The 56168-nt window shown below is 68.1% G+C and carries 54 protein-coding genes and 3 pseudogenes (2 of these 57 only partly in view); 36 read left to right on the plus strand and 21 right to left on the minus strand.

Features of this window, described 5'->3' with window-relative positions:
* From O159_RS02155 to O159_RS02165, 3 genes and pseudogenes are all read left to right on the plus strand, one after another.
* Positions 1-582: the 3' portion of a hypothetical protein gene (locus tag O159_RS02155; RefSeq protein WP_144267516.1), read on the plus strand. Its footprint begins 636 nt before the window's first position; the window shows 582 of its 1218 coding nt (coding positions 637-1218); its start codon lies off the left edge, out of view; the stop codon is at positions 580-582.
* Between the two features lie 10 nt (positions 583-592).
* Positions 593-1228 (plus strand): annotated as a pseudogene (locus tag O159_RS02160) (alpha/beta hydrolase); the annotation flags it as partial.
* Between the two features lie 71 nt (positions 1229-1299).
* Positions 1300-1854 (plus strand): hypothetical protein, encoded by a 555-nt coding sequence (locus tag O159_RS02165; RefSeq protein ID WP_021754127.1) that lies wholly within the window; start codon positions 1300-1302, stop codon positions 1852-1854.
* 423 nt (positions 1855-2277) lie between these two features.
* On the opposite strand, the gene O159_RS02170 is transcribed toward O159_RS02165, so the two are convergent.
* Entirely contained in the window at positions 2278-2508 is a 231-nt protein-coding gene (locus tag O159_RS02170; protein WP_021754128.1) for an acyl-CoA carboxylase subunit epsilon, read from the minus strand.
* Positions 2505-4136 carry an acyl-CoA carboxylase subunit beta gene (locus O159_RS02175; protein WP_021754129.1) on the minus strand — a complete coding sequence of 544 codons (1632 nt, stop codon included), beginning with the start codon at positions 4134-4136 and terminating at the stop codon, positions 2505-2507. The genes O159_RS02170 and O159_RS02175 overlap by 4 nt, the downstream gene beginning before the upstream one ends.
* Positions 4137-4212: 76 nt before the next feature.
* Between O159_RS02175 and O159_RS02180 the strand changes: the two genes are divergently transcribed.
* Entirely contained in the window at positions 4213-4977 is a 765-nt protein-coding gene (locus O159_RS02180; RefSeq protein WP_043993447.1) for a biotin--[acetyl-CoA-carboxylase] ligase, read from the plus strand.
* 8 nt (positions 4978-4985) lie between these two features.
* A complete protein-coding gene (locus O159_RS02185; protein ID WP_236609520.1) occupies positions 4986-5522 on the plus strand; it encodes a PH domain-containing protein in 537 nt (178 codons plus the stop codon).
* On the opposite strand, the gene O159_RS02190 is transcribed toward O159_RS02185, so the two are convergent.
* Positions 5496-6029: a GtrA family protein gene (locus O159_RS02190; RefSeq protein ID WP_021754132.1), complete on the minus strand. Its 534-nt coding sequence runs from the start codon at positions 6027-6029 to the stop codon at positions 5496-5498. The two genes, O159_RS02185 and O159_RS02190, sit on opposite strands and share 27 nt — an antisense overlap.
* A gap of 120 nt (positions 6030-6149) precedes the next feature.
* Here O159_RS02190 and O159_RS02195 point away from each other — a divergent pair, with 120 nt between their 5' ends.
* The 4 genes from O159_RS02195 (at position 6150) to O159_RS02210 (ending at position 10554) form a co-directional block, all read left to right on the plus strand.
* Complete coding sequence (locus O159_RS02195; protein ID WP_043993448.1) at positions 6150-7289, plus strand: 5-(carboxyamino)imidazole ribonucleotide synthase; 1140 nt, start codon at positions 6150-6152, stop codon at positions 7287-7289.
* A 68-nt stretch (positions 7290-7357) separates the two neighbouring features.
* Entirely contained in the window at positions 7358-7861 is a 504-nt protein-coding gene (gene purE / locus O159_RS02200; protein WP_043993449.1) for a 5-(carboxyamino)imidazole ribonucleotide mutase, read from the plus strand.
* Positions 7858-9219, plus strand: coding sequence for an LCP family protein (locus O159_RS02205; protein ID WP_021754135.1), 1362 nt, complete (start codon positions 7858-7860; stop codon positions 9217-9219). Before purE ends, O159_RS02205 begins: the two co-directional genes overlap by 4 nt.
* A gap of 306 nt (positions 9220-9525) precedes the next feature.
* On the plus strand, positions 9526-10554 hold the full coding sequence (locus O159_RS02210) for an acyltransferase family protein (RefSeq protein ID WP_021754136.1): 1029 nt from the start codon (positions 9526-9528) through the stop codon (positions 10552-10554).
* A gap of 27 nt (positions 10555-10581) precedes the next feature.
* Here O159_RS02210 and O159_RS02215 read toward each other — a convergent pair whose 3' ends face one another.
* Genes O159_RS02215 through rfbB form a run of 3 tightly spaced genes read right to left on the minus strand, consistent with a single transcriptional unit; the run spans position 10582 to position 13590 of the window.
* Entirely contained in the window at positions 10582-11733 is a 1152-nt protein-coding gene (locus O159_RS02215) for a glycosyltransferase family 4 protein (RefSeq protein WP_043993450.1), read from the minus strand.
* Positions 11702-12589 (minus strand): dTDP-4-dehydrorhamnose reductase, encoded by an 888-nt coding sequence (gene rfbD, locus O159_RS02220; protein ID WP_043993918.1) that lies wholly within the window; start codon positions 12587-12589, stop codon positions 11702-11704. Before rfbD ends, O159_RS02215 begins: the two co-directional genes overlap by 32 nt.
* 11 nt (positions 12590-12600) lie before the next feature.
* Positions 12601-13590 carry a dTDP-glucose 4,6-dehydratase gene (gene rfbB / locus O159_RS02225; protein ID WP_021754139.1) on the minus strand — a complete coding sequence of 330 codons (990 nt, stop codon included), beginning with the start codon at positions 13588-13590 and terminating at the stop codon, positions 12601-12603.
* A 72-nt stretch (positions 13591-13662) separates the two neighbouring features.
* Between rfbB and O159_RS02230 the strand changes: the two genes are divergently transcribed.
* Together O159_RS02230 and rfbA are read left to right on the plus strand one after the other, a co-directional pair.
* Entirely contained in the window at positions 13663-14268 is a 606-nt protein-coding gene (locus O159_RS02230; RefSeq protein ID WP_021754140.1) for a dTDP-4-dehydrorhamnose 3,5-epimerase family protein, read from the plus strand.
* Between the two features lie 15 nt (positions 14269-14283).
* Complete coding sequence (rfbA, locus tag O159_RS02235) at positions 14284-15147, plus strand: glucose-1-phosphate thymidylyltransferase RfbA (RefSeq protein WP_021754141.1); 864 nt, start codon at positions 14284-14286, stop codon at positions 15145-15147.
* Positions 15148-15152: 5 nt separating this feature from the next.
* On the opposite strand, the gene O159_RS02240 is transcribed toward rfbA, so the two are convergent.
* Entirely contained in the window at positions 15153-16007 is an 855-nt protein-coding gene (locus O159_RS02240) for a glycosyltransferase family 2 protein (protein WP_021754142.1), read from the minus strand.
* Positions 16008-16144: 137 nt separating this feature from the next.
* Here O159_RS02240 and O159_RS02245 point away from each other — a divergent pair, with 137 nt between their 5' ends.
* The 6 genes and pseudogenes from O159_RS02245 (at position 16145) to O159_RS02270 (ending at position 22475) form a co-directional block, all read left to right on the plus strand.
* Positions 16145-17428 carry a rhamnosyltransferase WsaF family glycosyltransferase gene (locus tag O159_RS02245; protein ID WP_236609521.1) on the plus strand — a complete coding sequence of 428 codons (1284 nt, stop codon included), beginning with the start codon at positions 16145-16147 and terminating at the stop codon, positions 17426-17428.
* Complete coding sequence (locus O159_RS02250; RefSeq protein WP_021754144.1) at positions 17421-18347, plus strand: NAD-dependent epimerase/dehydratase family protein; 927 nt, start codon at positions 17421-17423, stop codon at positions 18345-18347. The genes O159_RS02245 and O159_RS02250 overlap by 8 nt, the downstream gene beginning before the upstream one ends.
* Positions 18340-19323: a glycosyltransferase family A protein gene (locus O159_RS02255; RefSeq protein ID WP_021754145.1), complete on the plus strand. Its 984-nt coding sequence runs from the start codon at positions 18340-18342 to the stop codon at positions 19321-19323. Before O159_RS02250 ends, O159_RS02255 begins: the two co-directional genes overlap by 8 nt.
* A 364-nt stretch (positions 19324-19687) precedes the next feature.
* Positions 19688-20653 carry a glycosyltransferase domain-containing protein gene (locus tag O159_RS02260; RefSeq protein ID WP_021754146.1) on the plus strand — a complete coding sequence of 322 codons (966 nt, stop codon included), beginning with the start codon at positions 19688-19690 and terminating at the stop codon, positions 20651-20653.
* Positions 20565-21584 carry an NAD-dependent epimerase/dehydratase family protein gene (locus O159_RS02265; protein ID WP_021754147.1) on the plus strand — a complete coding sequence of 340 codons (1020 nt, stop codon included), beginning with the start codon at positions 20565-20567 and terminating at the stop codon, positions 21582-21584. The genes O159_RS02260 and O159_RS02265 overlap by 89 nt, the downstream gene beginning before the upstream one ends.
* 30 nt (positions 21585-21614) lie before the next feature.
* Positions 21615-22475: pseudogene (locus O159_RS02270) on the plus strand (IS5 family transposase).
* Positions 22476-22484: 9 nt separating this feature from the next.
* On the opposite strand, the gene O159_RS02275 reads toward O159_RS02270, so the two are convergent.
* From O159_RS02275 to O159_RS13075, 3 genes are all read right to left on the minus strand, one after another.
* A complete protein-coding gene (locus O159_RS02275) occupies positions 22485-23687 on the minus strand; it encodes an ABC transporter ATP-binding protein (RefSeq protein WP_021754149.1) in 1203 nt (400 codons plus the stop codon).
* Between the two features lie 12 nt (positions 23688-23699).
* Positions 23700-24635, minus strand: coding sequence for an ABC transporter permease (locus O159_RS02280; protein ID WP_021754150.1), 936 nt, complete (start codon positions 24633-24635; stop codon positions 23700-23702).
* A 115-nt stretch (positions 24636-24750) separates the two neighbouring features.
* Positions 24751-27231 (minus strand): lysozyme, encoded by a 2481-nt coding sequence (locus O159_RS13075; RefSeq protein WP_201766230.1) that lies wholly within the window; start codon positions 27229-27231, stop codon positions 24751-24753.
* 226 nt (positions 27232-27457) lie between these two features.
* Here O159_RS13075 and O159_RS02295 point away from each other — a divergent pair, with 226 nt between their 5' ends.
* The 3 genes from O159_RS02295 to O159_RS02305 all read left to right on the plus strand — a co-directional run bounded on the left by O159_RS02295 (position 27458) and on the right by O159_RS02305 (position 31783).
* Positions 27458-27901: a hypothetical protein gene (locus O159_RS02295; RefSeq protein WP_021754153.1), complete on the plus strand. Its 444-nt coding sequence runs from the start codon at positions 27458-27460 to the stop codon at positions 27899-27901.
* Positions 27898-30198: a hypothetical protein gene (locus O159_RS13080; protein ID WP_021754154.1), complete on the plus strand. Its 2301-nt coding sequence runs from the start codon at positions 27898-27900 to the stop codon at positions 30196-30198. Before O159_RS02295 ends, O159_RS13080 begins: the two co-directional genes overlap by 4 nt.
* Before the next feature lie 85 nt (positions 30199-30283).
* Positions 30284-31783 carry a DUF2142 domain-containing protein gene (locus O159_RS02305; protein ID WP_021754155.1) on the plus strand — a complete coding sequence of 500 codons (1500 nt, stop codon included), beginning with the start codon at positions 30284-30286 and terminating at the stop codon, positions 31781-31783.
* Between the two features lie 176 nt (positions 31784-31959).
* Here the strand turns inward: O159_RS02305 and wecB are convergent, their stop codons facing one another.
* Genes wecB through O159_RS02340 form a run of 7 tightly spaced genes read right to left on the minus strand, consistent with a single transcriptional unit; the run spans position 31960 to position 38551 of the window.
* Positions 31960-33084: a non-hydrolyzing UDP-N-acetylglucosamine 2-epimerase gene (wecB, locus tag O159_RS02310; protein WP_021754156.1), complete on the minus strand. Its 1125-nt coding sequence runs from the start codon at positions 33082-33084 to the stop codon at positions 31960-31962.
* Complete coding sequence (locus tag O159_RS02315; RefSeq protein ID WP_021754157.1) at positions 33081-34112, minus strand: polysaccharide biosynthesis protein; 1032 nt, start codon at positions 34110-34112, stop codon at positions 33081-33083. The genes wecB and O159_RS02315 overlap by 4 nt, the downstream gene beginning before the upstream one ends.
* The gene (locus O159_RS02320; protein WP_021754158.1) at positions 34109-35014 is read right to left on the minus strand and encodes a dTDP-4-dehydrorhamnose reductase family protein; all 906 of its coding nucleotides are present in this window, start codon (positions 35012-35014) and stop codon (positions 34109-34111) included. The genes O159_RS02315 and O159_RS02320 overlap by 4 nt, the downstream gene beginning before the upstream one ends.
* Before the next feature lie 11 nt (positions 35015-35025).
* Positions 35026-36207, minus strand: coding sequence for a glycosyltransferase (locus O159_RS02325; protein ID WP_021754159.1), 1182 nt, complete (start codon positions 36205-36207; stop codon positions 35026-35028).
* The gene (locus O159_RS02330; protein WP_021754160.1) at positions 36185-37450 is read right to left on the minus strand and encodes a hypothetical protein; all 1266 of its coding nucleotides are present in this window, start codon (positions 37448-37450) and stop codon (positions 36185-36187) included. The genes O159_RS02325 and O159_RS02330 overlap by 23 nt, the downstream gene beginning before the upstream one ends.
* The gene (locus O159_RS02335; RefSeq protein ID WP_021754161.1) at positions 37447-37815 is read right to left on the minus strand and encodes a DUF2304 domain-containing protein; all 369 of its coding nucleotides are present in this window, start codon (positions 37813-37815) and stop codon (positions 37447-37449) included. The genes O159_RS02330 and O159_RS02335 overlap by 4 nt, the downstream gene beginning before the upstream one ends.
* A gap of 22 nt (positions 37816-37837) precedes the next feature.
* Entirely contained in the window at positions 37838-38551 is a 714-nt protein-coding gene (locus tag O159_RS02340; protein ID WP_021754162.1) for a glycosyltransferase family 2 protein, read from the minus strand.
* A gap of 61 nt (positions 38552-38612) precedes the next feature.
* Between O159_RS02340 and O159_RS02345 the strand changes: the two genes are divergently transcribed.
* The 3 genes and pseudogenes from O159_RS02345 (at position 38613) to O159_RS15475 (ending at position 41482) form a co-directional block, all read left to right on the plus strand.
* Positions 38613-39599: a glycosyltransferase family 2 protein gene (locus O159_RS02345; protein ID WP_021754163.1), complete on the plus strand. Its 987-nt coding sequence runs from the start codon at positions 38613-38615 to the stop codon at positions 39597-39599.
* A 112-nt stretch (positions 39600-39711) separates the two neighbouring features.
* A pseudogene (locus O159_RS02350) lies at positions 39712-40710 on the plus strand (IS481 family transposase).
* Between the two features lie 304 nt (positions 40711-41014).
* Positions 41015-41482: a dienelactone hydrolase family protein gene (locus O159_RS15475; protein WP_236609522.1), complete on the plus strand. Its 468-nt coding sequence runs from the start codon at positions 41015-41017 to the stop codon at positions 41480-41482.
* Positions 41483-41596: 114 nt separating this feature from the next.
* On the opposite strand, the gene O159_RS02360 is transcribed toward O159_RS15475, so the two are convergent.
* The 3 genes from O159_RS02360 to coaA all read right to left on the minus strand — a co-directional run bounded on the left by O159_RS02360 (position 41597) and on the right by coaA (position 43351).
* Positions 41597-41902, minus strand: a complete 306-nt coding sequence (locus O159_RS02360) for a helix-turn-helix domain-containing protein (protein ID WP_021754165.1) — start codon at positions 41900-41902, stop codon at positions 41597-41599.
* Positions 41903-41954: 52 nt separating this feature from the next.
* Positions 41955-42305, minus strand: coding sequence for a helix-turn-helix domain-containing protein (locus O159_RS02365; RefSeq protein WP_021754166.1), 351 nt, complete (start codon positions 42303-42305; stop codon positions 41955-41957).
* 77 nt (positions 42306-42382) lie between these two features.
* Positions 42383-43351, minus strand: a complete 969-nt coding sequence (gene coaA / locus O159_RS02370) for a type I pantothenate kinase (RefSeq protein ID WP_021754167.1) — start codon at positions 43349-43351, stop codon at positions 42383-42385.
* 43 nt (positions 43352-43394) lie between these two features.
* Between coaA and glmS the strand changes: the two genes are divergently transcribed.
* From glmS to O159_RS16175, 8 genes are all read left to right on the plus strand, one after another.
* Positions 43395-45245, plus strand: coding sequence for a glutamine--fructose-6-phosphate transaminase (isomerizing) (gene glmS / locus O159_RS02375; protein WP_043993453.1), 1851 nt, complete (start codon positions 43395-43397; stop codon positions 45243-45245).
* A gap of 5 nt (positions 45246-45250) precedes the next feature.
* The gene (locus O159_RS02380) at positions 45251-45607 is read left to right on the plus strand and encodes a holo-ACP synthase (RefSeq protein WP_021754169.1); all 357 of its coding nucleotides are present in this window, start codon (positions 45251-45253) and stop codon (positions 45605-45607) included.
* Positions 45604-46719, plus strand: a complete 1116-nt coding sequence (gene alr / locus O159_RS02385; protein WP_021754170.1) for an alanine racemase — start codon at positions 45604-45606, stop codon at positions 46717-46719. Before O159_RS02380 ends, alr begins: the two co-directional genes overlap by 4 nt.
* 44 nt (positions 46720-46763) lie before the next feature.
* Complete coding sequence (gene tsaE, locus O159_RS02390) at positions 46764-47219, plus strand: tRNA (adenosine(37)-N6)-threonylcarbamoyltransferase complex ATPase subunit type 1 TsaE (RefSeq protein WP_144267726.1); 456 nt, start codon at positions 46764-46766, stop codon at positions 47217-47219.
* A gap of 9 nt (positions 47220-47228) precedes the next feature.
* On the plus strand, positions 47229-47846 hold the full coding sequence (gene tsaB / locus O159_RS02395) for a tRNA (adenosine(37)-N6)-threonylcarbamoyltransferase complex dimerization subunit type 1 TsaB (protein WP_021754172.1): 618 nt from the start codon (positions 47229-47231) through the stop codon (positions 47844-47846).
* 23 nt (positions 47847-47869) lie between these two features.
* The gene (rimI, locus tag O159_RS02400) at positions 47870-48325 is read left to right on the plus strand and encodes a ribosomal protein S18-alanine N-acetyltransferase (RefSeq protein ID WP_081689922.1); all 456 of its coding nucleotides are present in this window, start codon (positions 47870-47872) and stop codon (positions 48323-48325) included.
* Complete coding sequence (tsaD, locus tag O159_RS02405; protein WP_021754174.1) at positions 48322-49404, plus strand: tRNA (adenosine(37)-N6)-threonylcarbamoyltransferase complex transferase subunit TsaD; 1083 nt, start codon at positions 48322-48324, stop codon at positions 49402-49404. The genes rimI and tsaD overlap by 4 nt, the downstream gene beginning before the upstream one ends.
* Positions 49405-49517: 113 nt before the next feature.
* The gene (locus O159_RS16175; RefSeq protein ID WP_021754175.1) at positions 49518-50069 is read left to right on the plus strand and encodes a DUF4190 domain-containing protein; all 552 of its coding nucleotides are present in this window, start codon (positions 49518-49520) and stop codon (positions 50067-50069) included.
* A gap of 17 nt (positions 50070-50086) precedes the next feature.
* Here O159_RS16175 and O159_RS02415 read toward each other — a convergent pair whose 3' ends face one another.
* Complete coding sequence (locus tag O159_RS02415) at positions 50087-51274, minus strand: class I SAM-dependent methyltransferase (protein WP_021754176.1); 1188 nt, start codon at positions 51272-51274, stop codon at positions 50087-50089.
* 123 nt (positions 51275-51397) lie between these two features.
* On the opposite strand from O159_RS02415, the gene groES reads away from it, so the two are divergent.
* The 5 genes from groES to O159_RS02440 all read left to right on the plus strand — a co-directional run.
* Positions 51398-51694 (plus strand): co-chaperone GroES, encoded by a 297-nt coding sequence (gene groES, locus O159_RS02420; protein ID WP_021754177.1) that lies wholly within the window; start codon positions 51398-51400, stop codon positions 51692-51694.
* 265 nt (positions 51695-51959) lie between these two features.
* The gene (gene guaB / locus O159_RS02425; protein ID WP_021754178.1) at positions 51960-53462 is read left to right on the plus strand and encodes an IMP dehydrogenase; all 1503 of its coding nucleotides are present in this window, start codon (positions 51960-51962) and stop codon (positions 53460-53462) included.
* Positions 53463-53524: 62 nt separating this feature from the next.
* On the plus strand, positions 53525-54319 hold the full coding sequence (locus O159_RS02430) for an alpha/beta hydrolase (protein ID WP_021754179.1): 795 nt from the start codon (positions 53525-53527) through the stop codon (positions 54317-54319).
* A gap of 15 nt (positions 54320-54334) precedes the next feature.
* Complete coding sequence (locus O159_RS02435; RefSeq protein WP_021754180.1) at positions 54335-55453, plus strand: GuaB3 family IMP dehydrogenase-related protein; 1119 nt, start codon at positions 54335-54337, stop codon at positions 55451-55453.
* A gap of 35 nt (positions 55454-55488) precedes the next feature.
* Positions 55489-56168, plus strand: the start of a protein-coding gene (locus tag O159_RS02440; protein ID WP_043993454.1) for a glycerol-3-phosphate dehydrogenase/oxidase. It continues 1171 nt past the right edge of the window; 680 of the gene's 1851 nt are visible here — the first part of the coding sequence; its start codon is at positions 55489-55491; the stop codon falls past the right edge of the window.

Genomic DNA, 56168 nt, shown 5'->3' on the forward strand with positions numbered 1-56168 from the left:
CTGCTGAAGGAGACGACGCCTGCCGAGTTGAGACGCCTGCTGGCCGCTGATGCGGGGCTGGCGCAGCTGTTCTGGAACGCGCCCCCCGCACCGGCCTCGACCGCCGCCTGGTGGGCCGGCCTCGATCAGGGGCAGCGGGACGCGTTCGTCGTCCAGGCGCCGATCGTCATCGGCAACCTTCCCGGCCTGCCGTATGCGGTGCGGAACGCGGCCAACCTGAAACAGTACGTGTACTGGCAGCAGCACCGCGAGAGTCTCAACGACGACCAGCGGAGGGCACTGGACGCCCTGGCGGGAGTCCTCCGCTCGCCGATCAAAGGCATGCCGGTGCAATTGGTGGCGTTGAATCTGTTCGCGTCGGTCCCGTTGCTGGCGGTCGGTTATGGGAATCTGGACGCGGTGACGAACACGACCTGGTGTGTGCCGGGGATGGGAACGGACGCCGCCGACGGCACAAACGCGTGGAGCACCGCCGCACGGAACCTCTACGCCGTGCAGAGCAGGCTCCCCGGGATGGTGCCGGGGGTGATCCGCGTGGCTCGGCTACGACACTCCGGACCCGGCCACGGTCACCGGAAGTGAGGCGGCGACGGCGGGTGCTTCCCGGTTCGCGGCGGAGATCGACGGGAACACCGCGGCTCAGGCGGCAGGGTCGGCCGGTCCGACCCTGCTGGGGGTCGTCGTGCACTCCTATGGCACCACTCTCGCCTCTTACGCCCTCACCCGCACCGACAGCCGGGTGTCCTCGTTCGTGATGGTCGGCTCCGCCGGGATCGACACCGCCCTGGTGCCTTCTCTTGCCGGGGTCCACGCTGATCGTGTTTTCACTACCAGCGCCACCGCGGACCAGTTGGCTCCGTTCGGTGCGGAGTTGGCCGGTCGGGCCGTGCCGAATCCGGAGGTCGCCCACCCGACCAGCCCGGCCATCGGCGGCTCCACCCGGTTCTCCTCGGACGGGGACGGCGGGGCGCTCCTACGCGTCGATGGGCACAACCCGCTCGGGGAGGCCCGTCCGGTACCGCTCGGTCGGGTGTTCAACACGGTCCCCTCCGCCGGCCACGGCTATTTCGACCCCAGAACACAGTCGTTGAAGAACATCGCCGCGATCAGCACCGGGAACCTCGACGAGGTGAGCGGGGCTCTCTCCTCGACCACGGCTGATGCGGCCAAGCACAATGAGGACGCGGAAATGATCCAGGACGCCCAACCCAAGAGCCCCCGTCTATGAACACTCGACTCCACCGCCCGGCGCACCGTGCCCTCGCCTTGTCCGCCATTCTGCTCTTGGGAGGATGCAGCATGCTCACCCCACCACCCCCGCAGAAGACCGGAGCGGAACTGCGCCAGCAACTCCTGGACTTCACCGCCGACGCCCTCACCGCCACCGCCCTCCCCGACGGATGGCGATACGGCCCCCTCCCCGACGCGGAACCCTGGGACCCCGACACCTCCGAATTTACTGACCTCGGTTGCAGCACCACGGACAACAATGACAAACGCCAACAATTCGGCCTCATTATCGATCACGATCCTGTGGGTGGTGCTGCTGATTTCGCGAACATCATCGCCGATCATTGGAATTCTCTGGGTTATCCGATCGAGGTCGTCACCCCCACCATGACCAACCCCGGCGGCAACCACTACACCGGAATCGCCACCACGCTTCCGAACGGTGCCTGGCTCATGGTCAGAGCGTCCGATTACATCTTCACCCTCGATCTCAACACCGAGTGCTCCACCGATCCTACGCTCAATCAGTTCGCGGGGCCTCACGGGTACCGCGACTTCGACCCGCTCAACCCTCTCGGCACTCCGACGCCTATACCGAGCCCGCCCGACGGCCGGGACCCATGAGCGGTCGCCGTCGCCGGGGAAGCGCGCTGACCGCCACGCTCGCCATCCTGCTCCGGGGAGGGGCAGCATGTGCGCTCCCCAAGACAGCGCACCAGTCGCTGAAACCAGCTCTTAACGGGGAAAGGGGCCGGCACCCGAATTGCCGACCCCTTTTTAAGCCCCGAGCCAGGGCGATAACCCGAATATCGCCCTGGCTCGCCCCCAAAGCACTCACCTGCTTACCCTAGTCGGCGAGTGATTGGTGGTGTGACTCATGAGGAGAGACACCTAGCGGTAATCATGATCACGGTCTGCTTGCAAAATACATAGTCGTCATTTTGGGGGGACAGTGGGGGACAAAACTGGACTGTGCCTAGGGGATACGTGTCGAGAATTTCGGGTGTCCCGTTATTGGGGGACATGGAAACCGGGGGACAAATCCGGTCATCCGCCCGAGAACGACCGCCACTGACCCGGCCCCGGAATCAGCAACGTGCGCAGTGGACGCTGACTGCGCTGCCAGCCGTCCGCCCCGGCAGCGGGCCGGGATCCGCGTGCTGCGGCGTCCTGCTCGGCCGCCGCGACGGTGAGCACGGCCGTGACCGCAGCGATCTCCTCCGCTGTCACGCCGCGCGTGACGAACCGCAGCTGCGAGGGGTCGAGGGCCTCGCTCACAGGGGGATGTTCCCGTGCTTCTTCGGCGGGAGACTCGCCCGCTTGGTGCGCAGCGCCCGGAGCGCCTTGATGACGGAGACGCGGGTGGCGGCCGGCTCGATCACGCCGTCCAGTTCGCCGCGCTCGGCGGCGAGGAACGGACTCGCGACGTTGTACGTGTACTCGGTTGCGAGCTTCGCCCGCACCGCGGCGACATCCTCCCCAGCGTCCTCCGCTCGTTTCAGCTCGCCGCGGTAGAGGATGTTGACCGCGCCCTGGCCGCCCATGACCGCGATCTCCGCCGTCGGCCAGGCCAGGTTGATGTCGGCGCCGAGCTGCTTGGAGCCCATCACGATGTAAGCGCCGCCGTAGGCCTTGCGGGTGATGATCGTGACCAGTGGCACGGTCGCCTCCGCGTACGCGTACAGCAGCTTCGCGCCACGGCGGATGACGCCGGTCCACTCCTGGTCGGTGCCGGGCAGGTAGCCGGGCACATCGACCAGGGTGAGGATCGGGATGCTGAACGCGTCGCAGAACCGGACGAATCTCGATGCCTTCTCCCCGGCGTCGATATTGAGGGTGCCTGCCATCGCGCTCGGCTGGTTGGCGACGATGCCGACCGAGCGGCCCTCGACCCGGGCGAAGCCGATGACGATGTTCGGCGCGAAGAACGGCTGGACTTCGAGGAACTCTCCTTCGTCCACGATGCCCGCGATGATCGTCGTGACATCGTAGGGCTGGTTGGGGGAGTCCGGGATGATCGTGTTGAGCTTGCGGTCGGCGTCGGTCGTCTCCAGCTCCGGCTCCGCCTCGAACGCCGGCAGCTCCGCCAGGTTGTTCTGCGGCAGGTAGCTGAGCAGGTTGCGCGCGTAGTCGAGGGCGTCCTCCTCGTCGCTCGCGAGGTAGTGGGAGACGCCGGAGACCTTGTTGTGGGTGAGGGCGCCGCCGAGCTCCTCGAACCCGACATCCTCGCCGGTCACCGTCTTGATGACGTCGGGGCCGGTGACGAACATATGGCTGGATTTGTCGACCATGATGACGAAATCGGTCAGCGCGGGGGAGTACACCGCGCCGCCGGCCGCGGGGCCCATGACGATGGAAATCTGCGGGATGACGCCGCTCGCCGCCGTGTTGCGCCGGAAGATCTCGCCGTACTTGCCGAGCGCGACCACGCCCTCCTGGATGCGCGCGCCGCCGGAGTCCAGGATGCCGATCATCGGCACACCCGTCTTGAGCGCATGGTCCATCACTTTGATGATCTTCTCGCCCGCGACCTCGCCGAGCGAGCCGCCGAAGATCGTGAAGTCCTGGCTGAAGACAGCGACGCCCCGGCCGTGGATGGTGCCGACGCCGGTGACGACCGCGTCACCGTAGGGGCGCTTCCCGTCCATGCCGAAAGCGTACGTGCGGTGGCGCACGAACTCGTCGAACTCCACGAACGATCCCTGGTCGAGCAGCAGGTCGATGCGCTCGCGCGCGGTGAGCTTGCCTTTGGCGTGCTGCTTCTCGATCGCCGCCCGGCCGCTCGCGGTGACGGCCTCGTGGAAGCGCTCTTTGAGGTCGGCGAGCTTTCCCGCTGTGGTGGCCAGGTCGAGGACCGGTGTGATTCCGGTGGGTTGACGTGCTTCGGTGTCGGTCACGCCGTTCACTCTACCGGCCAGCGGATGGGCGATGCCGTTGAGGAAACCCTACAAATACCGGGCCTCGCGCTGGCAGACTGAGCCTATGGAGACCTTTCGCCGCAGTCGCGCTATCGTCCCTGTGCTCGAGGTTCTCGAGGAGGCCGGCTCCACGAACGACGTGGTGCAGGCCCGCTCCGACGATCTTCCCGACCTCGCCGTCGTCGTCACCGGCAATCAGACCGGTGGGCGGGGCCGGCTGGGGCGGGTTTGGGTGGCGCCGCCCGGGAAGACGCTCGCCATCTCCGTGCTGCTGAAGCCCGACGGCCTGAAGCCGGACGCTTTCGGCTGGTTCCCGCTGCTCGCCGGTCTCGCCATGCGCCGTGCGCTGGCCGGTTTCGTGCCGCGGGAGGTCGAGGTCAAGTGGCCGAACGATGTGCTGATCGACGGCGCGAAAGTCAGCGGCATCCTGACCGAGCTGCTGCCCGGGATGCGCGGCGTCGTGGTCGGAGCCGGCGTCAACCTGACCGTGGCCGGGGACGAGCTGCCGGCGCCGACCGCGACGTCGCTGCGGCTGGCCGGCGCGACCGATCCCGACACCGACGCCGTGCTCGCCGCCTACCTCATCGAGCTGGTCGTGCTCTACCGCGACTTCCTCACGGCGGGCGGCGATCCGGTTCGCAGCGCGCTGCGCGACGAGGTCGCCGCAGCGTGTCACACCATCGGCCGGGCGGTGCGTGTCGAACTCCCCGGTGGCGGCAGCCTGACGGGCGTCGCCGTCGCTCTCGACGACACCGGACGGCTGATCGTGGAGTCGGATGCGGGCCGCACCGCGGTGGCGGCCGGCGACGTGACGCACCTGCGGTATTAATGGAAATCATGAGCAGCACGCCGGACGGAGCCGTCGGCCCGCCTTCCGAGCGGGTCGTGGCTCGGCTGCGCCCGAACGCACGGGCGCTTCTCTGGCCGTCCCTCGCGCTCATCGCCGCGAGTGGCGCCGTCGGTTTCCTCGTCGGGCGTCTGACCGAGGTGTGGGAGGAGGCGCTGCTCTGGTCGGCTGCGGCCGCTGTGCTGTTCCTCTTCTTCCTGCTGCCGCTCGCGGCCTGGCTGAGCCGCCGCTACACGATCACAACGCGCCGGCTCATCCTCCGGCACGGTTTCTTCGTCCGCGTCCGTCAGGAGCTGCTGCACTCCCGCAGCTACGATGTGAGCCTCAAGCGCACCTGGCTGCAGAGCGTGTTCCGCTCAGGAGATGTCCTGATCAACTCGGGCCTGGACCATCCCGTCGTCCTCAAGGATGTGCCCCGGGCCGATGAGGTTCAGCGCGCGCTCAGCGAGCTCATGGAGCGTGCGCAGACCATCGTCGGGACGCGCCGCCAGGAGTCCGAGTCAGTCCCCGACGAGACCACGGTCTAGGGTTCGCGCTAGCATCGCCGCCGCGACCGGTTCCAGCGCCGCGGCCGGAGGCCGCTGGCCGCGCGCGGGGGAGAAGACCCACCAGCGGTAGAGGGCGAAGCGGAACAGCATCCCGAGCGCCAGGCCGATCCCGTTGGCCGAGATGTTGTCGGCGATCGGCGAGGTCAGGCCGAGCAGGTAGTGCGACACCCCGATGCAGAACAGGGGGATGCCCATGCCCGCGAGGCTGACCGCGAAGAACTCGGTGCCTTCGCGCAGGGTGTTCCCCTGCCGTTGCCCGGAGAAAGCCCAGAACCGGTTCCCGACCCAGTTGGCGAAGATCGCCACGGTCGTCGCGATGACCGTCGAGAAGACAGTGGCGTGCGGGACGCCGCGGAAAACGATCAGCAGCATCGCATTGAACACGACGAGGTTCACGACCAAGCCCACAGCGCCCACAGCGCCGAACTTGATCAGCTGAGGCAGGAGCCGGGCCGTGCGCGCCGGGATGGTCTTCTCGATCGTCATGCTCCAACCGGGGATGCGGGATGATAGGGAGTGCGTTCGCCAGAGTACGCGAGCCGTGGCGTTCATGTCTGTGAGTTGCCCGCGGGCAGCATGAGGAGTATCAGAGGAGGGCCCCAGGCGATGGCCAGGAACAGAGTCGGTGTGATCGGCGGCGGACAGCTGGCGCGGATGATGATCCCCCCGGCGGTGGAGCTGGGCGTGGACATCCGTGTGCTGCAAGAGGCCGAAGGCATGAGCGCCCGATTGGCCGCCAGCGGCGTCGGCGACTACCGCGACCTCGGCGCCGTCCTCGCCTTCGCGGAGACGGTGGATGTCGTGACCTTCGACCACGAGCACGTTCCGCAGAGCATCCTCCGCGAGCTGGTCGCCCGCGGCATCCCGGTCCACCCGGGTCCGGACGCGCTGCTCTATGCGCAGGACAAGATTCAGATGCGCGCGAAGCTCGGCGATCTCGGCCTCCCCGTTCCGGACTGGGCGGCCGTGGAGACCTCCGGCGAGCTCGCCGCGTTCCTCGACGACCACGGTGGCCGCGCGGTCGTCAAGACGGCCCGCGGAGGCTACGACGGCAAAGGCGTCCGTCTGGTCTCGGACGCGAGCGGGGCGGATGACTGGTTCCTCGCGCTCGGCGAGAACGGTCGCGGCGGCGCTCTGCTGGTCGAGGAGCTCGTCTCCTTCCGCCGCGAGCTGGCCCAGCTGGTCGCTCGGCGACCCTCCGGCGAGGTCGTCGCCTGGCCCGTCGTCGAGACCGTGCAGCGCGACGGCGTGTGCGCCGAGGTGATCGCCCCGGCCCCCGGCTCGGCCGGCCGTCTCGCGCAGGTGGCGTCGGACATCGCTCACCGCATCGCAGACGGTCTGGGCGTGACCGGTGTCCTCGCCGTCGAACTGTTCGAGACGACCGACGGCCGGGTGCTGGTCAACGAACTCGCGATGCGCCCGCACAACAGCGGCCACTGGTCGATCGAGGGCGCCGTGACCAATCAGTTCGAGCAGCATCTGCGCGCCGTGCTCGATCTGCCGCTGGGCGCGGCGACGGCTCGCGAGGACTGGTCGGTGATGGTCAACATCCTGGGCGGGCCGTCGGAGGGAACTGTGCAGGACCGCTACCCTGCCGCGCTCGCGGCGCACCCCGAAGCCAAATTCCACGGTTACGGCAAGGCGCCACGGCCCGGTCGGAAGGTCGGCCATGTGACGGTCTGCGGCGACGATCTGGACGACATCGCGTACCGCGCACGGTCGGCGGCTGCCTTCTTCGAGGGGTAAAATCCCGGGGCTCACCGCGCCCGCGTGCCCTCCCCGGGGTCATGGCGACCGCCCCCTAGCATGGGTCCATGTCCGTTCCGCCCCCGCCCTTGGTGTCCGTCGTGATGGGTTCCGACTCGGACTGGCCGGTGATGCAGGAAGCCTCACGGCTGCTCGCCGAGTTCGGTGTCGCACACGAGGTGGAGGTCGTCTCCGCCCACCGCACGCCGGAGAAGATGATCGGCTTCGGCAAAGTCGCGGCCTCCCGCGGTGTCCGTGTGATCATCGCCGGAGCCGGGGGAGCCGCCCACCTGCCCGGAATGCTCGCCGCCGTCACCACCCTGCCTGTGGTGGGCGTGCCCGTGCCGCTGGCCCGTCTCGACGGGCTCGACTCGCTGCTCTCGATCGTGCAGATGCCGGCGGGCGTGCCGGTCGCGACCGTCTCCATCGGCGGTGCGCGCAACGCTGGTCTCCTGGCTGTGAAGATCCTCGCCACGGCCGATTCCGGGCTCGCGAGCGCGCTCGAGCGCTTCGCCGCCGAACTGGAGGCGAGCGTCGAGGAGAAGAACCGCGCGCTGCAAACGAAGCTATGAGCCTCGCCACCACTCCGCTGCGCAACCCGGACACGGCCTCGGCCGGGGTGATGACCAAGCGCGGCTGGTGGCTGGTCGCCCTCAATATCCTGCTGCCCGGGGCGGCGCAGCTCGTCGCGGGCGATCGGCGCCTCGGCCGGGTGGGTCTGATCGCGACGGCGGCGCTCTGGCTTCTCGCACTCGCCGCACTACTGATCCTGCTGATCTCGCCGTCCACCGTGTACACGCTGGCGACGCAGTCCGGCAGCCTGACGTTCGCGCAGATCGTGCTGATCGTGTACCCACTGCTGTGGGTGGTGCTGACGCTCGACACCCTGCGGCTCGTGCGCCTGGTGAAGGCGCGCTCGAAGGCCCGGGGCTGGATCGCCGCCTTCTCGGTCGTCGTCCTGGTGGGCCTCACCGGGACTGCCGCCTACGGCTCCGTCGTCGCCGCGTCCGCTCGCGGCGCGCTCGCCGGAATCTTCACCGCCGGCCCCTCAGAGCCGCCCGTCAAAGGCCGTTACAACATCATGCTGCTCGGTGGCGACGCCGGTCCCGACCGCGAGGGCCTGCGTCCGGACAGCATGTCCATCGTGAGCATCGACGCCACGACCGGCAAAGCGGTCACCATCGGCCTGCCCCGCGATCTCGACCCGGTGCCCTTCGTCTCCAGCTCGCCCCTGCACGAGCTGTATCCGGACGGCTATGGCGACAAAGGGCGCTGCGACGTCGATGTGTGCCAGCTCAACTCCATCTACACCGAGGTGGAGCTCTACAAGCCCGAGCTGTATCCGACGGCCAAGAAGAACGGCAGCGAGCCGGGGATCGAGGCCATGCGCGACGCGCTCGAAGGCGCGACCGGGCTCACCATCCAGTACTTCGTGCTCATCGACATGCAGGGCTTCGCCGATCTCATCGACGTCCTCGGCGGTGTGGATGTCACCGTGAGCGAGCGCGTGCCGATCGGCGGCGACGAGAACCTGAACGGCGTGGTCGAGTGGATAGAGCCGGGCGAGGGGCATCTCGACGGCTATCACGCGCAGTGGTACGCCCGCGCGAGGCACGGCACCAGCGACTACGACCGGATGGTGCGTCAGCGTCAGTTGCAGGACGCGATTCTGAAGCAGTTCACTCCGGCGAACATCGTCGCCAAGTTCCAGGACATCGCGAAGGCCGGAAAGCAGGTGATGAAGACCGACATCCCGCAGTCGATGCTCGGGTACTTCGTGGACCTCGGCATGAAGACCAAAGCGCAGAAAGTGGACCAGCTGGAACTGGTGCCGCCGACCATCGATCCGGAGAATCCGGACTACACGCAGATCCGCCGCCTGGTGCAGCAGGCTGTGGCGCCGGCCACCCCGAAGCCCTCCTCGATGTGAGCGCGACGCTCAGACGACCCCTGACCAGATGACAGGGACTGCCCAGGCTTCGCCGGTTCCGCCGCCCGCAGGGAGCGGGTACAGGTGGAGGAGTGGCACAGCACCCGGTGACGAAGGACGCTGGCCGGCTGGTGGCGCTCGACGGCCTGCGCGGCCTGGCGGCGGTCGTCGTCCTGTTGCACCACGCCCTCTACACGAACCCCGGCTTTCCCGGCTCGCCGGGCGGCGGGCATGCGCCGGCCGGTTCTGCGATGTGGTGGATCAGCTACCACGCCTCTCAAGCTGGCCACCGCCGGCGCGGAGTCGGTGATCGTCTTTTTCGTGCTCTCCGGGCTCGTCGTCACGCTCCCGGCTCTGCGGCGTCGCGGGTTCGACTGGGTGGCCTACTTCCCGCGTCGGGTCGTGCGCCTCATGGTCCCTGTGTTCGCGTCCGCGGCGCTGGCGGCGGTGTGGGTCGTGGCCATTCCGCAGCGCTCCACGCAGCCCGACGGCACCTGGCTCACCGCGTCGTCCACGCCGGGCTTCTCGTGGGAGTACCTCGTCAAGGCGTGGGATCTGCTCGGCGGCGATGGGCAGATCAACAACCCGCTGTGGTCTCTGCGCTGGGAGCTGATCTTCTCTCTGGCGCTCCCCGTGTTCGCGGTGACGGCGATCCCGGCGCGCACCCGGTGGGTCGGCGGCCTCGCCGCCGCCTGCGCGCTCAGCTGGCTTGGCGCGCGAACGGGCTCGGGGGCCCTTGAGTATCTGCCGGCGTTCTTCGTCGGCGCGGTGCTCGCCGTCCGCCTGGACGCCGTGCGGACCGTCGCCGACCGTATCAACGCCCGCTGGTTCCGGCAGCCGCTGTGGGCGCTGTTCACCGTGGCGAGCCTCCTGCTCCTCATCGCTCCGTGGCTGTTCGGTCCGGGCGTCGCGGACCGTCCAGAACTCGGCAGCGTGCTCAGGGGGCTGGCGCCGCTCGCGGCGGCCGGCCTGGTGGTCGCGGCGCTCGGCTGGCGTCCGCTGGCGGCGCTGCTGGAATCGCGGCCCTCGCAGTTCGCAGGCCGCATCTCCTTCAGCCTCTATCTGGTTCATGTGCCGATCGTGATCTTCAGCGTCTACCTGTTCCCCGGGCAGGTCTGGTACGTGCCGCTGCTGTTCGCCCTTCCCGTGGCGGCGCTGGTCGCTGTGGAATTCACCTGGCTGGTCGAGAGCCGCAGCCACCGGTGGTCGAAAGCTGTGGGGGTCTGGGCGTCGGAGCGATACCGCGCCTGGTTCGGGTGCGAGGCGAGCGAAGACCTCGCCGAGGGGGTCTCCCGCGATGCCCGCCAGCGCGCGCTGACCTCGGCGGATCGCTGACGCCGGCGGTCCTCGCCCGCCCAGGGATCAGAGGTCGGCGTGCAGCTGCCAGACGCGTTCGGCCGAGTCGCGCCAGCTGAAGGCCCTGGCGCGGTCCGAGGCGAGCACGCTCAACCGTGCGCGCAGGTCCGGTTCGCCGTGTACGCGGCCGATGGCCTCGGCGAGGCGGTCAGTGTAGGCGGCATCGTCCTCGGAGCGGCCCGGGCGCTCCACGACCAGGCTCGCGCCGCCCGCGACCTCGACGAGAGCGGGGTCGTCGGAGTGGATGACCGGGAGGCCGAACGTGAACGCTTCCACGATGGGGAGTCCGAACCCCTCGGCGAGGCTCGGATAGACGAACACGGTCGCCCGGTCGAGCACGACGGCGAGGTCGGGGTCGGAGAGGCGGCCGAGCGCGCGCACGCGGTCCTCCGGCAGGCCGGCTGCGGCCGCGACGCCACTCGCGCTGCGCTCGCCGTAGCGGTCGGGTCCGACGATGAGCAGGGGGATTCCGTGTACTTCGGGCCGTGCGACCGCGCGGATCAGTGCAGCAACGCCCCTGCGCGGCATGATCGAGCCGAGCGTCAGAGCGTACGTCTCCGGGAGCTCCAGTCGTGCCGCGCGTTCATCGGCGTCGGCCGGGAGCCGCACGGTGGTGGTGGGCGCGCCGCCGATCACCCGGATGCGGTCGCCGAAGTCCAGCTCGTCCGCCAGCCGGCTCGCGACCGCGTGGGTCGGGACGACGATGGCGTCGGCGAACCGTCTGGCGCGCTTAGCCATCGACTTGGTCCAGAGCGCTCTGGCCGTGCCGATCGTCTCCGGGTGCGACCAGGCCAGCGTGTCGTGGATCGTCACGGCGATCTGTTCGGAGGCGTCCGTCTGGCCGTGCTGGCGCAGCGGAGCCAGCAGGGCCGGCGCGTGCAGCATCCCGCTGAGCGAGCCGACGGGGAGGCCGGACTGCCAGGCCAGAGCCAGCTCGCGGTGGGCCAGCGGCAGCCGGATGACGTCGGCCACCCCCGGGAGCAGCAGGCGCACCTCGTCGAGCTTGTCGTCGGAGATGTTCGAGACGACGGCTTGGACGTCGCAGCCCGGAGGGGCGGTCGCGATCAACTGCCGGGTGAGCTCCTCCGTGTAGCGGCGCGAGCCGCCGGGAGCCACACCGGTCAGGTCATCGACCACCACCCTGAGTGTCGTCGTCATTCCGCTCCTGATCCAGGACTCCGTGTTGTGCTGCGTCGGCCAGCGCTTCCTCCCACGGCCGCATGGGTTCGAGGCCGACGCGCCTCCAGCCTTCGTGACCCAGCACCGAGTAGGACGGTCGGGGAGCCGGCCGGATGAACGTGGCGCTGTCGGTCGGAAGGACCCTATCAGGGTCCAGCCCGGCAGCGCTGAAGACCGCCTTGGCGAACGCGAACCAGCTTGCCTGGCCGGAGTTCGTGCCGTGGTACACCCCGGGGGGCGCGTCCGAGTCGAGGAGCGCCACGATCTGCTCGGCCAGGTCGCCGGTCCAGGTCGGCTGGCCGAGCTGGTCGGCCACGACGCTCACCGTTTCGTGGCTCTCGGCGAGTCTCACCATCGTCTTGGCGAAGTTCGCGCCGCCCGCGCCGTACAGCCATGCGGTGCGGACGATGTAGGTGCCGTCGGGATGCGCGGCCAGCGCGAGCTCTTCGCCGGCGGCTTTGGTGCGGCCGTAGGCGTTGATCGGGTCGCGCGGGGTGTCCTCGGCGTAGGGCTCGGCGCCAGACCCGTCGAAGACGTAGTCGGTGGAGACCGTCACGAACGTCGCGCCGTGCTGCGCCGCGGCCACGGCGAGGTTCTCGGTGCCGGTCGCGTTGATCGCGTAGGCGTCGTCCTCGTGGGTCTCGGCGTCATCCACCTTCGTGTAGGCGGAGGCGTTGATTACCACGTCGTGGCCCGCGACGGCGGCCAGAACAGGGTCACGGTCCGTGACGTCGAGATCGGCGCGGCCGAGGGCGGTCACATCCCGGCCGGCCAGCGCGCGCTGGAGGTCCTGACCGAGCTGGCCGCGGGCTCCGGCGATCAGATAGCGCGCCATGTCGGCCGGTCTCAGCTGTCCAGCGCGGCGCGAGCCTTCAGCGGCTCCCACCAGGTGCGGTTGTCGCGGTACCACTGCACGACCTCGGCGAGACCCTGTTCGAACGGCACCAGCGGCTCGTAGCCGAGCTCGCTGCGGATCTTCGAGATGTCCACCGAGTAGCGCAGGTCGTGGCCGAGGCGGTCGGCGACGCGGTCGACGTACGACCAGTCCTTGCCGGTCGCGTCGAGCAGCAGCTGGGTGAGCTCCTTGTTGGTGAGCTCGGTGCCGCCGCCGATGTTGTAGATCTCGCCGGCGCGGCCGTTCACCAGCACCATCGCGATGCCGCGGGTGTGGTCGTCGACGTGCAGCCAGTCGCGGATGTTGTTGCCTTCGCCGTAGAGCGGGACGTGCTTGTCGTCGATGAGGTTGGTGACGAAGAGCGGGATGACCTTCTCGGGGAAGTGGTACGGCCCGTAGTTGTTCGAGCAGCGCGTGATCGAGAGGTTGAGCCCGTGCGTGTGGAAGTAGCTGCGGGCGAGCAGATCGCTGCCGGCCTTCGACGCCGAGTACGGCGAGTTCGGCTCCAGCGGGCGCTCCTCATCCCACGAGCCCTCGGCGATCGAGCCGTACACTTCGTCGGTGGAGACATGGACGAAGCGTTTGACTTCGTTGCGGAGGGCGGCGTCCAGGAGCTGCTGGGTCCCGAGCACATTGGTCTCGACGAAGATCGACGCGTCGCGGACCGAGCGGTCGACGTGCGATTCGGCGGCGAAGTGGACGACGGCGTCCACCGAGGGGAACAGCTCGTCCAGCAGTCCGCCGTCGCGGATGTCGCCCTTCACGAAGGTGTAACGGGGCGAGTCGGAGACCGGCTCGAGGTTCGCGAGGTTGCCGGAGTAGGTCAGCGCGTCCAGAACGACCACCTCGGCCCCTTCCAGGCCCGGATAGGCGTCCTGGAGGGTGCGGCGGACGAAGTTGGAGCCGATGAATCCGGCGCCACCGGTGACGAGAATCTTCATGCGGATGGGCTGCTTTCTATGGGTGAACCGCGCACGAGTCTAGCGTGCAGGCCTGATTGGTAGACTCCCGGGGTGCAGATCCGAGAACTGACGATCCCCGACGCGTATGAGATCACCCCCGTCCAGCACGCCGACGACCGCGGACTCTTCTTCGAGTTCTACCGGTTCGACCGTCTCGAGGAGGCCGTCGGCCACTCTCTCGATCTCAAACAGGGCAACACCTCGGTGTCGCGGCGGGGGTCGGTGCGCGGCATCCACTTCGCCGACATCCCGCCGAGCCAGGCCAAGTACGTGATGGCCCCGCGCGGAGCGGTGCTCGACTTCGTCATCGACATCCGTGTGGGCTCGCCGACGTTCGGCCAGTGGGACTCGGTGCTTCTCGACGACAAGGACCGCCGCGCGCTCTACGTCGCGGAAGGGCTCGGCCACTGCTTCGTCGCCCTGACCGACGACGCCACCGTCAGCTATCTGGTCACCGATGTCTACACTCCCACGCGCGAGCACGGGATCAACCCGCTCGACAGCGACATCGCCCTCACGTTCCCGGTCCCGGAGGATGAGCTGCTGCTCTCGCTGAAGGACACGGACGCACCCGGGCTCGCTGAGGCGCAGGCGTCCGGCCTGCTGCCCACCTGGGACGCCGCACGCGACTTCTACGCCTCGCTCGCCCACAAGTAAGGGAAACTCCACACCATGCGCGGAATCATCCTCGCCGGCGGCTCCGGCACGCGGCTCTGGCCCATCACCAAGGGCATCTCGAAGCAGCTCATGCCGATCTACGACAAGCCGATGATCTATTACCCGCTGTCGACGCTGATGATGGCCGGGATCAACGAGATCCTCATCATCACGACGCCGGAGTACAACGACCAGTTCCGTGCCCTGTTCGGCGACGGCTCCGCGCTCGGCATCCGGATCGAGTACGCGGTGCAGCCCTCGCCGGACGGCCTCGCGCAGGCCTTCGTCATCGGCGAGGAGTTCATCGGCGACGAGTCGGTTGCGCTGGTCCTCGGCGACAACATCTTCCACGGTACCGGGCTCGGCTCGGCTCTGCGCCAGCACACCGACATCGACGGCGCGCTCATCTTCGCCTACCAGGTCAGCGATCCGACGGCATACGGTGTCGTGGAGTTCGACGACGACTTCACGGCGCGCTCCATCGAGGAGAAACCCGCGCAGCCGAAGAGCGAGTACGCGGTCCCCGGTCTGTACTTCTACGACAACTCGGTGGTCGAGATCGCCAAGACGATCGAGCCGAGCGCGCGCGGCGAGCTGGAGATCTCCACCGTCAACGAGCGCTACCTGGAGGCCGGGCGCTTGCAGGTGCAGGTCTTGGACCGCGGCACCGCATGGCTCGACACCGGCACCTTCGAGTCGATGATGCAGGCGTCCGAGTATGTGCGCGTCATCGAAGACAGGCAGGGCTTCAAGGTCGGCTGCATCGAGGAGATCGCCTGGCGGGCGGGATGGATCAGCGACGCGCAGCTGAGCGAGCTCTCGCAGCCGCTGGTCAAGAGCGGCTACGGGCAGTACCTGCGCCGGCTCCTCGGCGGCTGAACGGGTCAGCGACCGCGGGTGAGGAGCCAGGCCCGCACGCTCAGCGCCGCCCTTAGCGCCACTCGGACGGGCGCGAGGAGCGGACCGGGGTACTTCCCTGCGAGGAAGCGATAGGCGCTGTCGTGGTGGACGACGAGCATCCGCTTCGACTCGGATCTCGTGGAGAGCCCGCCGTGATGGATCACGGAGGCTGCGGGCTCGTAGCGGTTGCGATACCCGGACCGGGCGAAGCGGAAACCGAGATCGACATCCTCGAAGTACATGAAGTACGCCTCGTCGAAGCCGCCGATCCGCTCGAACGCCTGGCGCCGCACGAGGACGCACGCGCCGGAGAGCCAGCCGACATCGCGCGCCTCGAGCCTCCGCTCGGAGCGGTACGCGCGCGTCCACGGGTTCGTCGGCCACACGCGGACGAAAAGCGCGTGACCGATCCCCGTGCGCAGCGAGGGAATGCTGCGAGCCGACGGATAGACGGTGCCGTCCTCGTTCAGGATGCGCGGTCCCACCGCCGCGATCCGCTCGTCCGAGTCGAGCCGCTCACGCAGCACCTCGATCGAGCGGGGGCTGACGATGATGTCCGGATTGCAGATCAGGACGGCATCCACCGATTCCGGCAGCGTCCTCACCGCCAGATTGACCGCGCCGCCGTACCCGTGGTTCTCGGCCAGGGCGAGGACCCGGGCGCCGTGCGCGGACGCCACCCGCCGGGTCTCGTCGATGTCGGCGGAGCCGTTGTCTGCGATCACGACCGGATGACCGTTGTCGATCTCGGACTGCAATGAGCCGAGGAAAGAGCCGAATTGACCGCTCGAGTTATAGCTGACCGTCACGACGGCCGTCGCTTCGGCGGATCGGGGCACTCGTCGAGTGTACTTCATCCTCGCGGGGCGCTCTCAGACGCCCTTTATGCAAGGCTCCTCATCCTTCTGTGGCAAGATTGCGGACGGCACCCGACAATGGCCGAACGGCGCAAGACCAGGAAGACGAGAAAGACGACGTGACAGCAGTGAGCAGGCTATTCTCTCGGGCCGTCGAGCGCGGTCCCCGGGTGATCGCACGCAAGACCCGTACGGCCTACTCGATGCTCAAGAACAACGGTCTGCGGGCGACCTTCGGATATCTGAAGTTCAAGATCGGCTCTGTGACCGGCCCCCAGCGTCCTCGTCTGCTGGTCGACCTCGCCGATGCGGCCGCTGTGGACTGGACCGAGCTTCCGGCGCGGATCACCGATCCGATCGTCGTGTCGGACCGGCCGGTGCGGATCGCCTGGATCATGTCCCCTCCCGGCAAGGAGAGCGGCGGGCACCAGAATCTCTTCCGTTTCATCCGTTTCGCGGAGCTCGCAGGGCACATCTGCGATGTCTACCTCTACAACGCGGGCGACGCTGTGATCGACCTCCCGGTCATCCGCGACATGCTCGAGTCGTCGGAGGCCTACCCGAGGCTCGACGGCGAACTCCGGATCTGGGACCGGTCGGTCGGCGTCGCTGACGGAACCGAGGCGATCTTCGCGACCGGATGGGAGACCGCGTACCCCGCGTTCCTGGACGAGAGCCGCGCTCGCCGGCTCTACTTCGTCCAAGACTTCGAGCCGCTCTTCTACCCGCTCGGTTCGGAGGCCCTGCTGGCGCAGAACACCTATCGGTTCGGTTTCCACGGGATCACCGCGGGCGGCTGGCTCGCCGACAAGCTGAGGACCGAGTACGGGATGAAGGCGGACCACTTCGATTTCTCCGTCGATCGCTCGCTGTACACCTTCGACAACACCGGCCGGCGCAATGAGATCTTCTTCTACGCCCGCCCCGTCACCCCGCGCCGGGCGTTCGAGTTCGGCCTGATGGTGCTCACAGAGTTCGCCAAAATGCGCCCGGACGTGAAGATCAACCTGGCGGGCTGGGATGTGTCCAACTGGGAGATCCCGTTCGAGTTCGACAACCTCTCCAGCCTCCAGCTCAGCGAGCTCAACGCTGTCTACAACCGCTGTGCCGCCGGGCTCGTGCTCTCCCTCTCCAACATGTCCCTGCTGCCGCTGGAACTGCTGTCGAGCGGTGTCATCCCGGTCGTGAACGACGGAGCCAACAACCGGATGGTCTCCGGCAACGAGTACATCGTCTATGTGCCCACCTCACCGATGGCCATCGCGCAGAAGCTGGCCGAGATCGTGGATCGCCCCGACGCGCCCGCCTATGCCGCGCTGGCGTCCAAATCCGTCGCCGACACCACCTGGGAGGATTCGGGTCGGGCTTTCGTCGCCGCCTTCGAGAGGGCGATGCGTGGATAGCGCCGCGGTCATCGGAGCCAATGGGTTCCTCGGCTCTCATCTCGTCGACGCGCTCGTGGCCGAAGGGCTGTCGGTCACGGCGTTCGATCGCTTCTCGGCGCTGCCGTCGTTCGGCGCCGGCAGCGTCCGCCTCATCACGGGCGACTTCCTCAATCGGGCCGATCTGGAGCAGGCCGTCACCGGCCAGCGCTATGTCTTCCATTTCCTCTCCACCACGACACCGGCCACAGCGGCCGGCGACCCGACGTTCGACATCCGGACGAATGTCGCTCAGACGGTCGAACTGCTCGAGAGCTGTGCGGCCGCGGGAGTCGAGCGGGTCTTCTACGCCTCGACCGGCGGGGCGATCTACGGCGACCAGGGCAAGTCGGAGTATTCCGAGGCCGATCGCGCGCTGCCGGTCTCTCCTTATGGCATCGGCAAGCTCACGATCGAGCACTACCTCGAGTTCTTCCGCCGCACGCACGGGCTCGACTACACGATCCTGCGCATCTCCAACCCTTATGGAACCCGTCAGCACCTCAATCGCAAGCAGGGCCTCATCCCGATCGCGCTCCGCCGGATCGCCCGCGGCGAACCCGTTCTTCAACTGGGCGATGGCGGGATGGTGCGCGACTACATCTATGTCGAAGACCTGGTGCGCATGATCATGCCACTGGTCCGCGATGTCGGAGCCCACCGCCTCTACAACATGGGCAGCGGCACCGGCTGCTCGGTCGCACAGATCCTGGACGTGCTCCGGGACGTCACCGAGGTGGACTTCGCGATCGATGTCCGTCCGGCTCCCGCGACCTTCGTGGATCGTGTCGTGCTGGACACCTCCCGCTATGTCCACGAGTTCGGCGCGCTCATGTCCGCGACGGGGTTGCGCGAGGGCGTCGAAAGCACCTACGAAGAGATCCGGAGGCAGAGTGACTGACGCGGCGAAAGTGGACGTGACGATCGCGATCCTCACCTACAACGGCGAAACGTATCTGGGACGGATACTGGAGATGATCCGGCGGCAGGACTTCCCTGGCACGGTCGAGGTCCTGGTGGTCGATTCCGGTTCGACCGATGCGACGATCGGCATTGTCGGCTCCTTCCCCGAGGTCGTGCTCGAGCAGATCCCGAACAGCGAGTTCGGCCACGGCCGCACCCGCAACCTCGCGGCGCAGCTCGCCCGGGGCGAGTTCGTCGCCTATCTGACACACGACGCGATCCCCGCGTCGGAGTCCTGGCTCAGGGAACTGCTCGCGCCGTTCTCTCTCGACGAGAAGGTCGTGGCCGTGATGGGCAAGCAGGTGCCGCGACCGGGATGCTTCCCGCTGCTCAAGTACGAGATCCGCGGGATGTTCGCCGGGTTCGGGCCCGATTTCGGCACGACCGTGTTCTACAAGGACGACTTCGCGAAAGACGAGGGCGTGCTCGGAGCGATGAGTTTCTACTCGGATGTGAACTCCGCCGCGCGGCGCGCTTTCCTCGTCGATGTGCTGCCCTATCGCGATGTGCGCTACGCCGAGGACCAGCTGTTCGGACGCGATGTCATCGAAGCGGGCTACAAGAAGGCGTACGCCGGGCGCGCGGCGGTCGAGCACTCGAACGACCTCACCCTGGCCGAGTACGAGTTGCGCATCTTCGACGAGACGGTCGGCCTCCGGGAGATCGGCTTCCCCATCCCGGCGATGACGAAGCGCGAACAGCGCCGTCTCACGGTGCGCGGGGTCCTCGGCGACTCCCTGCGGATACTGCGCGACGGAGACTATTCCTGGAAGCGCAAGCTGTACTGGCTCGCCCGCAACCCCGTCTACCAAATCGTCAAGTGGCGGAGCTATCGAGACTCCACCCTCGTGGACCTCGACGATAAGGACGCGGTGAAGGCCAAATCCCTGGAGCATTCGCGCAAGCGAGGGTGATGCGCCTCCGGCTCGCCCCCGTCGTCCACTCCGGGCGTTTCCACTCCAGTTCTACGAAAGCCCTCAGCGTCGCAGCCGTGAGCCGTCGGCGCGATCGCTTCGCGGCGGCGAGTCGCTCACGAGGAAGAAAAAGAGCCGGTCTCCCTTGATCCGGGCTGCGCGAGACGCTCGGACGATCCGGTGAGCTGATCTTCCGCGCACGGTGGTCGAGCAGTATGCCGCGGAAGGCATCGGCCGTCGAAGACGGCGATCGACCGAGAGGCTGGGGCCTGCTCCCAAGCCGCTCCGGGTAAAGTTGGCAAGGATTTGTTTACCCTTTCTTAAGGGGAGGCAGACGATGCGCCGAATGAAAGAAAGAGGAACGATGACTCCGCGTCGAGCGGTCTACACTGCTCTGCTGGGCGACTACGAGGACATCAGCGAGCAGCCCATCGCACGGGAGACCGATGTGCCGTTCATCTGCCTGACCGACCGCGACGATCTGCTCAGCGACACCTGGACCTTCGTGCTCGCGGAGCTTCCCTTCCCGTTCGACCTCGTGCGTAGCCAGCGGGACTTCAAGATCCGCGGTCATCGTGTCCTGGACGAGTACGACGAGACGCTCTACATCGACAATTCTGTCCAGCTCCACGAGACGCCGGACGTCATTCTGGACGAATGGCTCGCCGACGCGGACTTCGCGGTGTCGGAGCACAGCTTCCGCGAGCGTGTCATCGACGAGTTCGATGAGATCGTGCGACTCAACTACGACGACGCCGGCCGTGTCAACGAGCAGCTCCTCCACTACGCGGAGGCTTATCCCGATGTCCTCCATGAGCGTCCGTACTGGAACGGGATGCTCGCTCGCCGGAGCACTGCCGCGGTGGCGGAGACGATGCGCATCTGGTTCGACCATGTCTTGCGGTACTCGCGGCGCGACCAGCTCTCCGCCAATGTCGCCTTCTCCCTCGGCCCGGCAGGGGTCCACTCCATTGCGGAGAACAACAACCGTTCGTCCTGGCACCGCTGGCCGGTCGATGTGAGACGACGGGTGGAGCAGAGCGTCCTCACCGGACGGCGGACCGGTCCGCTTCTCGCTGAGGTCGCCCGGCTGGAACGCGAAGTGCTCCTTCAGAAGAGCCGTTCTGACGAGCTCGTCGGCGAGGTCGAGGTCGCAGATCGGCGCAGGCAGGCGGCCGAGAGGGAAACGGCGCGGGCCATCGCAGAGAAGGCGTGTATCGAGCAGCGACTCGCCGAGACCCTTGGCACTCTGTCGCGGCGCGCCTCCCGGCCGATCCGCGCCGTCAGAGAGAGCCTGCGGAAACGCACATCGGGAGGGCCGACCGATTAGGGTCCTCGTCACCGGCGCTGCCGGGTTCATCGGAGCCAACCTCGTCCGTGCGCTGCTGGAACGTGGCGACGTCGTCGTCGGTATCGACTCGCTGACCCCGTATTACGATCCGTCGCTCAAACAGGCCAACCTCGCCGGCCTGGTGAACGATCGCTTCCGGTTCATCGAACAGGATGTCGCCGATCTGGACGCCGAGGCTCTGCGCTCGCTTCGGGTCGACGCCATCGTCCATCTTGCCGGTCAGCCCGGCGTCCGCGGGTCCTGGGGCGAGCAGTTCGGCGCTTACGCGCACGCGAACATCTCCACGACGCAGCGACTGCTCGAGGCGATGAAGGCCGTCCCCGATGCGCGCCTCGTCTACGCCTCCTCGTCCTCGGTCTATGGACAGGCCGAGAGCTACCCGACGACGGAAGACACGATCCCGGCGCCTCACAGCCCTTACGGCGTCACGAAACTCGCGGGGGAGCACCTCGTCCACCTCTACCGGGCCAATGACGGACTCGACACCGTCGCCTTCCGTTTCTTCACCGTCTACGGTCCGAGCCAGCGGCCGGACATGGCTTTCACGCGCTTCCTGAAGGCCGCGGCGACGGGCGAACCGGTCCACGTCTATGGCGATGGCGAGCAGATCCGCGACTTCACCTATGTCGGCGACATCGTGGCCGCTGTGCTCGCGGCGATCGACGCGGAGGGGCGCCTCCCCCGCGTGATGAATCTGTCAGGAGGTTCGAGCGCCTCCGTGAACGAGGTGCTCGATGTCATCGGCGACATCACGGGCTGCCCGGTCGAGGTCCGGTACGAGACCTCCGTGCGGGGCGATGTTCTCCGCACCGGAGCCATGAACGACCTCGCCAGGAGCGCGATCGGCTGGACTCCCCGGGTGTCGCTGAGCGAGGGACTCCGTCGCCAATGGAAGGCTGTGCGGGTTTAGAGGTGGTTTCAGTAGTCGGCGTGGCGGTGGTTGTTGTGGCTGGTTAGCGGGGATGCTGGTCGAGTGTCGACGCTTGCTGAGGATCGGTTCATTACGGATATGTTGTGGGAGCGGCTGGAGCCGTTGATTCCGCCTCGGCCGCCTGTGGTCAATGGGCGGGCTGGGCAGCCTCGGGTTCCTGACCGGAAGGTGTTCGCTGGGATCGTGTTCGTGCTGCTGACGGGGATCCCGTGGAAGAAGCTCCCGCCCGAGTTGGGGTATGGGTCCGGGGTCACTTGTTGGCGGCGTCTGCGTGAATGGTCCGAAGCGGGCGCGTGGGATGCACTGCGGAAGATCATGCTCGACGAACTCGGCCAGGCTGGCATGATCGACTGGTCAAGAACCTGCCTGGACTCCGTAAGTGTCCGGGCGAAAAGGGGGGGCGATCTCACTGGACCTAACCCCACGGATCGTGGGAAACGGGGCACCAAGTACCATGTCCTGACCGACCGCAACGGACTCCCGCTGCATGTGGAGATCTCCGGCGCCAACCGACACGACTCCATGCTCGTGGAACCTGTGTTAGACAACATCACCGCGATCAAGGGCGTCGGCCGCGGTCGGCCCAGACGCCGCCCGGTTATCTTCCACGCCGATAAGGCTTACGACAACCGCCGCGTCCGCTGTTACCTGCGTTGTCGTGGGATCAAGGCACGCATCGCACGAATCGGAGTCGACTCCAAACAGTGACTGGGTAAACACTGTTGGGTAGTCGAACGCACCATGGCCTGGATCCTCGCCTTCCGGAAACTCGCCACTCGCTACGACCGCACCGCCTCAACGATCACGGCGCTCGTCGCTCTAGCAATCGCGATCACCAGCGCCCGCAAACTCACCAAAAACGACTACTGAAACCACCTCTTAGCCGCGAGCCTGCGATGTGTCGTTCACCGAGACCTCGACATCCAGGCGGATGAGGCCCGAGCCCTGCTGCGGCGCGTCCACCTCGAAGGTCGCGGCCGGATTCAGGCGGAAGAGCGAGCGTCCCGCACGTTCCTCCAGAGAGCCGTTCACGATGTAGTTGCCGGAGCCGAGCCTGTGGTGCGGGAAGGTGAATTCGACCGTGTGCTCGCCCGCCGCGGTGGGAAGGTCGACGCCCAGCATCGTGGTGTCGACGCCATAGACCGGCTGTCCGGTGGACGTCTCGATCGCGATGCTCGCCACGAGGGGCTCCTGGGCGCTCCTGAGGTCGTACCGGTAGCGGAAGGTGAGATCGCTCGTCGCTGTGACGATGATGCGCTCCTCGGCGACTGTCGCACCGGCGACCTCGATCCCGACGATTCGCGCCGACGGCTCGACCGCCTCGCTGTGGGTGTGTTCGTGCTCCAGGCGTTCCTGCTCGAAGCCGAAGCGCAGAACGCGCAGCCCCTCCGACGGCTCGCCGTCGAAGATCATGTTGCCGTGGTTCAGGACGACGACACGGTCGCATAGCCGGCCGACCTGCTCGGCGGAGTGGCTGACGAGCACGATGGTGCGCCCGTCGCGCTGGAACTCCTGGATTTTGTCCATGCACTTCCGCTGGAACGGTTCGTCCCCGACGGCGAGGACCTCGTCCACGAGGAGGAGATCGGGATCGACATGCACGGCCACGGCGAACGCCAGGCGTACGTACATGCCGGAACTGTAGAATTTGACCTGGGTGTCGATGAAGGACTCGATCCCCGAGAAGTCCACGATCTCATCGAAGTAGCGGTCGGTCTCTTTCCGCGTCATGCCCAGGATCGCGGCATTGAGGTAGACGTTCTCCCGACCGGTCAGGTCCGGATGGAATCCGGCGCCGAGTTCGAGGAGCGCTGCCATCCGCCCCCGTCGCGCCACGGTCCCCGTGGTCGGCTCGATGATGCCGCCGACGACTTTGAGGAGGGTGCTTTTACCCGATCCGTTGTGGCCGACGAGACCGACTGTGCTGCCGATCGGGATCTCCAGGTCGATGTCGCGGAGAGCCCAGAAGTCGTCGCGATGCTGGCGCGAGGCGCTGAAGTTGACGACGCGTTCCTTGAGGGACTTGTCCTTGTGCAGCACGAAGCGTTTGGAGACGCCTACGGCGGAGATGAGTGAAGGCATGGGCATATGGGGTCACAGCTCCTGAGCGAAATTGCCCTGCAGACGGGAGAAAGTCCGCTGCGACAACCAGAGAAGAATGACGCTGACGAGGAGCGTCACGAGGAGGCGGACACCGAGATTCGGAGGCCACACCTGGCTGAGCGCGCCCTCGGACACGCTGCCGGCTGCCCAGAGGGCTTTCTGCATCGAGATGATGGCGACCGTCACCGGGTTGGTGAGGTAGAGCTGCTCCAACCAGCTCCCCTGGAGGAGCTTGTGGACGTAGGTGTACGAGTAGACGATCGGCGACCCCCAGAACAGGATGACGACGGCGATCTCGATCAGATGCTGCGTGTCCCGCAGGTAGACGTTGACCGCCGACAGGAAGAGCCCGATCGCCGTTGCGAAGACGACGAGCGTGACGACCGCCAGGGGCGCCAGAAGCAGGCTGAGGTTCCACCCGAACGGCACGGTGGAGAGGAGGACGATGGCGATCGTCAGCACCACGAGCTGCACCAGGAAATTGAACAATGCACCGCCGATCGCGCTCAGCGGGAAGATCTCACGGGGCAGGTACACCTTCTTGACCAGACCGGCGTTCGCGAGGATCGAGGTCGTGCTGCCGGTCACGATTTCGGAGAAGAGCCCCCACATCGTCAACCCGATGAAGACGAAGATGGCGAAGTCCGGTGTCGCCCGCGCGGCGCCGAGCACCTGACCGATCGCGAAGTAGTAGATCAGGAGCTGTGCCAGCGGGCGGAACAGGCTCCACACGACTCCGAGCGAGCTGTCTTTGTAGCGCGCCTTGAGCTCGCGCTTCACCAGCAGGCCGAGCAGCTCGCGATGCGCCCAGACATCCGAGAGCGAGTGCCGGGTCCCCCGGACGAAGCCGGAGCGCTGTCCGACCCGTTCGAACGGAAGCTCCGCTACGGCGGCGGCACGGGCGTCCGCGTCGACTGGTGTTATCATGCTCTACCTCGGAAGGGGCGGGTCAGGGAAGCATCGGGAGCGATCGCTCCGGGCACGAAGCGAGTTTAGCCTGAGTGTTGCCGGGAGTTTGCCGTAGATCGCGGCGCATGTCCGCTCAAGCGGGCGCACCGGTCGGTATGGCGGCGGCGAAGGCGTTGACCACATCCAGATACGGTTGCCCTTGCGAGAGCTGCACGAATCGCTCAAGTGAGGTGATCGGATGTTTTTTGCCTCCGCTCAGGAAGTAGATCGAACCGTCCGGGGTGCGGACGAACGCGGTCGCGTCGATCCCTTTGGGAACGATAGCGCAGGTGAAGGCGTCCAGCGGGGCGAATGCGAGCGGGTACAGGCTGGACGTCGTGGAACTGAGCGCGTGGACGGAGCCGCCCGCGCTCACATAGCGCTGGCTGCCGCACTGAAGTCCGAAGCTGAGCAGGTCCGGCGAAGTCGGGTAGGCGTTCAGGCGCGCGTCGCTCGTGAAGCTGAATTTGGTGAAGCCCGCTTCTGTGGCCGGATCGAACGTGGAGAAGGGGATCTTGCTGGTCACGCCGTTGACGAGGTAGACAGTGGCATTGCCGGGGCTCCTGACCAGTGTCGCCGGGTCGAGGGCCACCGGCCCGGATGGGAGCGAGGCGATGATGGACTGCGGGACGACGGCGATGGTCGGCGTTCCCCCGCCAGCCAGGGCGACGAGCGAGTCCCAGGAGCCGACCGGCCGGATGTCATCGGGCATGACCAGATAGACGGTTCCTCCCGCGGGCGACATGATCGCGCTGCCGACCTGGATGGGCTGGGTCACCGAGTACGCGCTCGCCGCCGCCGCCGGGGCTGTGACCGCGGTGAACGAGGCTCCGCCGACACCGGCTGCCCAGGGGCGGAGGCCGTTGGAGGAGATGACCGTCACCGACGAATCCGCCGCCGACCGGAACGCGCCGGTGAACCGAGTCCCGGCAGTCAGCTGCGCGACACTGGCCGGTTGCAGGGTTCCGACCGCCAACTGGGGCAGGCCGACCAGGGAAGCCGCGCTCGGGTCGATGGGGGAAGCGCTGCCCCCGATGAGAAGCACCCCTGTGCTGCTGCCCGCCGTCATCGCGTAGACGTTGTCCCGGACGACCGGTGCGCCGAACGCGAGGAAGGAGAGGGCTGTGGCGGAGAGGCTGTTGGCGCTGCCGGTGAGCCCCGCCTGCGCGAGCGAGACTTTGTCGAGCACCTCGTGCTTCTTACCGCCGGTGACGTAAAAGAGCGGGCCGCCCGCGGACGTCATGAGCGGCGTCACCGCGGGTCCGAGCGCGAAAGCAGCGGTTTGCGTCGCCGTGAGCTGGACATAGCCGCTCGGGTCGCAGCTGCCTCCGTAATCGGAGACGAGACCGCAGGAAGCGAACGGGAGCCTGATCCCGGAGTCAGCGAAGTAGATGCTTCCGTCCTGTCCGCGGATGATCGGGCCGGCCGCGTGCTGCGTGGCGAACTGATCGAGGTAGGATTGGGGGACGTATCCCACCTGGCCGAGGACGCTGAAGGTGCTGAGAGTGCTCGTGTTGGTCACCGGATACTTGTTCGCCCCGGACACGAGGTACACCGATGCGTTGTTCACCGTCCGCACGAGGCTCGATGTCAGTCCGAAGCTCTGGAGGTCGCGCTCGGAGCCGTTGAACACATCCTGGTCTCCGGGGAAGACTCCGCGGCTGGCGAACTGCCAGAGCGTGTACGAGGACCAGCCGGCGGGAAGGGCGCCCGCGCCGTCGGAGATGTTGTTGGGGTACCGGGCGATGAAGAGGGGGTTCGCCGCGAACGCCGCGCTGTTGCCGGTGCAGAGCTTCCACCAGTTGGTCGTCGAGTAGATGGCGGGCTGGCGGCCGGTTCGAGCCTGCACGGTCTGCGAGAAATCGTAGATCCACGACACCATGGCTGCCGGGGAAAGTCCGTAGCAGGTCGCGCCGTACGGGTTGTACTCGATGTCGAGCAGAGGAGGCATGGTGCGGCCGTCGGCCGTCCCCTGCCCGCCGTGGTCGAGGAACCAGTTGGCCTGGGCCGCCCCGGAGGAGGTGTTGGGAGTCGCGAAGTGATAAGCGCCGTGGAGCAGTCCGGCGTTGAACGAGTCGGTGTACTGCTCGGCGAACTGGCTGCTCACGTAGTCCGTGCTCTCTGTCGCCTTGACGTAGGCGAACCGGGCGCCGTTGGCCGCGATGGCGGCCCAGTCGCTGGCGTTGAGCACTTGCCAGCCGCTGACGTCGAGGCCGGGGACGCCGGGTGGGAACCCTGTCGCGCTGAAGGTGCGCGCTTGAGATCGCGAGCCCTCGGCGGCCGGTTCGTTCGCGGCGATGGTCGAGCCCATGCTGTGATCGCGCGCCGTGTTCATCGTGGCGAGCGGCGGGTCGGCAGAGACGGCTTCACCTGCTCCCGTCGTGGGCTTGGGGGTGCTGGGCGCCGGTGTCGGTGCTGGTGTGCTCGTCGGTGTCGGTGTCGGCGCGTCCGCCGAGAGCGGTGCGGGGGACGGCGTCGGCGTCGACGCGGCTGCCGGGAGCGAGCCGGTGGGCGACCCCAGCGAGAGCGCCGCCGCAGCCGACAGCGCAACGAGAATGCGAAAAGTCTCATGCATGCGAGGGGCCTCGCTTCCGATGGTGATCTGCCTCGGACACTAATAACAGGGATGTCCGAACCGTGGATGCCGTATTGCTGTATCTAAACAACGGAGAATCCCCGACGCACGCGACCACCCTTCAACGGGGGGGGGCGACCCGCCCGGCTTGTGCGAAGGGAGCTCCTCGCTTCGCCGCGTATCCTGAGGTGACGATTCCCCCATCAATCGTGAGGACGCCTCTCCCATGAAGACCAGAGCACTGCCACTCGTCGCCGTCTTCGGGCTCCTGTCTGCCTGCTCGATCGCCCTGTGCGCCTGCGCGTCGCCCGCCGTCGGCCCCCAGCCCCACCCGACGAAGCCCGTCCTCGACACGCCGTTCGAGTCGGCCACGGTAGAACCGGTGCTGGTCGTCGCGTCGGTGGACGTCGACGGGAAGCATGTCACCGCGTCGGGCTATGTCCAGGGCGTCATCGAGGAGTGCGGAACCTGCGTCTACACCTTCACACGCAACGGTTCGCCGACCATCACCGTCGAGCGTGAGGCCGTGGCGGACCGCGCGACCACCTCGTGCGGGACGGTCCATCCGGACGCTGCGGAGTTCGCGCGGGGGTCGTGGAGCGTCGCACTCGGCTATGCGGTTCACGGCCACGATTACCGCTCGACCCCGGTCGAACTGGAGATTCCATGATGCGCAGCACGTCCATCGTCACCGTCCTGATCGGAGCGCTCGTGGGCGGTCTGCTCACGGTCGCGCCCGTCGCGATGGTGGCGCCCGCGCCTGCCACGGCCGCCGATGCGAGACTCTTCGATCCGGGCAACATCATCAGCGATGCGCTGTTCTTCGACGGCGATTCGATGACCGCGGACCAGGTTCAGAGCTTTCTCAACGGCAAGGTGACGTCCTGCCGTTCCGGCTACACCTGCCTGAAGGACTACGCACAGCAGACACAGACCCGTGCTGCCGTGGACGGACGCTGCGCCGCCTACACGAGTCAGGGCACCGAATCGGCAGCGACGATCATCGCGAAAGTCGGCGAGGCGTGCGGGGTCAGCCAGCGGGCGATCCTCGTCTTGCTCGAGAAGGAGCAGAGCCTCGTCACCGACACCTGGCCGGGAGCAGGTCAGTATCGGAGCGCGACCGGATACGGCTGCCCCGACACAGCGGGCTGCGACACCCGGTACTACGGGTTCTTCAACCAGGTCTACAACGCGGCGCTGCAGTTCAAGCGCTATGCGGCCAGTCCGACGAGCTGGAACCACATAGCGGGCCGGGTCAACCAGATCCGGTTCAGCCCCACGGCCTCCTGCGGCAGCGGCTCCGTCTTCATCCAGAACCAGGCGACTGCCGGCCTGTACAACTACACGCCCTATCAGCCGAACGCCGCCGCGCTCGCGAACCTCTACGGCACCGGCGACTCGTGCAGCTCGTATGGGAACCGGAATTTCTGGCGTCTGTACACCGACTGGTTCGGATCGACCACGGGAGCGTCCAGTCTCGCGCGGACTGTCGACAACGGCACCGTCTACGTCCTGAGCGGCACGGTCAAATACCCGATCGCCAGCATCGACCTGCTCACCGCTCTCTCGCCTCTGGGCTCCGTCGGCTACGTGTCGCAGCAGTACCTCGACGGGTACCGCACCGGTCCGATCGCCGGGAGGATACTGCGCGGCAACGACGGGTCCGTCTATTTCTTCGACTCGGGGCTGAAGCTCCCGTTCGGTTCCTGCGGCCTTGTGGCCGACTACGGCGGTTCGTGTTCGGCCACCGGATACATGCAACTGACGGACGCCCAGCTCGCCCGCTTCACGACCGGACCGCTCATGACTCCCGCGCTCGGCACGACGAGCGGTTCCCGGTATTTTGTGACGGTCGGCACCAAGCGTGAGATCCTCGACGATGCTTCGCAGCAGGCGGCGGGCATCCCTCTCGCACGGAATGTCCTCACCGAGTCCGCTGTGGCCGCTCTGCCTCTGGGCGCCCCGGTGATCGCCGATCAGTCGTTCGCCCAGCAGCGCGGATCGGCCTCCGTCGCGTTCGTGTCCAGCGGCAGATCGTACTCCGTGGACGCGGCCTCCCTGGGGCAGTCCGGCGTCGCCGGCCGTGTCGGCGGGACGCTGAGCGCTGCGAGTCTCGCTCGCGTCCCTGCTTCCGGTGTCTCGTTCACCGGTCTGGTGAGCGTGCCGGGAAGCGGTTCGACGTCGGTGCTCGGTTCCGGCGGCAGATTCGTCTGGGCCGGAGGCGGCGGTGTCGCGAGTGCCTCAGCGACGCCGGTGACGCAGGCCTTCCTCGACAGTTTCCCGGTGAAAGGCACGGTGAGCGTCGGGTCCTTTGTGAAGGGGGACGGCGCGACAGTCTACATCGTGGGGCCGAGCGATCTCAAGCCGATCTCGTCGTGGGGTTCGCTTCTCGCGCTTCTTCCGCCCGGTGCCACGCCCACGATCATGACGATGCCCACGGCCGCATTGGCCGCGCTTCCGGCCGGCCGCGTCGCGCTGACGTCGGGGACGCTCGTCCGGAGTCCGGAGAACGCCACGGTCTATCTCGTGAACGGTCTGTCGAACAAGATCGCGTTCTCGACGTTCGACGTCACTGCCTCGATCGGCGTGGACGGCCTCTCCTTCGTGTCGCAGAGCGTCCTCGACGGGTACCCGGTCGCTGGGTCGCTTCTCGGCTACGGTGTCACCTGCCGTGGCGTCGACTATGTCGGAGCCTCGGGCACGCTGCGCGCCCTGGATGCGACTACCAAGCCGCTCTATCCGGTCAGCTTCACCGCTCTGGACGACTACACCTGCGCCCGATTGACCGTCGGCGCTCCCGCGACGAAGTTCATCCGCACTCCAGACGGCAGCATCTTCCTCCTCGAGGGCGGAAAGAAGCGGCCGATTGCGAATATGAACCGATTCGCCGAACTGGGTGGAGCCGTCGGCTGGACATCGGTGAGCGCGGGGTTCGGCGCGTCGATACCCACCGGTCCGCTGGCCTGACACACTCCGGCCGAGTTCGAAGTCGTGGTTTGTCCGCACTAGGGTGGGTAGCTCGACAGCGACCCGGAAAGAGAGTCCGTCCTCTGTGATCAAGGCAGCCGAAGGCACCAGCGCACTGCGCATCGTCCGCATCCTCCTGATGCCCGTTCTCGCTCTCCTCGTCTTCGGTGCGTGGGCGCTTTCCTCGCCACCGGGTTCCAGCCCGGACGACGACTTCCACCAGACCAGCATCTGGTGCGCCGACGGCGTCGTGAACGGGACCTGTGACGCCAGCTCGCGGCCCGGCCACTACACGGTTCCGCCGCTTGTGGCCAACGGCTCGTGCTACGCCTTCAAACCCGACGAGAGCGGCGCCTGTCAGGCGACGGTCGCCGGTACCCCGACGACAACCGACCGAGGCAACTTCGATGGCCTCTACCCGCCTTTCTATTACGCGTTCATGCACACCTTCGTCACCGGGGACGTCAACGTGTCCATCGTCGCTATGCGGCTTGTGAACGCGATCATCTTCGTCGCGCTGACGAGTGTCCTGTGCTGGCTGCTGCCGGCGCGGAGACGCTGGAACCTCGTGTGGTCGCTCGCGATCACGATGATCCCGCTCGGCCTCTTCCTCATCCCTTCGGTGAACCCCAGTTCCTGGGGCCTGATCTCTAGCGGGCTGGTGTTCCTCGCCGTCGTCGGCTACTTCGAGTCGACGGGATGGCGGCGGACGGCGCTGGGTGCTGTGGCGGTCATCGCCGCTTTCCTCGGCGGCGCCGCCCGATCGGACGGCGCTGTCTTCAGCGTCCTCGCCACGGGCGCGGCCATCCTCCTCACAATGAAGCGGGACCGGAAGTACTGGCTGTCGGCGCTGCTCGCGCTCGGCATCGTGCTGCTCTCGGCGGCGTTGTTCGCGACCTCGCACCAGAGCGGAAGCGCTCTCTCCGGAGGTCTGGCCTCGGGGGGCAAGGGCACGGCGGACTGGTCGTTCTGGTTCCCCATTCTCGGTCAGCTGCCCGTGCTCTGGGCGGGCGGGCTGGGCGCCGTGTTCGGGCTGGGGTGGGTGGACACGCAGATGCCCGGTGGTGTGTGGGTGGTCACGATCATGGTGTTCGCTGCGCTCGTCTTCGCCGGTGTGCGCATCATGGGACTGCGCAAGGGGCTCGTTCTCTCGGGCGCCGCGGCGGGGTTGATCCTGCTTCCGTTCTACCTTCAGGTCTTCACCGGCACACTGGTCGGAAACCAGGTGCAGCCGCGGTACATCCTCCCCATCCTCATCATGTTCGCAGCGGTCGCTCTCTGGGAGTCGGAGGACCGCCGCTTCGATCTCACCCGGACACAATGGTGGGTCCTCGCCGGGGGTCTGGGAGTCGCTCAGGCGCTGGCTCTGCACACCAACCTCCGTCGTTATGTCACGGGGGCCGATGTTCTGAACGTCAACCTGAGTACCAGGGTGGAGTGGTGGTGGAACATCCCCGTCACACCGATGTGGCTCTGGGTTCTCGCTTCGGGCGCCTTCCTCGCTCTGATGGCGCTCATCGTCATCGAATTCTCCCGAGTGAGCCCGAAGGCGGGCGTCCCTCGGCAGCCGAGTGCGCTGACCTGACCGGCTGACATCGGTTCGGACGCGGCGGCAGCGGCTGCTGAGCGAGCGAGCGGAGCGAAAGCCCCTCGTGCTCGCTCATTCCGGAGCTGTGCGCAGACAAGCCCGCGCACAGCTCCGGAATCAGTCCGGTCAGGCCAGCCGTGGCCTTCTTCCGCTCCCCCTGAGCGGGCCGGGGGTCAGCGGCGGATTCCTGCCCATTCGTGGTGCCGGCCCATCGTGGACAGGAGGAAGCGGATGACGCGCTGAGAGCTGTTCCCTACGAGGTACTCGGCCGGAACCTCCCGGGCGATGTCCGACTCCTCGGTCACCTCTTCGATGGCGGCGATGACCTCGTCCGCCTTCAGCCCGCTCATCACGATGGCTCCGGCGTCCAGGGCTTCCGGGCGCTCCATCGAGTCACGGATGGTGATGGCGGGGAAGTCGAGGATGGCCGACTCCTCGCTGATCGTCCCGCTGTCGGACAGAACGCAGCGCGCGCTGCGCTGCAACTGGCAGTAGTCGAAGAAACCGAATGGCGGGTGGAAGTGGACACCGTCGAGCGCCTGGAAGTACGGGAGGGCCTCCAGACGATTGCGGGTGCGTGGGTGGGTGGAGACGAGCACCGGCAGACCCCAGCGCTCCCGAACGGCCGCGAGGGCGTCCAGCAGTTCGCGAAGGCGTTCCGGCGAGTCGACGTTCTCCTGACGGTGGGCGCTGACGAGGAAGAACTCGCCGGGCGCGACGCCGAGGCGCTCAAGAGTGTCAGACCCCTCGATGCGGGGGAGGTAGTGGTCGATGACTTCTTTCATCGGAGAGCCGGTGACCAGAATGCGACGCGGGTGCAGTCCCTCGGCAAGGAGGTTCCGCCGCGCGTGCTCGGTATAGGCCAGGTTGAAGTCGGCGACGTGATCGACCATCCGCCGGTTGGTCTCCTCCGGCACGTTCTCATCGAAGGAGCGGTTCCCGGCCTCCATGTGGTAGGTCGGGATGTGCATCCGTTTGGCGACGAGTGCGGCGATCGCACTGTTCGTGTCTCCGAGAATCAGGACGGCGTCGGGTTCGACCTCGGCGAAGATCGTCTCGCTCTTGCGGATGGTCTCTGCCATGACGGCGCCGAGACTCGAGGTGTCGACGTTCAGGTAGTGGTCCGGCTGGCGGATGCCCAGGTCCTCGAAGAACACGTCGTTCAGCTGCCGGTCGTGGTTCTGACCGGTGTGGACGAGGATGTGGTCCACCCGCTCATCCAGTTTGGGGATGATGCGCGAGAGCCGGATGATCTCCGGCCGGGTGCCGACGACCGTGAGGACTTTCGGGGCCGTCATCCCAGCTGTGCCCGGAACTGCTGGATTTCCGGCAGAGTGAGGAGCAGACGCTCCACACCGGCGACGTCGAGGCGTTCGGTGTTGTGCGAGGTGTACGACTCGGTGGGCGCGCCGTGATCGGCTCCCTCCTCGAAGTACGGCGTGTAGTCGAGCGAGCGGGTGTCGAGCGGCACGCGGAAGTAGCCGCCGCGGTCTTCCGCCTTGGCCATCTCCTCGGACCCGAGGAGGGACTCGTAGAGCTTCTCGCCGTGGCGCACGCCGATGACATCCACGTCGGGCATCGGAACGCCGATCACGTTCGCCACCGCTTCGAGGAGGACGGCGACGGTGCTCGCTGGCGCTTTCCGCACGAAGAGGTCTCCGCTCGTCGCCTGGGTGAAAGCGTACTCGACCAGGTCGACCGACTGCGCCAGCGACATCAGGAACCGCGTCATCTCCGGATCGGTGACCGTGACGTTCTGGCCGGTCGTCAGCTGTTTGATGAACAATGGGATGACCGAACCGCGCGAGTACATCACATTGCCGTAGCGGGTCACGGAGACGACGGTCTCCGTGTCGAGGTTCTCGCGGGCCATCGCGAAGGCGGTCTTCTCCATGAGCGCTTTGGTCATGCCCATCGCGTTGATCGGGTAGACGGCCTTGTCGGTGCTGAGGCAGACGACCGACTTCGCTTGGTGCTCGATGGCGGCGCGGATGACATTGCCGCTGCCGGTGATGTTGGTCGCGACGACCTCGAGCGGGAAGAACTCGCCGGAGGGGACCTGTTTCAGCGCCGCCGCGTGGAAGACGTGGTCGCTTCCTTTGATCGCGCGGGTCACACTCAGCGAGTCGCGGACGTCGCCGATGTAGAAACGCATCCGGGAATCGTTGACCTCATGGCGCAATGCGTCCTGCTTGGACTCGTCACGGCTGAAAATGCGGATCTCGCCGACATCGCGGCTGAGCAGATGGCGCGCCATCGTCGATCCGAATGAGCCGGTGCCACCGGTGATGGTGACGATGGAGCCTTCGATCTTGCGTACGGTCATGAGTCTCTTTCGATGGATTCGGACGCGAGCGTTCTGACCATCGTCTCGATGGTCGGGATCTCGTCGTAGCCTGCGTCACGCCACAGAGTGGCGTTGACATCGGGGTGGATGGTGGTGAGGGTCCTGTCGACGGGGGTCCCGGTCTCGACGGGCAGGACGGAGACGTCCTCGCGGCCGTAGGCGGACAGGATCAGCCGGGAGAGGGCGTCTTTGTCGACGCTGTCGGCTGGCACGAGGTGGCGGGTTCCGCTGAGCGTGCTCCCTGTCTGGACGATGCCGGCGGCGATCGCCGCGAAGACATCCGTGGTGACGCCGTTCCACCGGTGGTCGAGGTAGCCGTTGAAGGTCGATCCCGGCTCGTGGGCGAGCACCCATTCCAGGAGCGAGTCGCGGCTCTTCTGCTCCGGACCGATGATCGAGCAGCGCAGGTTGAGGAAGTGGTCTCCGGGAACTTCGCCCAGACTCTTGGACTGGCCGTAGACGTCGGTCGCATCGTGGGCCGCCGTCTCGTCGTAGCCGCCCGTCTGGCCCGAGTAGACGCAGTCGGTGGCGATCTGGATGACGCGCACATTCCGCTCTCCGGCCGCGCGCGCGAGCGCGTAGGGGAGTTCAGCGTTGATCTTGATGGCGTTGTAGCGGTCCCCAGCGTCATCGTCGCGGAGACGGTGTTTGATCAGCCCGATGCAGTTGATGACGTAGTCGCCGGACGAGAATCCTTCAAGCAGCCCCGAGGGGTCGTCGGTGAAGGCGTCGAAGAGCCGGTGGCGATCTCTCCGGCCGGCGGGAACGAGAGCGAGATCCCGCACTGTTCCGGTGACATCGTGGCCGCTCCTGCGGAGGATCGAGGTGACGGTGCTCCCGAGCATTCCGGTCGCACCCAGAACGAGTACTCGCGCAGACATAATGCTCGATCCTACCGCACCGATTCCAGTGTCCTCTCGAAGCCGATCGCCGCGGACTCCTTGGAGAAGGCGGTCATCACGAACTCGCGCTGCCTCGCTCCGATCGCGGCCCGCTCCTCGGCGGGGAGGGCGGCGACGGAGATCGCACGTTCGACGACATCGGCCGGTCCCTCCGCCCAGGTGACGCCGGCCGTGTCCCCGACGACGCCGCGCAATCCCCGCAGCGAGGTGGAGACGGCGGGAACTCCGGCCGCCATGTATTGCAGCACCTTGTGCGGAAGCGCGACATCGGTGAGCAGCTGTGGCCGGAAGGGGTTGATGGCGACGTCGCCCGCTGCGAGATAGCCGGGCAGGTCGGCGTAGGGGATGACACCGGTGAAGATGACCTGTGACGGAAGGCCCAGCTCGACTGTGCGCCGGCGCAATTCGCCGTCGAGCTCACCCCCTCCGATATAGAGGAGCTTCAGCCTCGGATTCTCACGAAGGTGCGCCGCGGCTTTCTCGAGCACGATGTCCAGGCCGGAGAACCCGAAGAAGCTTCCCATGTACACGATGACCTTGTCGTTCGCCTCGAGTCCGAGCGTTTCCCGGACGTCGGGCTTCGCGTCGGCGAAGTGGCTCAGGTCGACGGGTGGCAGGTCCACGGAGACGGGCCCGGTCCGGCCGGCGAGGTCCACGCAGTACTCGGCCATCGCGGGATTGTTCGCGGAGATCAGGTCGGCGGTCGCATAGATGTGCCGTTCGGCCCGGCGGATCAGCGGACTGACCGGGGAGGTGCGGATCTGGTGGGAGACGTCCAGGGCGCGGAAAACGACGGGGACTCCGGCCCGTTTGGCGATGCTGACGGCCTGCCAACCGGTCGTCGGGACAGCGTAGAGGACGACGACATCGTAGCGGCCGGTTGTGATCTCCCGGCGGAGGCCCGGCAGGTTCAGGAGGGGGGCCGCGTAGCGCTCGACGGGGCGGCCGCCGAAGGTCGGCGGGGTGATCAGCTCGATCTCGGCGTCGGGATAGGCGCGGCCGGGGATGCGCCGCCGTGTCGTCTTCAGGGATCGGCTCGGTGTCACCGGCGCCTCCGGATAGTGGAAGAACGAGACATCGTGCCCTCGGAGCGCGAGAAGCTCCGGAAACTCGTGCATCTCGTAGATCACCTTGTCGAGATAGTTCACTTCATGGACGAACAGTATGCGCACCGGACTCTCCCTGAAAATCCCGGGACAGCGGCGCCCGCCGTCCGAACAGATAGATGAGGTGGACGGCCAGGCCAGCAGCCGGGCCGATCGCGACGGCAAGGCTCGCGCGCTCGAACAGGCCGCCGGGGAGCAGCAGTGCGAGGGCCGTCGCCCCGGCCGCTGTGATCCAGCCCGCGGTGAAGACGGTGTGGCTGCCCTGGACGAGGACGGCGGGCGCGGAGATGCAGATCGCCGAGACGAGCGCCGAGGTCGCCACGAGCACGGCGATGAGCCAGGCGGGGGGCACGGGCTGCCCCGGGAAGAGAAGGGAGAAGACCGGTTCGCCGAGGAGGAGGCCCAGGAGACCGAGGACGCCTCCTGCGGCCAGTGTCAGGCCCAGCAGAGCGCTCAGCGCGCGCCGGGGGTTCGGCGACTGCCGGAAGAAGACGATCAAGTAGCTCTGCAAGGCCATCGCCACGACGATCAACGGGGAACGGGTCAGCGTTGAGACCAGGAGGAGAAGTCCGAGCGCGGTCGAGGAGGCGTGTGGCGAGGTCACCGTGAGCAGCAGGGGAAATCCGCTGACGAGCACCCCCATAGCGGCGGCGGCGGCAACGGTCCGTGCCGAGTTCCACGCGAGCGTGCGATAGCCGGCGTCCAGCTGGAACCGATCGCCGAGAACCGTCCGCGACAGGAGGCCGACGATGAGGACCGCGACCGGGATGGGCGCGCACGCCGCCCAGGCGAGCAGGACCGGGTCGTGGCTGAACACGAGCGTCAGCCCGACCGAGAGAAGGCGGCCGACGCCCTCGATGGTCATGAGCGCGAAGATCAGACGCCAGTGGGACGCCGCGTAGAGCGTGCCGGCCAGCACCGCCAGGAAGACGTAGCTCACACAACCGGTGACGAGCGGCCAGAGCAAGGCGCCTCGCGCTCCGAACACGGCGCTCGCCCACAAGGGCGAGGTCGCCGCGATCGCCGCGGCCGAGGTGAGGGCCGCCCCGGTGGCGAAGAGCGCCGATCGGGGGGCTCGCCGGCCGGGGACGCGGGGGATGGTCGCTCGCGTCGTTTCCTGCTGGATTCCCGACAGCGCCGCTATGGCGAGGAAGAGCGCCGACCAGAACACCGCGAACGAGGCGTAGGGGCCGACTCCGATTGCGCGAGGCACCAGCCAGGTGATGACGTACCCGGCGACGCCCACGAGCGCGGTGGCGACCAGGATCAGCAGGAAGCCGGGGCTCCTCCGCTCTCCGCTTTCGCTCACGAGCCGGTGGACTCGTCGTGTGCTTCGAGCTGCTTGAGCCGCAGCTCCAGCAGGGCGCTCTGCTCCGCCAGGAGACGGGTCTGCGCTTCCAGGCGGGTGAGCTCCGAGCTGTTCTGAATGCACACCAGGAACAGGATCGCGACGCTCACGAAGAAGATGAGGTTCGTCGGCACCGCCACGCCGACGACCGCGGAGGCCCAGGCCAGCGTCGATGGGAAGACTCCGACGATCAGCGCCAGGACGCCCGCGACCAGCCACCAGATCGCGTGCCGTTCGCGCAGCCGGCGCCGGCGCATCATCTCGATGACCACGGCGAGCGTGATGAGGGCGGACGTGATACCGAGTAAGTAGCTTGCGAGACTCATCAGATGGCGATTTCCTTTTCGGTCACCACGACCGTGGGCGGAGCAGGGCGAACACCAGCGCCATGCCGGCGCGCCCGAGATAGATCGCCGACTTGAGCGGATTGTGCGAAGGCGTCCCTGTCGTCCGCCGTCGCATGGAGACCGGGAGCTGAGCGATGCGGCAGCCGGAGCGCGCGGCGATCACGAGCGATTCGATGGTGTCCCCGAGATACTCGGCCGGATAGTGATCGGCGAAGATCCGCACGGCCTTCGGGCCGCTGGCACGGAACCCGGAGGTGGTGTCCGTCAGCTTCGTCTTCGCGACCCGGGAGAGCACGGAGGCCAAAAAGAGCATCGCCCAGCGGCGTGGACCCCGGACCTCGTAGTCCCCTTCGCCGGCGAATCGTGCGCCGAGCACGATGTCATGGGACTCCAGGGCTGCGACGAGGCTCGGGACGCTGGCCGGATCGTGCTGTCCGTCCGAATCCACTTGCACGACATTGTCGAAGCCGTTCTTGAGCGCGTAGACGAAGCCCAGGCGCATTGCGCCGCCGACGCCGATGTTGTATGGGAGGGAGGCCACCAGGGCGCCGGCGGCTTCGGCTCGCTCTGCGGTCCTGTCGGTCGAGCCGTCGTCGACGACGAGACAGGCGACGCCGGGGAGCTTGTCGCGCACTTCCCTCACGACCTCTGCGACGGAGCCCTCTTCATTGAGCGCGGGCATCACGATGAGGGTGCGCGCAAGCGGATCGGTCATAGGAGACGAGTCTATCGAACCTCGCAGAGCGCAGACGGGCACCCGCGACTAGGATGACAGGATGCGCGCAAAACCCGGACCAGCGGTCTCTGTCGCGCTCTGCACCCGGAATGGCGAGCGATTCGTCCGTGCGCAGGTCGAGAGCATTCTCTCCCAGGACCCCGCGATCAGTGAGCTGGTGGTCTCCGACGACGGTTCGACCGACCGCACCCTCTCGATCGTCGAGGAGACGGTGCGAGGCAGCGGCGCGGCCGTCGTGCTGCGCATCCTGCGCAACAACGAGCCCCTCGGTGTGACGGCCAACTTCGAGCAGGCGATCGCGGCGTGCAGCGGAGAGCTCATCGCGCTGAGCGACCAGGACGATGTCTGGCACGCCGGCCGGCTGGCCGCTGTGCTCCCGCTCTTCGACCATGCGCGAGTGCAGCTCGTGCATACTGACGCCCGCCTGGTCGGCTCAGCCGGGGAGCCGCTCGGCGGCACCCTCTTCGGCGCTCTGGAGATTGCCTCCGGGCTCGTGGCGGAGGAGAACGACGGGGACGCCCTCGGAGTCCTCCTCCGGCGCAACACCGTGACCGGTGCGACCACCGTTCTGCGTGCGGGTCTGGTGGAGCGTGCCCGCCCCTTCCCCGACGCCTGGGTCCACGACGAGTGGCTGGCCGTGTGCGCCGCGATCGTCGGCGCTGTCCGCTGCCTCCCGCGGACCACGATCGACTATCGTCAGCACGGCGGCAATCAGATCGGGGTGAAGCGTCCCACCCTCGGGTACAAGGTCTCGCGGGTCTTCGAACCGGGAGGGGCCCGCCAGGAGCGGCTGGGCCTCCAGTTCGCTCAGCTCGCCGCCCGCGTCGATGCGTTCCCCGAACTCTCCGAGGGCGACCGCGACCGGATCGGGCAGAAAGCGGAGTTCGAGTCCGCGCGTTCGCGCCTGCCGGTGAATCGCCTCGCCCGGCTGGCGCCGCTGCGCCGCCTGGTTCGCGGCGGCCGATACGGACGCTACGCCAGCCAGGGGCGCCTGGACGTCGTCCGGGACCTGCTTCGGGCCCCCTAGGTGTGCTGCTCAGGGACGTTGGTTGAGGTGTGACGCGATAGATGGGTGAGGACCTCCCGGTCGAGAGTGGGGCTGTCTAGTTTCCCTGCACTCGATGACTTAGGAGGTCCTCGTGACCCACGCTAATGCTGCTTTGACTCCTCGCGAATGCCTCCGCCTGGCCCGCCAAGTCGTCGACGACGGCTGGTCCGTTGCTGCGGCGGCGACCTACTTCCGAGTGTCCTGACGCACCGCGGACCGATGGGCTCGTCGTTACGTGGAGATGGGCGAGGCGGGAATGCTGGACCGTTCGTCACGGCCGCATCACAGCCCGAACAAGACCCCGCGAAGACTGGTCCGCAAGGTCGTGCATCTGCGGTGGAAGAAGCGGCTGGGACCAGTCGGTATCGGCGCCCAGCTCGGCATGCCCGCCTCGACCGTTCACACGGTCCTCTCCCGGTGCCGGATCAATCGGCCCAGCCACGTCGACGTCCGCACCGGCGAACCCGCCCGCCGCTACGAGCACGAGCATCCCGGATCGATGATCCACGTCGACATCAAGAAACTCGGCAACATCCCCGACGGTGGCGGCTGGCGCTACGTCGGACGTCTCCAGGGAGAGCGGAACAAGGCCATCACCGCGAAGCGGACCGGGAAACACGGGATCACCGGCGACATGATCACCGGCACAGCGTTCGTTCATACCGTCATCGACGATCACTCCCGTGTCGCTTACGCCGAGATCCACGACGACGAAACCGCCGCCACTGCAATCGCTGTTCTGCGTCGAGCGGTCGGCTGGTTCGCCAGCCGTGGCGTCACCGTCGAACAGGTGCTCTCCGACAACGGCTCCGCATACCGCTCATACGCCTGGCGCGACGCTTGCGCCGAGCTCAGCATCCAACCGAAACGCACCCGGCCCTACCATCCGCAGACGAACGGCAAGATCGAACGCTTCCACCGCACCCTCGCCGACGGCTGGGCATACGCCCGGCACTACAACTCCGAATCAGCCCGCCGCAACGCACTCCCGGCCTGGCTGCACTCCTACAATCACCACAGGCCCCACACCGCCATCGGCAGCCAGCCACCCATCAGCAGATTGACCAACGTCCCTGAGAAACACACCTAGGTCTCTCGGCCTCGTGATTCCCGTCACCTCCCGGCGACGACTCGACGGACTCGATGAGCGCCGGTTCGTCCTCGATCGGATCCCCGGCATTCTGTGGACGCCCCCATCGGCATCGCGCTCCGAACCCGCGCCACTGATTCTGGCCGCACAGCCCCCTGGAGCCGTCGGCATCGATCAGAGCCATGAGCGTGTCCTCGGACGTGCTCGCCGCGCCGCGCAGGCCGGCTTCGCAACCGCCACCATCGAACTCCCCGGCAGCGGAGCGCGACCCCAGCCGCCCGGGGTAGAGCTGGCTCGCGCCGAGATGCGTCAAGCGATCGCGGCCGGCGAATCGGTTTCCGGCGACATCGTCGATCGGCTGGTTCTCCCGCTCGTCCAGGCGGCAGTGCCCGAGTGGCGGGCCGTCCTGGACGCACTGCTCGAACGGCCAGAGCTCCGGGGTCCCGTCGGCTACTCGGGCGGCCTGATCTCGATCGGCGTCCAGCTGGCGGCGGTTGAGCCCCGCATCTCGGCCGCGACGCTCTTCGCGGGGAGCTTCGTGCCCCGGTCCATCGTGGAGGTGGCTCGGCGGGTCACGATTCCGCTGTACGTCCTCTTGCAGTGGGACGATGAGGGAAACGACCGGCGAACGGCTCTCGACCTCTTCGACGCGTTCGGTTCGCGGGAGAAGACGCTGAACGCGAACATGGGCGGTCACAGGGGCGTTCCGTCCCACGCGGGCGAGGAGGCCACCCGGTTCTTCTCCCGGCACCTGAACGCCCCTGCGGGCTGAGGCGCGGGCCGGTGTGGACGGACGCTCTGGGACGCATGCGAATGCTCCGCTGACCGTCTCCTGGGCTTCCTCCGGCTAGTCCGCGCCGGGGCTCTGCGTCCCGCGCGCCCTCTCCTACTCGCGGAGGAATTCCCCGACCGTGTATTTGCGGTATTTGCGGTATTTGCGGCGTTTCGGCTCCCGTTTGACCGGGGCGAGGCCGGCGAGGAGATCGGCCGGGTCGATCTGCAGGGTGGCGCAGACATGCACGATCGTCTCGAGCGTGGGATTGGCGGCGCCGCGCTCCAGGCGGCCGTAGTTCGCCAGATCGACCTCGCAGAGCGCTGCGGCGTCCTGCTGGGAGATCCCGAGCGCCACGCGGTGCGCACGCAGTCGCGAGCCGAGAAGACGAGCGGCCTCGGATCGTGGAGCATTCATCATTTCAGCCTTCTCGGCACGGACTTGCCAGACCAGAGCGCAAGCGCCCGGGGCCTCAGGAGCTGGGGTCTTCGCGCCCTTTGTCCACGTCGCTCCGATCGTCGCGCTCCGCGGCCGCCCGCGCCTCGAGGAAGTCGGTCACGGAGTAGGCGTGCTCGCGGTCGGGCAGCATCCCGTCTCCGTAGAGGCCCTGCACGAGTCCCGTGGGATCGACGTCGAGGGCGGTCGCGAGACGGACGATCGTGTGCAGCTCCGAGTTCGCCTCGCCGCGCTCGACCCGTCCGTAGTTGGTCACATGCATCGCGGCGAGGTTCGCGATGTCCTCCTGGCTCATGCCGATGGCGAGGCGGGCTTGACGGATGCGCTGCCCGAAGAGCTCGGCGGCATGTGAGCGAGGAGTACCCATGCCTCATGACTACGCGATGTATGCCACATAGGCCAGAGTTTTAGTTACTCATGCTTTTTTGCCCGAGGCTTTGATGCCTAAAGTTTTCGCAGCAGTACAGAGGAGACGGTGTGATCGGCGTCCTTCCGCAAGACCAGCTTCGCCCGCGAACGGGTCGGCCGGATGTTCTGTGTGAGGTTCGGTTCGTTGATGTCCGCCCAGATGGCCGCCGCCCGCGCCCGCGCCTCCTCCTCGGTGAGCGAGGCGTAACGATGGAAGTAGGACTTCGGGTTGGCGAACGCGCCGCGTTGCAGGGTGAGAAACCGCTCCTGGTACCAGCGGGCGATGTCCCGGGTCCGCGCGTCCACGTAGACGCTGAAATCGAACAGATCGCTCACAGCGAGCCGGGTGCCGCCGCCCGCGGGCTGTAGCACGGTGAGCCCCTCGACGATGAGGACATCGGGCTGCCGGACGACGATCTCGGCGTCGGGCACGATGTCGTAGCTCAGATGCGAGTAGAACGGCGCGCGGACCTCCCGCGCTCCGCTCTTGACGGCGGTGACGAACCGCAGCAGAGCGCGGCGGTCGTAGGACTCCGGGAATCCCTTGCGCTGCATCAGGCCGCGGCGTTCCAGCTCGGCGTTCGGCAGCAGGAAGCCGTCGGTGGTGACCAGCTCGACGCGTGGGGTGTCGTCCCAGCGCGACAGCAGCTCGCGCAGCAGGCGGGCGATCGTCGACTTGCCGACCGCGACGGAGCCGGCGACGCCGATCACGAACGGGGTCGCCTGCGCTCGCTCCCCGAGGAAGTCGCTGGTGACCCGGTGGAGCTGACAGGCTCCGCCCACATAGAGATTGAGCAGCCGGCTGAGCGGAAGGTAGACCTCCTCCACCTCGCGCATGTCCAGCGGATCGCCGAGACCGCGCAACTGCACGATCTCGGCTTCCTGGAGGGGGAGCCGGGTGCTCTGGGCGAGCTCTGCCCAATCCGCACGGCCCAGCTCCACGAAAGGGGTGCTCGAGTCGCCGCCGGTCATCGTTCCGCCGCGAGCGGCGCCGTTCTCAGCCATCAAAGAACAAGTCTACGGTCTGCCCCGGGTTAGAATCGGGCCCATGTGTGGAATCGTGGGATACGTCGGCACGGACAAGAGCCTCGAGGTGCTGCTCGGCGGGCTGAAGCGGCTGGAGTACCGCGGGTACGACTCCGCCGGCATCGCCGTGATCGCCCCCGACGGCAGCCTCGCCACAGCGAAGAAAGCCGGCAAGCTGGCCGCGCTCACTGACGAGCTGCGGCAGCACCCGGTCCCCGACGGCGGAACCGGTATCGGCCACACCCGCTGGGCGACGCACGGCGGCCCCACGGACCGGAACGCCCATCCGCACCTGGGCGATGACGGCCGTCTGGCCGTCATCCACAATGGCATCATCGAGAACTTCGCGACGCTCAGGGACGAGCTGCTCGCCGAGGGATTCGCCTTCGAGTCGGAGACCGACACCGAGGTCGCGGCCATGCTGCTCGGTCGCGAGTACCGCGCCGCCGGCAGCCTCAGCGAGGCGTTCCAGCGCGTCGTGTCGCGGCTGGAGGGCGCCTTCACCCTGCTCGCGCTGCACCAGGACCAGCCGCACGTCGTCGTGGGCGCTCGCCGCAACTCGCCGCTGGTCATCGGTCTCGGCGAGGGGGAGAACTTCCTCGGCTCCGATGTGGCTGCGTTCGTGGAGCACACGCAGCGGGCGCTCGCGATCGGCCAGGACCAGATCGTGACCATCACGCCGGAGCAGGTGACGGTCACCGACTTCGCCGGCGCTCCGGTCGAGGTCGAGCCGTTCGACGTGGCGTGGGACGCGACGGCGGCGGAGAAGGGCGGCTGGCCGTCGTTCATGGCGAAGGAGATCGCCGAGGAGCCGGATGCCGTCGCCAACACCCTGCGTGGCCGTGCGGCCGATGGCGCCGTCCACATCCCGGAACTGGACGCTCTGGGAGACGAGTTCTTCCTCGCCATCGACCGGATCACGATCGTGGCCTGCGGCACCGCCGCTTACGCGGGGCTGGTGGGCAGCTATGCCATCGAGAAATGGGCGCGCGTCCCGGTCACCGTCGAGCTCAGCCACGAGTTCCGCTACCGAGAGCCGGTCATCTCCGACGGAACGCTGATCGTCTCGATCAGCCAGTCGGGCGAGACGATGGACACCCTGATGGCCGTCAAGTACGCCCGCGAGGCCGGGGCCAAGGCGATCTCGGTCTGCAACACCCAGGGCGCGACCATCCCGCGCGAGTCGGACGCGGCGCTGTACACGCATGCCGGTCCGGAGGTCGCCGTCGCCTCGACCAAAGCTTTCGTCGCGCAGATCGCCGCGCTGTATCTGTTCGGCCTCTCCCTCGCGCGCGTGCGCGGCACCCTGAGCGCCGCGCAGCAGCGGGACGCGGTGGCCGAGCTCATCGCCGTGCCGGCAAAGATCGGGGCCGTGCTGGAGTCGAAGGACACCATCGCCCAGCTCGCACACTGGATGTCCGACACCCGCTCGGTGCTGTTCCTCGGCCGCCACGTCGGCTACCCGATCGCCCTGGAGGGGGCGCTCAAGCTCAAAGAGCTCGCGTACATCCACGCCGAGGGCTTTGCGGCAGGCGAGCTGAAGCACGGCCCGATCGCGCTGATCGAGCCCGGTCAGCCGGTGTTCGTCGTCGTGCCCTCGCCGCGCTGGTCGGACGAGCTGCACAAGAAAGTCGTCTCGAACATCCAGGAGATCCGGGCCCGCGGCGCCCGCGTCATCGCGATCGCTGAGGCGGGGGACGCCGCCGTGCTGCCCTTCGCCGACGAGGTCATCCGGATTCCGCTCGCCGCCCCGCTGTTCGAGCCGCTGCTGAGCGTCATCCCGCTGCAGATCTTCGCCATGGAGCTCGCGGCCGCCAAAGGCCTCGACGTCGACCAGCCGCGCAATCTGGCCAAGTCGGTCACGGTCGAGTAGCCGCCGTGATCGCCGGCATCGGCGTCGACGTCGTGGACCTCGCACGCTTCGAGCGTTCGCTGGCCCGCACACCGGCGCTCCGGGACCGCCTCTTCACTGAGGCCGAGCGTGGGCTGCCCGTTCACTCTCTGGCTGCGCGGTTCGCGGCCAAAGAGGCGCTCATCAAAGCGCTGGGCGGCTCCGAGGGCGTGCGCTGGCACGACCTGGAGATCGTGTCCGACGAGGAGAGGAACCCCGCTTTCGTGCTGCGCAATGTGGTCGAGCGCCAGGTTCTCGAGCGAGGCATCGCGCACATCCATGTGTCGATGTCGCACGACGCCGGGATCGCGACAGCGTTCGTGGTGCTGGAGCGGGACTCGTGAGCGCTCCCTTCCGCGAGCTCGTCGTCGACCTCGACGCGGTGAGCGCGAATGTCGCGCGCCTGCGCGAGAAGGCCGGGACTGCCCACCTGATGGCGGTCGTGAAGGCGGACGCCTACGGCCACGGGGCCGTCGAGTCCGCTCGCGCCGCGCTCGCCGGGGGCGCGGACTGGCTTGGTGTGGCCGATCTCTCCGAGGCGTCGCAGCTGCGGGCCGCCGGGATCGATGCGCCCATGCTCGCGTGGCTCCACGACCCGGACGAGGACTTCGTCGCGGCCGTCGCGGCCGGAGTGGACATCGGGGTCTCCTCGCTCGCCCACCTGGAGGCGGCGGCAGCGGCCGGCGGCGGCCCCGCCTTCGTCCAGCTCAAGCTGGAGACCGGGCTCAGCCGCAACGGCCTCCCCGAGGAGCAGTGGGAGGCTGTGTTCGCCCGCGCGCGCGAGCTCGAGAGAAACGGGCGGATTGTGGTCCGCGGCGTCTTCAGCCACCTCTCCAACGCTTCGCCCGCGGAGGACCGCGTCGCCATCGCAGCCTACGAGCGCGGCCTCGCCCGCGCCGAGGCCGCCGGACTCGCGCCGGAGCTGCGGCACATCGCCGCGAGCGCGGCTGCGGTCAGCCTGCCGGAGTCGCGGTTCACCCTGGTCCGGCTCGGTCTCGCGATCTACGGCCTCAGCCCTTTCGGCGCCGCCTCCGCCGCCGAGCTCGGGCTGCGCCCGGCGCTGACGCTGCGGGCGCGCGTCGCCGCCGTCCGCCGCGTTCCTGCCGGGAAGGGCGTGTCCTACGACTACACGTACCGCACCGAGCGCGAGACCACGCTCGCGCTTGTCCCCGTCGGCTACGGCGACGGCCTCCCGCGTCACGCTTCCAGCCGCGGCCCGGTGTCGATCGGCGGCGAGCGCTTCCGCGTCTCCGGGCGCATCGCGATGGATCAGTTCGTCGTGGATGTCGGCGACGCGCCGGTGGCCGTCGGCGATGAGGTCGTGTTGTTCGGCGATCCGGCCTTCGGCGTCCCCGGTGCGGACGACTGGGCGGCGGCCGCCGACACGATCACCTACGAGATCGTCACGCGCCTGGGCGGCCGGCTCCGCCGCACGTTCCGCGGCGGCCCGGCGTGAGCGGCCGTGTGCTGGGCCCTCGTGTCGTCCCGACCAGCGCGGCCATGCACGAGCTCGGCCGCGAACTCGCTGGGACGCTGCGTGCGGGCGATCTCGTCGTGCTCACCGGGCCGCTCGGCGCCGGCAAGACGACCCTCACCCGCGGCCTCGGCGAGGGCCTGGGTGTGCGCGGGCCGGTGACGAGCCCCACTTTCGTGCTCGCCCGGACCCACCCGAGCCTCGTCGGCGGCGCGCCGCTCGTGCATGTCGACGCCTACCGGCTCGGCAGCGCCCTGGAGCTGGACGACCTCGACCTCGACTTCGCGCACTCGATCGTGGTGGTCGAGTGGGGGAACGGGATGCTGGACGGTGTGGCCGAGTCGTGGCTGGAAGTCGTCATCGAGCGGCCCACCGGCGCGCGCGCCGACGGGCCGGGCGACGGCGATCCCGCGCTGGACGCCGACGAACCGCGCACCGTCACCCTGACCGGATTCGGTCCGCGCTGGTCCGATCCTGCCTAGGCTGGTCCTATGCTGCTCGCCATCGACACCTCCGCCGGCACGAGCGTCGCGGTGGTCGATCGGGACGGTGTGCTCGCCGATGTCGTGGAGACCGACACCAGGCGGCACGCCGAGGTCGTCGGCGTCCTCGTCTCGGCTGCCCTGGACACCGCGGGCATCGCCCCGGCCGCGCTCTCCTGCGTCGTGGCCGGCATGGGGCCCGGGCCGTTCACCGGCCTCCGGGTCGGCATCGCCGCGGCCAAAGCGTTCGCCTTCGGCCTCGGCCGGGCGTTCCTCCCCGTCGTCAGCCACGACGCGGTGGCCTTCGAGCGTTACGGCGCCGGTCACGAGGGACCGCTGCTCGTGGTCACCGACGCACGCCGCCGCGAGCGCTACTGGACAGCGTATTCCGGTGTGGGGGCGTCCGGGCTCCCGGTGCGCTTCGACGGCCCGGGGCTCGGCAAGCCCGACGCGCTCCCGCATCCCGGGATCCCGCGGTTCGACGCCGGGGCGGTCTCGGCCGGCCGGCTCGGGATGCTGGCAGAGCTGCGCCTCGCGGACGCTCTCCCATTCGACGCCGATGAGCCCCTCTATCTGCGCTCGCCCGATGTCACCCCGTCCGCGGGCACGAAGCGGGTGACCGCGTGACCTGGCAGCTGCGTCGCGCCGGTATGGAGGATGTGCCGGCGATCATGGAGTTGGAACGCGGCACATTCGTCTCCGATGCGTGGTCCGAGTACACCATGCTCGCGGAGGTGACCGGCGAGCACAGGCACTACCTCGTCGCCTTCCCGCCCGGCGAGCCCGCCCGCATCGACGCCTACGCCGGGCTGCTCGCGCCGCGCGGCTCGGGCGAGGGCGATATCCAGACCGTCGCGGTGGCGCCCCGCGCCCGCCGGCGCGGTCTCGGCCGCACGCTCCTGCTGGCCCTGATCGGCGAGGCGCGCAAGCGCGGCGCACGCAAGGTCTTCCTCGAGGTCCGGGCCGACAATCCCGGCGCGCGATCCCTCTACCTCGAACTCGGCTTCGAGGAGATCGGTGTGCGCCCGCAGTACTACCAGCCGGACGGGGTGGACGCGATCGTGATGCGGCTGACCGTCCCGAGCACGGAGACCGCCCCGGCATGAACCGCACAGCGCCGACGGAGGACGGCCCTCTCGTCCTCGGCATCGAGACCTCCTGCGACGAGACCGGCATCGGCATCGTCCGTGGCACCACGCTGCTCGCCAATGTGATCGCGTCTTCGATGGAGGAGCACGCGCGTTACGGCGGCGTCGTGCCCGAGGTCGCGGCCCGCGCCCACCTCGAAGCACTGCCCCCGACGCTCCGGACCGCCGTGGCCGACGCCGGCGTCGACCTGGCCGCCGTGGACGCCGTGGCCGTGACGAGCGGGCCGGGTCTCTCCGGGGCGCTCATGGTCGGCGTCGGCGCTGCGAAGGCGCTCGCGCTCTCCCTCGGCAAACCGCTGTACGCCGTGAACCACCTCGTCGGCCATGTCGGCGCGGATCTGCTGGACGCGGACGGCGGGCACGGGCATCCCGTGGAGCTGCCGACTGTCGCGTTGCTGGTCTCCGGCGGGCACACCTCGCTGCTGCTCGTGCGCGACCTCGTCTCCGATGTCGAGCTGCTGGGCGAGACGATCGACGACGCGGCGGGGGAGGCGTTCGACAAGGTCGCCCGGCTCCTGGGCCTGCCCTACCCGGGCGGACCGCAGATCGATCGCGTCGCCGCCGCGGGCGATCCCCGCGCCATCCGGTTCCCGCGCGGGCTCACGAAGCCGCAGTACCTCGAACGGCATCGCTACGACTTCTCGTTCTCGGGGGTGAAGACCGCCGTCGCGCGCTGGGTCGAGAAGCGGCAGGACGCCGGAGAGGAGGTCCCTGTCGCCGACGTCGCCGCGTCCTTCCGCGAGGCGGTGGCGGATGTGCTGCTCACGAAGGCCATCGCCGCGTGCCTCGACCATGGCGTCCCCCGGCTGCTGCTCGGCGGCGGCGTCGTGGCCAACGCGCGCGTGCGGCAGCTCGCGGCGGAGCGGGCCGCAGCGGTGGGGGTGGAGCTGCGCATCCCCGCGCTCTCGCTCTGCACCGACAACGGCGCGATGATCGCCGCTCTCGGCGCTCAGCTCATCATGGCCGGGCACGAGCCGAGCGGGCTCGGCTTCGGGGCCGACTCGACGCTGCCGGTCACCGATATCCAGGTGGTTTGAGGCGGAGGCCCAGACGCGCCGGGCGCTCCGTTGACACACCGGTGCTGCGCTGCGAGCATAGATGTGTACAGCATTTTCTCAGCTAGACGTTACACGCAAGGAGATGGGCAACCATGACCGACCCGAACGCACACGCCGGACCGACCGAGCCCGAAGCGACCGAGGGGGCCGTCCCGCCCGCCGCTGCTCCGCCGGTTCCACCGGCCCCGCCCGCGTCCGCCGGCGACATCCCTCTGGCCCCTTCTGCTCCCGCGGTCGATGTTCCGCCCGCGCCGCCGGTCGCCCCGGCCAGCGCGCCGGTGCCGCCGCCGGCTCCGGGCTACGCGCAGCAGCCGTATGGCCAGCCGCAACAGCCGTACGGCCAGCCCGCCCCCGACTACGCGCAGCCCTACGGCGCGCCGGCCGCCAAATCGCCGATCCTCAGCATCCTGTCGCTCGTCGGGGGCATCGTCGGCATCGTGCTCACGTTCGCCTGGGGCATCGGATTCCTGTTCGGGGTCGTCGCGATCGTGCTCGGTTTCCTCGGCCGCACCAAGGAGCCGCAGGCTCGCGGCTTCTGGCTGACGGGAATCATCCTGGGCTTCGTTTCGGTGTTCATCGCGATCGTCTTCTGGATCGCCCTCGCCATCTTCTTCGCGAGCTTGTCCAGCTACAGCACGTACTGAGCCCGGCCAGCGGGCGTTCAGAGCCGCTCGGCCAGCAGCGCAGTGTGCCGTCCGGCGATCCTGGTGAGGACCAGGGTCGCCGAGCGGTCGCCCGCGAGTCCGAGCCGCTTCCGGAGCGCGGCGGGGTCCACATCCACGCCGCGCTTTTTGATTTCGAGGGTTCCGATCCCCCGCTTGCGGAGCGCGCGTTTGAGGTCGCGTTCCGCGTAGGGTAGCTGCTCCTGGATGCGGAACCCGGCGGCGAACGGGGTCTCGTGCCGCTCGTCGCCGGTGATGTATGCGATTCCATCGGCGAGCATCCGGCCGCCCAGACTCCGTGCCAGGTCTCCGATGAGCCGGGCTCGGATGACCGTGCCGTCCGGCTCGTAGAGGTACTCGCCGAGGTCGCCCGTCCCGGCGTCCTCGCTGTCGGCCGCCGCCGTCAGTTCGTGCGTCTTGTCGCCGCGCAGCACGAGCGCCGCGCGCCGGATGCCGGGGCGGGCCAGCGCGCCGAACCACAGTCCCAGCTCGACCGCCTGGCCGGCGGCGGACACCCACTGCGCCTCCGCCGCCGAGGGGATGCGGTCGCGGTCGAACCCCGGTCCGAGTTTCAGCCCGACCGGGCGGGTGGTCGCCAGTTCGTAGGCGAACCCCAGCGATGGCGTGTAGTCGCCGGGGTTGGTCAGGCGCTCGGTCTGCGTGTGCCCGGCCGTCCGCCGGGCGGGGTCGAGGTAGACCGCGCCGGCCCCGCGCAGATCGGCGTCTTCGGCGCGGCCGTGCCGAACGGTCGCGGACGGGAAGGGCGCCAGGTTGAACGCGGCGATGGCGGCGGTCACCTCGTCGGCCTCGACCGCCGTGACCTCGATCTCCAGGGCCGCGATCGCGAGAGCGTCGCCGCCGATCCCGCAGCCGAGGTCCGCCACCGTGCCGAGGCCCGCCGCACGGAACCGTCCGGCGTGCTGCGCCGCGACCGGCAGGCGGGTCGCCTGCTCCAGCCCGGCTTCGGTGAACAGCATCCTGTCTGCGAACTCGCCGAATTTGGCCGCGGCCTTCCGGCGCAGCTTCCCCTGCGTCAGCACGGCCGCGACGAGCCCGGGGGAGTGGCTGGCTCTGCGGAGGGCGGTGACCGTCCGCAGCACGTCCTCCTCGGTCCGGGCGGGCGGGAGGGCGTCGAGCAGCCGCAGCCCCTCGGGGCTCAGCAGCTCGACGAGTTCGGACCGGTCCATAGTCCTCACGCTACCGTTTGGCACTCACGTTGCGTGACTGCTAACGCACCCCCTAGACTCGTCCTTAGCACTCTCGCTGCGAGGGTGCTAACCCAAGCCTTAGGTACAAGAAAGAGGTCAACCGTGTCGGTCTCCATCAAGCCGCTCGAAGATCGCATCGTCATCAAGCAGGTCGAGGCGGAGCAGACAACCGCCTCCGGTCTGGTCATCCCGGACACCGCCAAGGAGAAGCCCCAGGAGGGCGAGGTCGTCGCCGTCGGGCCCGGTCGCATCGACGACAACGGCAACCGCGTCCCGCTCGATGTCGCCGTCGGCGACAAGGTGATCTACTCCAAGTACGGCGGAACCGAGGTCAAGCTGGGCGTCGAGGATTACCTCGTCCTCTCGGCCCGCGACGTGCTCGCGGTCGTCGTTCGCTGACGTTCCTCTCTCGTCGCGAAGGCCCGGATGCTCCGCGCATCCGGGCCTTCGCCGTCCCCGGGCCTCTCTGGACCCTCCTGCTGAGGGCCTGGTCGGCGCTGCTCATCCTGAGGCCGGCCTCGTCGTCGCTGCGCGCCAGAGCCGCCGGCAGGCCGCGCGGGACAGGGCGACGATCGAGTGAGCCGGACTGCGAGCCGGAATCTTCGCCCAGCTTCTGACGTTACGATGAGACATCCACTCTCGCGCACCACGGAATAGGGGTGAAATGGATCAGGCGGATCCGTTCGGCTTCATCGGTTTGACCTACGACGATGTCATGCTCCTTCCCGGGCACACCGACGTCATCCCGAGCGAGGCGGACACGTCGACGTTCTTGACCAGGCGGGTCCGCATGGCCTCACCCCTGCTGTCCAGCGCGATGGACACAGTGACCGAGGCGCGGATGGGCGTGGCGATGGCGCGTCACGGCGGCATCGGCATCATCCACCGCAATCTCTCGATCGACGATCAGGCGACCCAGGTCGACAAGGTCAAGCGCTCCGAGTCGGGCATGATCACGAACCCCGTGACCACCACCGCCGAGGCGACGGTCGAGGAAGTCGACCAGCTCTGCGGCCAGTTCCGCGTCTCCGGCCTCCCCGTCGTGGAGGGCGACGGCACGCTCGTGGGCATCATCACCAATCGCGACATGCGGTTCGTGTCGCCGTCCGACCGCTCGACCGCTCTGGTGCGCGAGGTGATGACCCGCCAGCCGCTGATCACCGCTCCGGTGGGCATCGACCCGGACGCCGCGGTCGCCATCTTCGCCGAACGCAAGATCGAGAAGCTCCCGCTGGTGGACGCCGACGGCAAGCTCCGCGGCCTCATCACCGTCAAAGACTTCGACAAGAGCGAGAAGTACCCCAACGCCACCAAGGACGACGACGGCCGCCTGCGCATCGGCGCGGCGATCGGTTTCTTCGGCGATGCGTGGGAACGCGCTATGACCCTCGTCGACGCCGATGTGGACGTGATCGTGGTCGACACCGCGAACGGCGACTCTGCCGGGGTGCTCGACATGGTCCGCCGGCTCAAGAACGAGCCGCGCGCCGCGCACGTCGACGTCATCGGCGGCAATGTGGCGACCCGTTCGGGGGCGCAAGCCCTTGTGGACGCGGGGGCGGACGCGATCAAGGTCGGCGTCGGCCCCGGCTCCATCTGCACCACCCGCGTGGTCGCGGGCGTCGGCGTCCCGCAGGTGACAGCGGTCTACGAGGCGTCGAGGGCGGCGCGAGAGGCCGGTGTCCCGGTCATCGCCGACGGCGGGCTCCAGTACTCGGGTGACATCGCGAAGGCCCTCGTGGCCGGCGCGGACAGTGTGATGCTCGGCTCCCTGCTGGCGGGCACCTCCGAGTCTCCGGGCGAGCTGGTGTTCGTCGGCGGCAAGCAGTTCAAGAACTACCGTGGGATGGGGTCTCTCGGTGCGTTGCAGACGCGCGGCAAGAAGACCTCGTACTCGCGCGATCGCTACTTCCAGGCGGACGTCCCGGGCGACGAGCAGCTGATCGCCGAGGGCATCGAGGGGCAGGTCCCGTTCCGCGGTCCGCTCGGCGCGGTCGCCTACCAGCTGGTCGGCGGCCTGCGGCAGTCGATGTTCTACGTCGGCGCGCGCAGCATCCCGGAGCTCAAGGAGCGCGGCCGGTTCGTCCGCATCACCGCGGCCGGGCTGAAAGAGTCGCACCCGCACGACATCCAGATGGTCGTGGAGGCCCCGAACTACCGGCGCTGACACCGCGCGCGTCCGGAAGCCGCCGTTCCCGTCCCGGGAGCGGCGGCCTCTACGCTGGTGGGATGCGGACACTGTCTCCCCTGAAGCGCCTTACGCACGTCCTCGTCGCCCTCGTGGCCGTCTTCGCGCTCATCGTCGTCGGGTTCCTCGCCTGGGCGTCCACTCCGATGATGGGCACGCGTTCGGCGGCGCTGGAGGTGTGGCGCGACCCGGCGGTGAGCGTCCGGGACGCCGGCGGCTCGGTCGTCCTCAGCCCGGCCAGTGCGCCGTCGGGAACCGGACTCGTGTTCATCCCCGGCGCCCGTGTCGATCCGTACGCCTACCTCTTCAAGCTCTCCGGCGTCGTAGCGGAGACGGGCGTCACGGTGGTCGTCGCCAAGCCGACGCTGAACCTCGCCTTCTTCGACCAGCGCCCCCTCTCCGCTTTCACGGAGGCGGCTCCGGGGATGAGCCACTGGAATGTCGGCGGGCACTCGCTCGGCGGGGTGCGCGCCTGCCAGCTCGCGGAGACGCCGGGGGTGGAGGGACTCGTCCTCTTCGGCAGCTACTGCGCGAACGATGTCTCGGCGACCTCCCTGCGCGTCCTCTCTCTCGGCGGCTCGAATGACTGCCTCAGCACTCCGGGGAAGATCGCCGCCGCCGCGCACCTGCTCCCGCCGGACGCGACCTTTGTGGAGATCCCCGGGATGGATCACGCGCAGTTCGGCGACTGCGCCGCGACGATCGGCGACGCGGAGGCACGCGGCGCGCTCACGGCCGCGCTCGCGACGATCCTCTCGCCACACCGCGATCTCCTCGAGCCGGGAACGACGACCTCGCCGGACGCCACGAGATTTCCCAGCACCCCGGGTGTCTAGACTGAACGCGTGAGTATGGAGATCGAGATCGGGCGCGCCAAGCGCGCACGCCGCGTTTACGCCTTCGACGACGTCGCTGTGGTGCCCAGCCGTCGCACCCGTGACCCGGAGGACGTCTCGGTCTCCTGGACGATCGACGCCTACCAGTTCTCCGTGCCCTTCCTGGCCGCCCCGATGGACTCGGTGGTCTCCCCGGCGACGGCGATCGCGATGGGCAGGCTCGGCGGTCTGGGCGTGCTCGACCTCGAGGGCCTCTGGACCCGCTACGAGGACCCGGAGCCGCTGCTCGCCGAGATCCGCGAGCTGTCCGCGGGGAAGGCCACCCGTCGGATGCAGGAGATCTACTCCGCGCCCATCCGGCCCGAGCTGGTGACGAAGCGCCTGGCGGAGATCCGCGCGGGCGGCGTCACCGTCGCGGGCGCGCTCTCGCCGCAGCGCACGCAGGAGCTTTACCAGACGGTCGTCGAGGCCGGCGTCGACCTGTTCGTGATCCGCGGCACCACCGTCTCGGCCGAGCATGTCTCGAAGAACGCCGAGCTGCTGAACTTGAAGAAGTTCATCTACGAACTGGATGTGCCGGTCATCGTCGGCGGGGCCGCCACCTACACGGCGGCGCTGCATCTGATGCGCACCGGAGCGGCCGGTGTGCTCGTCGGCTTCGGCGGCGGCGCGGCCTCCACGACCCGCTCGACCCTCGGCATCCACGCGCCGATGGCCACCGCCGTCGCCGATGTCGCCGGCGCCCGCCGCGACTACATGGACGAGTCGGGCGGCCGCTATGTGCATGTCATCGCCGACGGCGGCCTCGGCAGCTCTGGCGACATCGTCAAGGCGATCGCCTGCGGGGCCGACGCCGTGATGCTCGGCTCGACGCTCGCCCGCGCCACCGATGCGCCCGGCGGCGGCTGGCACTGGGGCGCCGAGGCGCACCACCCGCACCTGCCGCGCGGCACCCGCGTCCAGGTCGGGCATGTCGCCCCGCTCGAGGAGATCCTCTACGGTCCCGCACCGGTGGCCGAGGGGACTGCGAATCTCGTGGGAGCATTGCGCCGCAGCATGGCGACGACGGGATACTCGGATCTGAAGGAGTTCCAGCGCGTCGAAGTGGTCGTCGCGCCCTACCAATCGCACTAGGTTCCGGCCCCTCGCGGCCGGGGAGGGAGAGCACGATGGCGACAACATCCCCGTCCAACTCAGCGCAGTCCTCGGCTGTGTCCGCTCCATCGCGACTCGGCCCCGCCGAACGGGCCGCCGCGATCGCGGCGCTGAAGGACACCGAACTCGACATCCTGGTCGTGGGCGGCGGCATCGTCGGCACCGGCAGCGCGGTGGACGCCGTCACCCGCGGTCTGAGCGTGGGGCTGGTGGAGGCGCGCGACTTCGCTTCGGGCACCTCCAGCCGGTCGTCCAAGCTCGTCCACGGCGGCATCCGGTACCTGGAGCAGCTGGACTTCGGCCTCGTGCGCGAGGCGCTCATCGAGCGCGGTCTGCTGCTCCAGCGGATCGCGCCCCACCTCGTGAAGCCGGTGCGGTTCCTGTACCCGCTGCACAAGCGAGTGTGGGAGCGCTTCTACATCGGCGCCGGGATGATGCTGTACGACATCTTCTCCTACACCGGTCTGCGCCCGCCGGGAGTCCCGCACCACCGCCACCTCAGCCGACGCCAGGTGCTCAGAGCCATCCCGAGCCTGACGCCGAACGCCCTGGTGGGCGGCATCACCTATTACGACGCGCAGGTCGACGACGCCCGCTACGTGGCCACCCTCGCCCGCACCGCGGCGCACTACGGCGCCCGGGTCGCCGCCCGCGTCCGGGTCGAGGGCTTCGTCAAGGTCGGCGAGCGCGTCGT

It is taken from the genome of Leifsonia xyli subsp. cynodontis DSM 46306 (assembly GCF_000470775.1).
Classification (GTDB): Bacteria; Actinomycetota; Actinomycetes; order Actinomycetales; family Microbacteriaceae; genus Leifsonia; species Leifsonia cynodontis.

What these genes read in the sequence shown, in the direction of transcription:
- O159_RS02165 (WP_021754127.1), top strand. Translation starts at nt 1,300, where the DNA reads ATGCTCACCCCACCACCCCCGCAGAAGACCGGAGCGGAACTGCGCCAG.
- O159_RS02315 (WP_021754157.1), bottom strand. Translation starts at nt 34,112, where the DNA reads ATGACCGTACGCAAGATCGAAGGCTCCATCGTCACCATCACCGGTGGC.
- O159_RS15475 (WP_236609522.1), top strand. Translation starts at nt 41,015, where the DNA reads ATGCGTCAAGCGATCGCGGCCGGCGAATCGGTTTCCGGCGACATCGTC.
- O159_RS02415 (WP_021754176.1), bottom strand. Translation starts at nt 51,274, where the DNA reads ATGGACCGGTCCGAACTCGTCGAGCTGCTGAGCCCCGAGGGGCTGCGG.
- O159_RS02275 (WP_021754149.1), bottom strand. Translation starts at nt 23,687, where the DNA reads ATGCCTTCACTCATCTCCGCCGTAGGCGTCTCCAAACGCTTCGTGCTG.
- O159_RS02190 (WP_021754132.1), bottom strand. Translation starts at nt 6,029, where the DNA reads ATGACGATCGAGAAGACCATCCCGGCGCGCACGGCCCGGCTCCTGCCT.
- O159_RS02360 (WP_021754165.1), bottom strand. Translation starts at nt 41,902, where the DNA reads ATGATGAATGCTCCACGATCCGAGGCCGCTCGTCTTCTCGGCTCGCGA.
- guaB (WP_021754178.1), top strand. Translation starts at nt 51,960, where the DNA reads ATGGATCAGGCGGATCCGTTCGGCTTCATCGGTTTGACCTACGACGAT.
- tsaD (WP_021754174.1), top strand. Translation starts at nt 48,322, where the DNA reads ATGAACCGCACAGCGCCGACGGAGGACGGCCCTCTCGTCCTCGGCATC.
- O159_RS02215 (WP_043993450.1), bottom strand. Translation starts at nt 11,733, where the DNA reads ATGACGACGACACTCAGGGTGGTGGTCGATGACCTGACCGGTGTGGCT.
- tsaB (WP_021754172.1), top strand. Translation starts at nt 47,229, where the DNA reads ATGCTGCTCGCCATCGACACCTCCGCCGGCACGAGCGTCGCGGTGGTC.
- O159_RS02180 (WP_043993447.1), top strand. Translation starts at nt 4,213, where the DNA reads ATGGAGACCTTTCGCCGCAGTCGCGCTATCGTCCCTGTGCTCGAGGTT.
- tsaE (WP_144267726.1), top strand. Translation starts at nt 46,764, where the DNA reads ATGCACGAGCTCGGCCGCGAACTCGCTGGGACGCTGCGTGCGGGCGAT.
- O159_RS02365 (WP_021754166.1), bottom strand. Translation starts at nt 42,305, where the DNA reads ATGGGTACTCCTCGCTCACATGCCGCCGAGCTCTTCGGGCAGCGCATC.
- O159_RS13080 (WP_021754154.1), top strand. Translation starts at nt 27,898, where the DNA reads ATGATGCGCAGCACGTCCATCGTCACCGTCCTGATCGGAGCGCTCGTG.
- O159_RS02280 (WP_021754150.1), bottom strand. Translation starts at nt 24,635, where the DNA reads ATGATAACACCAGTCGACGCGGACGCCCGTGCCGCCGCCGTAGCGGAG.
- O159_RS02340 (WP_021754162.1), bottom strand. Translation starts at nt 38,551, where the DNA reads ATGACCGATCCGCTTGCGCGCACCCTCATCGTGATGCCCGCGCTCAAT.
- O159_RS02205 (WP_021754135.1), top strand. Translation starts at nt 7,858, where the DNA reads ATGAGCCTCGCCACCACTCCGCTGCGCAACCCGGACACGGCCTCGGCC.
- O159_RS02435 (WP_021754180.1), top strand. Translation starts at nt 54,335, where the DNA reads ATGGAGATCGAGATCGGGCGCGCCAAGCGCGCACGCCGCGTTTACGCC.
- rfbA (WP_021754141.1), top strand. Translation starts at nt 14,284, where the DNA reads ATGCGCGGAATCATCCTCGCCGGCGGCTCCGGCACGCGGCTCTGGCCC.
- rfbD (WP_043993918.1), bottom strand. Translation starts at nt 12,589, where the DNA reads ATGGCGCGCTATCTGATCGCCGGAGCCCGCGGCCAGCTCGGTCAGGAC.
- wecB (WP_021754156.1), bottom strand. Translation starts at nt 33,084, where the DNA reads ATGACGGCCCCGAAAGTCCTCACGGTCGTCGGCACCCGGCCGGAGATC.
- O159_RS02195 (WP_043993448.1), top strand. Translation starts at nt 6,150, where the DNA reads ATGGCCAGGAACAGAGTCGGTGTGATCGGCGGCGGACAGCTGGCGCGG.
- O159_RS02335 (WP_021754161.1), bottom strand. Translation starts at nt 37,815, where the DNA reads ATGAGTCTCGCAAGCTACTTACTCGGTATCACGTCCGCCCTCATCACG.
- rimI (WP_081689922.1), top strand. Translation starts at nt 47,870, where the DNA reads ATGGAGGATGTGCCGGCGATCATGGAGTTGGAACGCGGCACATTCGTC.
- O159_RS02320 (WP_021754158.1), bottom strand. Translation starts at nt 35,014, where the DNA reads ATGTCTGCGCGAGTACTCGTTCTGGGTGCGACCGGAATGCTCGGGAGC.
- O159_RS02185 (WP_236609520.1), top strand. Translation starts at nt 4,986, where the DNA reads ATGAGCAGCACGCCGGACGGAGCCGTCGGCCCGCCTTCCGAGCGGGTC.
- coaA (WP_021754167.1), bottom strand. Translation starts at nt 43,351, where the DNA reads ATGGCTGAGAACGGCGCCGCTCGCGGCGGAACGATGACCGGCGGCGAC.
- O159_RS02430 (WP_021754179.1), top strand. Translation starts at nt 53,525, where the DNA reads ATGCGGACACTGTCTCCCCTGAAGCGCCTTACGCACGTCCTCGTCGCC.
- O159_RS02345 (WP_021754163.1), top strand. Translation starts at nt 38,613, where the DNA reads ATGCGCGCAAAACCCGGACCAGCGGTCTCTGTCGCGCTCTGCACCCGG.
- O159_RS13075 (WP_201766230.1), bottom strand. Translation starts at nt 27,231, where the DNA reads ATGCATGAGACTTTTCGCATTCTCGTTGCGCTGTCGGCTGCGGCGGCG.
- purE (WP_043993449.1), top strand. Translation starts at nt 7,358, where the DNA reads ATGTCCGTTCCGCCCCCGCCCTTGGTGTCCGTCGTGATGGGTTCCGAC.
- glmS (WP_043993453.1), top strand. Translation starts at nt 43,395, where the DNA reads ATGTGTGGAATCGTGGGATACGTCGGCACGGACAAGAGCCTCGAGGTG.
- O159_RS16175 (WP_021754175.1), top strand. Translation starts at nt 49,518, where the DNA reads ATGACCGACCCGAACGCACACGCCGGACCGACCGAGCCCGAAGCGACC.
- O159_RS02260 (WP_021754146.1), top strand. Translation starts at nt 19,688, where the DNA reads ATGACTCCGCGTCGAGCGGTCTACACTGCTCTGCTGGGCGACTACGAG.
- rfbB (WP_021754139.1), bottom strand. Translation starts at nt 13,590, where the DNA reads ATGAAGATTCTCGTCACCGGTGGCGCCGGATTCATCGGCTCCAACTTC.
- O159_RS02295 (WP_021754153.1), top strand. Translation starts at nt 27,458, where the DNA reads ATGAAGACCAGAGCACTGCCACTCGTCGCCGTCTTCGGGCTCCTGTCT.